Origin of the sequence: Flavobacterium sp. A45, from assembly GCF_002001005.1 — a bacterium.
GTDB lineage: Bacteria > Bacteroidota > Bacteroidia > Flavobacteriales > Flavobacteriaceae > Flavobacterium.
This window is the reverse complement of sequence record NZ_MUNX01000065.1, coordinates 115343-173013: the sequence shown is the minus strand read 5'-3', so window position 1 is coordinate 173013 and position 57671 is coordinate 115343. Positions and strand designations below refer to the sequence as shown.

Annotated in this window: 61 protein-coding genes (2 of these 61 running past the window's edge); 46 read left to right on the top strand and 15 right to left on the bottom strand. The window is 33.2% G+C overall.

The genetic code is table 11. The features are described 5' to 3' along the window. A protein-coding gene (locus B0E44_RS06820) for an LETM1-related biofilm-associated protein (RefSeq protein ID WP_077371986.1) crosses the window boundary here: on the top strand, positions 1 to 1126 show its 3' portion. The gene continues 77 nt to the left of window position 1, outside the view; only the last 1126 of its 1203 coding nucleotides appear in the window; its start codon lies off the left edge, out of view; the stop codon is at positions 1124 to 1126. A gap of 66 nt (positions 1127 to 1192) precedes the next feature. On the opposite strand, the gene can is transcribed toward B0E44_RS06820, so the two are convergent. The 3 genes from can to B0E44_RS06800 form a co-directional block, all read right to left on the bottom strand. Beyond that, positions 1193 to 1834, bottom strand: coding sequence for a carbonate dehydratase (gene can, locus B0E44_RS06815; protein WP_077371983.1), 642 nt, complete (start codon positions 1832 to 1834; stop codon positions 1193 to 1195). Between the two features lie 91 nt (positions 1835 to 1925). Further along, positions 1926 to 3581, bottom strand: coding sequence for a SulP family inorganic anion transporter (locus B0E44_RS06810; RefSeq protein ID WP_077371980.1), 1656 nt, complete (start codon positions 3579 to 3581; stop codon positions 1926 to 1928). A 766-nt stretch (positions 3582 to 4347) separates the two neighbouring features. Further along, entirely contained in the window at positions 4348 to 4827 is a 480-nt protein-coding gene (locus B0E44_RS06800) for a Dps family protein (protein ID WP_077371974.1), read from the bottom strand. A 184-nt stretch (positions 4828 to 5011) separates the two neighbouring features. Here B0E44_RS06800 and B0E44_RS06795 point away from each other — a divergent pair, with 184 nt between their 5' ends. Continuing rightward, positions 5012 to 5953 (top strand): LysR substrate-binding domain-containing protein, encoded by a 942-nt coding sequence (locus B0E44_RS06795; RefSeq protein WP_077371971.1) that lies wholly within the window; start codon positions 5012 to 5014, stop codon positions 5951 to 5953. A 49-nt stretch (positions 5954 to 6002) separates the two neighbouring features. Here the strand turns inward: B0E44_RS06795 and B0E44_RS06790 are convergent, their stop codons facing one another. From B0E44_RS06790 to mnmD, 3 genes are all read right to left on the bottom strand, one after another. Then, a complete protein-coding gene (locus B0E44_RS06790; RefSeq protein ID WP_077371968.1) occupies positions 6003 to 6194 on the bottom strand; it encodes a hypothetical protein in 192 nt (63 codons plus the stop codon). A gap of 216 nt (positions 6195 to 6410) precedes the next feature. Further along, on the bottom strand, positions 6411 to 6608 hold the full coding sequence (locus B0E44_RS19025; protein WP_077371965.1) for a hypothetical protein: 198 nt from the start codon (positions 6606 to 6608) through the stop codon (positions 6411 to 6413). Positions 6609 to 6759: 151 nt separating this feature from the next. Continuing rightward, positions 6760 to 7419 (bottom strand): tRNA (5-methylaminomethyl-2-thiouridine)(34)-methyltransferase MnmD, encoded by a 660-nt coding sequence (mnmD, locus tag B0E44_RS06780; protein WP_077372048.1) that lies wholly within the window; start codon positions 7417 to 7419, stop codon positions 6760 to 6762. A 307-nt stretch (positions 7420 to 7726) separates the two neighbouring features. Here mnmD and B0E44_RS06775 point away from each other — a divergent pair, with 307 nt between their 5' ends. Further along, positions 7727 to 8794, top strand: a complete 1068-nt coding sequence (locus B0E44_RS06775) for a branched-chain amino acid aminotransferase (RefSeq protein WP_077371962.1) — start codon at positions 7727 to 7729, stop codon at positions 8792 to 8794. Positions 8795 to 8893: 99 nt separating this feature from the next. On the opposite strand, the gene B0E44_RS06770 is transcribed toward B0E44_RS06775, so the two are convergent. Continuing rightward, entirely contained in the window at positions 8894 to 9274 is a 381-nt protein-coding gene (locus tag B0E44_RS06770; RefSeq protein WP_077371959.1) for a nucleoside triphosphate pyrophosphohydrolase family protein, read from the bottom strand. 81 nt (positions 9275 to 9355) lie between these two features. Here B0E44_RS06770 and B0E44_RS19020 point away from each other — a divergent pair, with 81 nt between their 5' ends. Beyond that, positions 9356 to 9544 (top strand): hypothetical protein, encoded by a 189-nt coding sequence (locus B0E44_RS19020; RefSeq protein ID WP_077371956.1) that lies wholly within the window; start codon positions 9356 to 9358, stop codon positions 9542 to 9544. A gap of 51 nt (positions 9545 to 9595) precedes the next feature. Here the strand turns inward: B0E44_RS19020 and B0E44_RS06760 are convergent, their stop codons facing one another. Beyond that, complete coding sequence (locus tag B0E44_RS06760; protein WP_077371953.1) at positions 9596 to 11632, bottom strand: dihydrofolate reductase; 2037 nt, start codon at positions 11630 to 11632, stop codon at positions 9596 to 9598. A 258-nt stretch (positions 11633 to 11890) separates the two neighbouring features. On the opposite strand from B0E44_RS06760, the gene B0E44_RS06755 reads away from it, so the two are divergent. The 4 genes from B0E44_RS06755 (at position 11891) to B0E44_RS06740 (ending at position 14647) form a co-directional block, all read left to right on the top strand. Further along, positions 11891 to 13003, top strand: a complete 1113-nt coding sequence (locus B0E44_RS06755; protein ID WP_077371950.1) for an SRPBCC family protein — start codon at positions 11891 to 11893, stop codon at positions 13001 to 13003. 58 nt (positions 13004 to 13061) lie between these two features. Beyond that, positions 13062 to 13604: an RNA polymerase sigma factor gene (locus tag B0E44_RS06750; protein ID WP_077371947.1), complete on the top strand. Its 543-nt coding sequence runs from the start codon at positions 13062 to 13064 to the stop codon at positions 13602 to 13604. A 113-nt stretch (positions 13605 to 13717) separates the two neighbouring features. Further along, on the top strand, positions 13718 to 14146 hold the full coding sequence (locus B0E44_RS06745) for a hypothetical protein (RefSeq protein ID WP_077371944.1): 429 nt from the start codon (positions 13718 to 13720) through the stop codon (positions 14144 to 14146). A 42-nt stretch (positions 14147 to 14188) separates the two neighbouring features. Further along, positions 14189 to 14647 (top strand): sensor of ECF-type sigma factor, encoded by a 459-nt coding sequence (locus tag B0E44_RS06740; protein WP_077371941.1) that lies wholly within the window; start codon positions 14189 to 14191, stop codon positions 14645 to 14647. Between the two features lie 59 nt (positions 14648 to 14706). On the opposite strand, the gene B0E44_RS06735 is transcribed toward B0E44_RS06740, so the two are convergent. After that, positions 14707 to 15768 carry an oxidoreductase gene (locus tag B0E44_RS06735; protein ID WP_124019299.1) on the bottom strand — a complete coding sequence of 354 codons (1062 nt, stop codon included), beginning with the start codon at positions 15766 to 15768 and terminating at the stop codon, positions 14707 to 14709. 118 nt (positions 15769 to 15886) lie between these two features. Here B0E44_RS06735 and B0E44_RS06730 point away from each other — a divergent pair, with 118 nt between their 5' ends. The 3 genes from B0E44_RS06730 (at position 15887) to B0E44_RS06720 (ending at position 20573) form a co-directional block, all read left to right on the top strand. Then, complete coding sequence (locus B0E44_RS06730) at positions 15887 to 17143, top strand: hypothetical protein (RefSeq protein WP_077371934.1); 1257 nt, start codon at positions 15887 to 15889, stop codon at positions 17141 to 17143. 127 nt (positions 17144 to 17270) lie between these two features. Next, on the top strand, positions 17271 to 19241 hold the full coding sequence (locus B0E44_RS06725; protein WP_077371931.1) for a KUP/HAK/KT family potassium transporter: 1971 nt from the start codon (positions 17271 to 17273) through the stop codon (positions 19239 to 19241). A gap of 108 nt (positions 19242 to 19349) precedes the next feature. Further along, positions 19350 to 20573, top strand: a complete 1224-nt coding sequence (locus tag B0E44_RS06720; protein WP_077371928.1) for an RsmB/NOP family class I SAM-dependent RNA methyltransferase — start codon at positions 19350 to 19352, stop codon at positions 20571 to 20573. Between the two features lie 106 nt (positions 20574 to 20679). On the opposite strand, the gene rho is transcribed toward B0E44_RS06720, so the two are convergent. Beyond that, positions 20680 to 22545, bottom strand: a complete 1866-nt coding sequence (gene rho, locus B0E44_RS06715) for a transcription termination factor Rho (RefSeq protein ID WP_077371925.1) — start codon at positions 22543 to 22545, stop codon at positions 20680 to 20682. A 182-nt stretch (positions 22546 to 22727) separates the two neighbouring features. Here rho and B0E44_RS06710 point away from each other — a divergent pair, with 182 nt between their 5' ends. The 3 genes from B0E44_RS06710 (at position 22728) to B0E44_RS06700 (ending at position 25704) form a co-directional block, all read left to right on the top strand. Beyond that, the gene (locus tag B0E44_RS06710; RefSeq protein WP_077371922.1) at positions 22728 to 23141 is read left to right on the top strand and encodes a DUF4293 domain-containing protein; all 414 of its coding nucleotides are present in this window, start codon (positions 22728 to 22730) and stop codon (positions 23139 to 23141) included. Positions 23142 to 23299: 158 nt separating this feature from the next. Then, positions 23300 to 23962, top strand: a complete 663-nt coding sequence (locus tag B0E44_RS06705) for a response regulator transcription factor (RefSeq protein ID WP_077371919.1) — start codon at positions 23300 to 23302, stop codon at positions 23960 to 23962. A gap of 47 nt (positions 23963 to 24009) precedes the next feature. Then, the gene (locus B0E44_RS06700; protein WP_077371916.1) at positions 24010 to 25704 is read left to right on the top strand and encodes an ATP-binding protein; all 1695 of its coding nucleotides are present in this window, start codon (positions 24010 to 24012) and stop codon (positions 25702 to 25704) included. 5 nt (positions 25705 to 25709) lie between these two features. Here B0E44_RS06700 and B0E44_RS06695 read toward each other — a convergent pair whose 3' ends face one another. Then, positions 25710 to 26207: a metallophosphoesterase gene (locus B0E44_RS06695; RefSeq protein ID WP_077371913.1), complete on the bottom strand. Its 498-nt coding sequence runs from the start codon at positions 26205 to 26207 to the stop codon at positions 25710 to 25712. 290 nt (positions 26208 to 26497) lie between these two features. Here B0E44_RS06695 and truA point away from each other — a divergent pair, with 290 nt between their 5' ends. From truA to B0E44_RS06670, 5 genes are all read left to right on the top strand, one after another. Beyond that, a complete protein-coding gene (gene truA, locus B0E44_RS06690; protein ID WP_077371910.1) occupies positions 26498 to 27238 on the top strand; it encodes a tRNA pseudouridine(38-40) synthase TruA in 741 nt (246 codons plus the stop codon). Positions 27239 to 27323: 85 nt separating this feature from the next. Then, complete coding sequence (locus tag B0E44_RS06685; RefSeq protein WP_077371907.1) at positions 27324 to 29093, top strand: ABC transporter ATP-binding protein; 1770 nt, start codon at positions 27324 to 27326, stop codon at positions 29091 to 29093. A 149-nt stretch (positions 29094 to 29242) separates the two neighbouring features. Further along, complete coding sequence (lpdA, locus tag B0E44_RS06680; RefSeq protein WP_077371904.1) at positions 29243 to 30631, top strand: dihydrolipoyl dehydrogenase; 1389 nt, start codon at positions 29243 to 29245, stop codon at positions 30629 to 30631. A gap of 144 nt (positions 30632 to 30775) precedes the next feature. Further along, a complete protein-coding gene (gene cysK, locus B0E44_RS06675; RefSeq protein ID WP_077371901.1) occupies positions 30776 to 31690 on the top strand; it encodes a cysteine synthase A in 915 nt (304 codons plus the stop codon). 425 nt (positions 31691 to 32115) lie between these two features. Continuing rightward, entirely contained in the window at positions 32116 to 32478 is a 363-nt protein-coding gene (locus tag B0E44_RS06670) for a cupin domain-containing protein (RefSeq protein WP_165688775.1), read from the top strand. A 283-nt stretch (positions 32479 to 32761) separates the two neighbouring features. Here B0E44_RS06670 and B0E44_RS06665 read toward each other — a convergent pair whose 3' ends face one another. Beyond that, a complete protein-coding gene (locus B0E44_RS06665; protein WP_077371895.1) occupies positions 32762 to 33214 on the bottom strand; it encodes an Lrp/AsnC family transcriptional regulator in 453 nt (150 codons plus the stop codon). A gap of 153 nt (positions 33215 to 33367) precedes the next feature. On the opposite strand from B0E44_RS06665, the gene B0E44_RS06660 reads away from it, so the two are divergent. The 7 genes from B0E44_RS06660 (at position 33368) to B0E44_RS06625 (ending at position 39830) form a co-directional block, all read left to right on the top strand. Continuing rightward, positions 33368 to 34528 (top strand): histidine decarboxylase, encoded by a 1161-nt coding sequence (locus tag B0E44_RS06660; RefSeq protein ID WP_077371892.1) that lies wholly within the window; start codon positions 33368 to 33370, stop codon positions 34526 to 34528. 177 nt (positions 34529 to 34705) lie between these two features. Further along, positions 34706 to 35164 carry a hypothetical protein gene (locus B0E44_RS06655; protein ID WP_077371889.1) on the top strand — a complete coding sequence of 153 codons (459 nt, stop codon included), beginning with the start codon at positions 34706 to 34708 and terminating at the stop codon, positions 35162 to 35164. A 57-nt stretch (positions 35165 to 35221) separates the two neighbouring features. Further along, positions 35222 to 35863, top strand: a complete 642-nt coding sequence (locus B0E44_RS06650) for an SGNH/GDSL hydrolase family protein (RefSeq protein WP_077371885.1) — start codon at positions 35222 to 35224, stop codon at positions 35861 to 35863. Positions 35864 to 36606: 743 nt separating this feature from the next. Next, positions 36607 to 37398, top strand: coding sequence for a serine O-acetyltransferase EpsC (gene epsC / locus B0E44_RS06640; protein WP_077371879.1), 792 nt, complete (start codon positions 36607 to 36609; stop codon positions 37396 to 37398). Between the two features lies 1 nt (position 37399). After that, entirely contained in the window at positions 37400 to 38290 is an 891-nt protein-coding gene (gene cysM, locus B0E44_RS06635) for a cysteine synthase CysM (protein WP_077371876.1), read from the top strand. A gap of 111 nt (positions 38291 to 38401) precedes the next feature. After that, positions 38402 to 39388, top strand: a complete 987-nt coding sequence (locus B0E44_RS06630) for an aldo/keto reductase (protein ID WP_077371873.1) — start codon at positions 38402 to 38404, stop codon at positions 39386 to 39388. 13 nt (positions 39389 to 39401) lie between these two features. After that, on the top strand, positions 39402 to 39830 hold the full coding sequence (locus B0E44_RS06625) for a hypothetical protein (RefSeq protein WP_077371870.1): 429 nt from the start codon (positions 39402 to 39404) through the stop codon (positions 39828 to 39830). A 263-nt stretch (positions 39831 to 40093) separates the two neighbouring features. Here the strand turns inward: B0E44_RS06625 and B0E44_RS06620 are convergent, their stop codons facing one another. After that, positions 40094 to 40504 carry an OsmC family peroxiredoxin gene (locus B0E44_RS06620; RefSeq protein ID WP_077371867.1) on the bottom strand — a complete coding sequence of 137 codons (411 nt, stop codon included), beginning with the start codon at positions 40502 to 40504 and terminating at the stop codon, positions 40094 to 40096. 207 nt (positions 40505 to 40711) lie between these two features. Between B0E44_RS06620 and B0E44_RS06615 the strand changes: the two genes are divergently transcribed. The 6 genes from B0E44_RS06615 (at position 40712) to B0E44_RS06590 (ending at position 45817) form a co-directional block, all read left to right on the top strand. Continuing rightward, on the top strand, positions 40712 to 41770 hold the full coding sequence (locus tag B0E44_RS06615; RefSeq protein WP_077371864.1) for an AI-2E family transporter: 1059 nt from the start codon (positions 40712 to 40714) through the stop codon (positions 41768 to 41770). Positions 41771 to 41840: 70 nt separating this feature from the next. Then, positions 41841 to 42251, top strand: a complete 411-nt coding sequence (locus B0E44_RS06610) for a hypothetical protein (protein WP_077371861.1) — start codon at positions 41841 to 41843, stop codon at positions 42249 to 42251. Positions 42252 to 42482: 231 nt separating this feature from the next. After that, positions 42483 to 42947, top strand: coding sequence for a hypothetical protein (locus tag B0E44_RS06605; RefSeq protein WP_077371858.1), 465 nt, complete (start codon positions 42483 to 42485; stop codon positions 42945 to 42947). A 79-nt stretch (positions 42948 to 43026) separates the two neighbouring features. After that, entirely contained in the window at positions 43027 to 44439 is a 1413-nt protein-coding gene (gene rlmD, locus B0E44_RS06600; RefSeq protein WP_077371855.1) for a 23S rRNA (uracil(1939)-C(5))-methyltransferase RlmD, read from the top strand. Between the two features lie 36 nt (positions 44440 to 44475). Next, positions 44476 to 45015: a DUF6452 family protein gene (locus tag B0E44_RS06595; protein ID WP_077371852.1), complete on the top strand. Its 540-nt coding sequence runs from the start codon at positions 44476 to 44478 to the stop codon at positions 45013 to 45015. Then, positions 44987 to 45817, top strand: coding sequence for a DUF6048 family protein (locus B0E44_RS06590; protein WP_077371849.1), 831 nt, complete (start codon positions 44987 to 44989; stop codon positions 45815 to 45817). The genes B0E44_RS06595 and B0E44_RS06590 overlap by 29 nt, the downstream gene beginning before the upstream one ends. An 87-nt stretch (positions 45818 to 45904) precedes the next feature. Here the strand turns inward: B0E44_RS06590 and B0E44_RS06585 are convergent, their stop codons facing one another. Next, on the bottom strand, positions 45905 to 46141 hold the full coding sequence (locus B0E44_RS06585) for a hypothetical protein (RefSeq protein ID WP_077371845.1): 237 nt from the start codon (positions 46139 to 46141) through the stop codon (positions 45905 to 45907). A 35-nt stretch (positions 46142 to 46176) separates the two neighbouring features. Next, positions 46177 to 47349 carry a class I SAM-dependent RNA methyltransferase gene (locus B0E44_RS06580; RefSeq protein ID WP_077371841.1) on the bottom strand — a complete coding sequence of 391 codons (1173 nt, stop codon included), beginning with the start codon at positions 47347 to 47349 and terminating at the stop codon, positions 46177 to 46179. Between the two features lie 122 nt (positions 47350 to 47471). Here B0E44_RS06580 and B0E44_RS06575 point away from each other — a divergent pair, with 122 nt between their 5' ends. The 14 genes from B0E44_RS06575 to B0E44_RS06510 all read left to right on the top strand — a co-directional run. Then, positions 47472 to 48236 carry a bifunctional 2-polyprenyl-6-hydroxyphenol methylase/3-demethylubiquinol 3-O-methyltransferase UbiG gene (locus tag B0E44_RS06575; protein WP_077371838.1) on the top strand — a complete coding sequence of 255 codons (765 nt, stop codon included), beginning with the start codon at positions 47472 to 47474 and terminating at the stop codon, positions 48234 to 48236. A 169-nt stretch (positions 48237 to 48405) separates the two neighbouring features. Beyond that, the gene (locus tag B0E44_RS06570; RefSeq protein WP_077371835.1) at positions 48406 to 49074 is read left to right on the top strand and encodes a ZIP family metal transporter; all 669 of its coding nucleotides are present in this window, start codon (positions 48406 to 48408) and stop codon (positions 49072 to 49074) included. A gap of 438 nt (positions 49075 to 49512) precedes the next feature. Beyond that, a complete protein-coding gene (locus B0E44_RS06565; protein WP_077371832.1) occupies positions 49513 to 49938 on the top strand; it encodes a hypothetical protein in 426 nt (141 codons plus the stop codon). A 354-nt stretch (positions 49939 to 50292) separates the two neighbouring features. After that, complete coding sequence (gene murQ / locus B0E44_RS06560) at positions 50293 to 51105, top strand: N-acetylmuramic acid 6-phosphate etherase (protein ID WP_077371829.1); 813 nt, start codon at positions 50293 to 50295, stop codon at positions 51103 to 51105. Between the two features lie 19 nt (positions 51106 to 51124). Next, positions 51125 to 51586 carry a hypothetical protein gene (locus B0E44_RS06555; RefSeq protein ID WP_077371827.1) on the top strand — a complete coding sequence of 154 codons (462 nt, stop codon included), beginning with the start codon at positions 51125 to 51127 and terminating at the stop codon, positions 51584 to 51586. A gap of 3 nt (positions 51587 to 51589) precedes the next feature. Next, complete coding sequence (locus tag B0E44_RS06550) at positions 51590 to 51808, top strand: DUF6095 family protein (RefSeq protein ID WP_077371824.1); 219 nt, start codon at positions 51590 to 51592, stop codon at positions 51806 to 51808. Continuing rightward, positions 51808 to 52380, top strand: coding sequence for a pentapeptide repeat-containing protein (locus B0E44_RS06545; protein ID WP_077371821.1), 573 nt, complete (start codon positions 51808 to 51810; stop codon positions 52378 to 52380). The genes B0E44_RS06550 and B0E44_RS06545 overlap by 1 nt, the downstream gene beginning before the upstream one ends. 47 nt (positions 52381 to 52427) lie before the next feature. Next, positions 52428 to 53420, top strand: coding sequence for a YhcG family protein (locus B0E44_RS06540; RefSeq protein ID WP_077371818.1), 993 nt, complete (start codon positions 52428 to 52430; stop codon positions 53418 to 53420). A gap of 26 nt (positions 53421 to 53446) precedes the next feature. Then, positions 53447 to 54022 (top strand): DUF1572 domain-containing protein, encoded by a 576-nt coding sequence (locus tag B0E44_RS06535; RefSeq protein WP_077371815.1) that lies wholly within the window; start codon positions 53447 to 53449, stop codon positions 54020 to 54022. Positions 54023 to 54253: 231 nt separating this feature from the next. Continuing rightward, the gene (locus B0E44_RS06530) at positions 54254 to 54628 is read left to right on the top strand and encodes a DNA topoisomerase IV (protein WP_077371812.1); all 375 of its coding nucleotides are present in this window, start codon (positions 54254 to 54256) and stop codon (positions 54626 to 54628) included. A gap of 42 nt (positions 54629 to 54670) precedes the next feature. After that, entirely contained in the window at positions 54671 to 55441 is a 771-nt protein-coding gene (locus B0E44_RS06525; protein WP_077371809.1) for a TerC family protein, read from the top strand. 1 nt (position 55442) lies between these two features. Next, a complete protein-coding gene (nrtS, locus tag B0E44_RS06520; protein WP_077371806.1) occupies positions 55443 to 55673 on the top strand; it encodes a nitrate/nitrite transporter NrtS in 231 nt (76 codons plus the stop codon). Positions 55674 to 55723: 50 nt separating this feature from the next. Next, positions 55724 to 57643 (top strand): DUF294 nucleotidyltransferase-like domain-containing protein, encoded by a 1920-nt coding sequence (locus tag B0E44_RS06515; protein WP_077371803.1) that lies wholly within the window; start codon positions 55724 to 55726, stop codon positions 57641 to 57643. Further along, positions 57643 to 57671, top strand: the beginning of a protein-coding gene (locus B0E44_RS06510; RefSeq protein WP_077371800.1) for a PolC-type DNA polymerase III. It continues 640 nt past the right edge of the window; 29 of the gene's 669 nt are visible here — the first part of the coding sequence; it begins with the start codon at positions 57643 to 57645; its stop codon lies off the right edge, out of view. Before B0E44_RS06515 ends, B0E44_RS06510 begins: the two co-directional genes overlap by 1 nt.

Here is a 57671-nt window from a genome sequence, read left to right as displayed (position 1 = left end):
AACAGAAGGTGCTTTTTATCAAAAATTAAGAAATACTGGTTTTATCTACGGTCATATCCTTTCATTTGACACTCCTTTCGAAATAAAAACTAAGGGCTGGTTCAAAGAAGAAATTTCAAAAATAGCTTTACTAAATGCTTTGTATGGTATTTTTTCATTAATGAATGAAGAAAAAGAGGCATCGCTGTTTATGGAAAAAGCCAATGCTTTTTATAGACAAATGCATCCCGAAGGATTTAGTTTATTCAAAAAAATACTTCCTAAAAGCAATAATGCTTTAACGCTGGAAAAAATTATTGACCAACGCGTACAAACAAATGAAAGCATAATCAATAAAAACTTTTCGCATTTGGTTACCAATGCTTTGCTTTTTATTGATGTTTTGGCTTTTCGGCAATATTTGATTCATGGTGAGATTCCAGAAAAATATCTTAAAAAAATTGAAGAGACAGTTGTCAATATAGTGACTTTGGCTTTAAAAATAAAAACGAACAAATCTCAATACGATGATTTATTAATCAAATTATTTGAAGCCTCCATACGATACAGTAAGTTTTCCAAGAACGAAAATATAACCTTGGAAAATTTAGAATTGAACTATTTCACCGCAGAATTAGAAAAAAAATATCTAATCGATATGGCTGGAATGGCTTTGTGGAGCGATGGAGTTATTGAAAACAACGAAGCCTACTTTTTGCATACACTAGCTAAAACGTTGCTCATTGAAGATGAGTTTGTCAAAGAAAGCATTGTCAGCACAGATGGTTTTATTGCTAAGCACAAAAAAGACATCCCCTATTTTAATTATTCGAATCCCGTAAAACATTTTTACGACCAGACCACACAAAGCGTAATTACTTTGATTTCTCGCAATAAATCGAGATTAGTCAAGGAAATAATTGAAAGTAAAGAATTAATGCTGCTTTTGGCGCATTCCACCCATAGGGATCTGGACGAAAAAGAAAAGAAAAAGGTAAAAAAACAATTATTGGACATTTGTAAAACAGTCCCATCATTAACCATATTTTTACTTCCTGGAGGTAGTTTATTGCTTCCTATTTTGATTAAATTCATACCTACATTATTACCTTCCTCATTCAATGAGAATTTGAATCATGAAGATTAAACATAAAAAAGGCTGTCTATTTTAGACAGCCTTCCTTTTATAATCTCTACTTGTGTAAGAACACGATTATTTTTTAAAATTCAATTGATATACTTCATCCAAATCTTTATCAGAACTAAAGTTAACCCCTAAATCGGTAACAAAACCTGAATTTAGTCCATAAACCCATCCATGAATTGTAACTTCATTACCATTATTCCAAGCAGATTGTATAATGGACGTTTTGGCCAAATCAAATACTTGTTCTTTTACATTGATTTCAACAAAAGCATTAAAACGTTCGTCCTCATCCAATATGGAATTCAAGTATTTGTCATGTAAACGATAGATATCTTTGATGTGACGAATCCAGTTATCAATGATACCTATTGAATCGTTACCCATAGCCGCTTTTACACCTCCACATCCATAATGACCACAAACAATTACGTGTTTCACTTTAAGCACATTTACGGCATAATCTAACACACTTAACATATTCATATCCGAATGAATAACCATGTTTGCTATATTTCTATGTACAAAAACCTCTCCAGGTTTGGCTCCAATAATTTCATTTGCAGGAACACGACTATCCGAACAGCCAATCCATAATAATGGTGGCTGCTGGCTTTTTGCCAAATCCTTAAAATATTCTGGGTCTAAATCCAATTGGTCTTCTACCCATTTTTTATTGTTTTCTAATATTTTTTTATAGAAATCACTCATTTTTAATTTTATATTTTGTTAGCTATTTTTAAAATAATTCTAATACAAAGATCAGTATAAAAGTTTCAATACTTATTTTTATAACTACAAATTATTTTGGAAACTCTTCTTTAACAACTTTCGTTTCCACCATTTCTCTTTTTACAAAATCGTAATGATGCTCTATTGTCACGTGATTTTGAATCTCTGCACTATTCTCTAAGGCATATTCTTTTTTGAATCCTTTTAGTTTGACCTTTATATTGTCATCAACAGCTCTTGTCGTTTTAAATTCATGTAGTAAATCCAAAATGTCATGAGCAATATAAACGGTATCCTCGGCATTGATAACAACATTACTGTTCCGAGGAATTTTTGCCAATGTCAATTTAATAGCCGCTTTATTCAAGAAAGACACTTCTTGAGCCAAATCAATATGAATCACATCCCCATCAACATACTCTTCTTTCTTAAAACTATAAGCTCTTTTAAGATTTCCTCTTAATATAAATGCGATACTAATTGCAATTCCTAAAGCAACTCCTTTTAACAAATCGGTAAATACAACACCTAAAAATGTAGCAATAAATGGCAAAAACTGATATTTTCCATACTGCCAAAAATGCTTAAAAGTAGCTGGTTTAGCCAATTTATAACCCACTAAAAGCAAAACTGCAGCCAGTGTTGCCAAAGGTATCTTGTTCAACAAAACAGGAATTGCAAGGACACATACCAACAATAAAACTCCATGGATTATTGCTGATAATTTTGATTTGGCACCCGCTGCATTATTAGCTGATGTACGAACAACCACAGATGTCATAGGTAATCCACCCAAAAGTGCACTTATCATATTTCCTACACCTTGCGCTTTTAATTCAACATTAGTATTAGTAAAACGCTTGTGAACATCCATTCTATCGGCAGCTTCAATACACAACAAAGTCTCTATAGAAGCAACAATAGCAATAGTTAAACCTACGACCCAAACTTTTGGATTTGTAATTCCGGCAAAATTTGGTGTAACGATAATGGCTTTAAATTCCTCAAAAGAACTTGGAATTGGCAAAGAAACCAAATGCTCTTTTCCAATAGCTAAAGAACTTCCTGATGTAATAAAAAATTCATTCAATAAAATTCCAACTATTACAGCAACTAATGCCCCTGGGACTAATTTTAATTTCTTTAAAGCGGGAACTTTATCCCACATTATCAAAATCGAAATTGAAACCAAAGTAATCAATATTGCCCCCAGCTGGATGTGGTTAAAAATACTAAATATTGCCGAAAAAGTATTTTCGTCGGTTGCCTGAACGAAAGATTCGTCACCTTCAAAATCGGCATCGTAACCAAATGCATGCGGCAATTGTTTCATAATTATAATGACACCAATACCGGCTAACATTCCTTCAATAACATTGGTTGGGAAATAATTAGATATACTTCCAGCTTTTAGGAAACCTAATCCCAATTGAATTAATCCTGCAATAAAAACGGCGGTCAGAAATATATCAAAAGCACCCAAATCAGTAATTGCAGTTAATACAATAGCAGTTAAACCAGCAGCTGGCCCCGAAACACTTAATTGAGACTGGCTCAAATATCCAACTACTATCCCTCCAATAATTCCTGAAATAATTCCTGAAAACAAAGGAGCTCCCGAAGCCATTGCGATTCCTAAACAAAGTGGTAACGCCACTAAAAAAACCACTAAACCTGAAGCAAAATCAGATTTAAAGTGAGTAAAAAGATTTGCTTTTTTTGACATAATATTTTTTTGATAAAAGTTTAATTTCGTTTTTTACTACAATTCCATAATTGTAGTGGTTAAGAGGACAATCAATGCTAAACATTGCTATCCGAAAAAAAGAATACCATCATCATTACTGCGCCATTTACTTTTGAAAAAATCCATTTAATTAATTACGAATAAAAATACCAAAAAACTGGCGAACCCAATAATATAAGGAAATAGAAAAGTAAAAATACTTACTCTCAATTTTAAATTAAAATATCAGTAATACCGCTTATATATTAGCTATTAGCCTACAAATCAAATTTGCTACTAATTACTAACAATCTATCGATAATGAAAATTGGTGATACTTAAACTCTGTTAGGAGGTGGGATAAATATAGAAGCACTTATTAGATCATGCCTTGATAAATTCTCAAAAACTATACGATCTGAATCTTTTTCAGTGTCAAAAAAAGACATTTCCAAAAAAGTGTTAAAAGTATAATATTTTAAGTCATGTTTTATCTCTTCAAATGAGGATGAAGAAGTAGTATTGCAATCTTCACATAGGCTAGCAGAGTCCTTATCTTTTTCCAAGCATGCCACAATTGTGGGCGCTACCAGAAATAACGCAAAAAATAATAATACTATACTTGTAAAGACTCTCATGGCGGCAAATGTAACAGATAGATATTAAATTAAAAAATTTGTTCAATAAAATTAATTTATTATTAACACAAAAAAAGCCTAAAAAACATAACAAATTTATTAGGCTTTCCTTAAAAATACTGTCTGATTTATAAACTATCTTCTAACCAAGCATTCATCATCCAAATTGTTTTTTCCTGTTCTACGATAAAATCACTCATCATCGAATTGGTACCTTCATCATTTATCTCAGATGCTTTGTTTAGAATTTCTCTTTCAATTGTTAATAATTGAGAAAGAGAACTTACAATTAATTCAATACCCTCAACGTCATTTGAAATATTTTTCCCAACTGGTAATTGCTTGAATTTAATGTAGTCCTCAAAAGTGTGCAAAGGTCTTCCGCCCAATGTTAAAACTCTTTCGGCTATTAAATCAATTTTTAGCTGCGAGTCATTGTACAACTCTTCAAATTTAAGATGTAAGTCAAAGAAACGTCTCCCTCTAATATTCCAATGCAAACCTCTTAAACTTTGATAATAGATTTGATAATTCGACAAAAGTACATTCAGTTCAACTATTATAACCTCCGATTCTTCTACTGGTAATCCAATTGTATTTAGTTTCATGCTTTCTATTTAATTTATTAGTATTCCAACTTTTGTTGGACTATTTATTTAATATGATACAGCCTTAAAATTAAGAAAACACATCGTAAGTGCTCTATCGTTTTCCAAAATTAACTATTAAGCCAAAAAAATAACTATAAATTAAATTGATTGTTTTTATATTTGCATAAAAACATACTATTCAATGACAATCACACAACTTAAATATGTATTGGCTGTAGCCGAACACAAAAACTTCACTCTGGCCGCAGAAAAATGTTTTGTCACTCAACCCACATTGAGTATGCAAATTCAAAAAATAGAAGACGAGCTTAGTATCCAGATTTTTGACCGCACCAAAAAACCAATCCAACTAACCGATATTGGTCAAAAAATTGTAAATCAAGCTAAAAACATTGTTAATGAAGCAGACCGCATACAAGATATTGTAGAACAACAAAAAGGGTTTATTGGTGGTGAATTCAGGCTCGGTATAATACCTACAATAATGCCCACTTTACTTCCTATGTTTTTAAACAATTTCATTAAGAAATACCCAAAAGTAAAGTTAATCATTGAGGAATTGAACACAGATGAAATAATTACAAAATTAAAAAACGGCAATTTGGATGCTGCTATTGCCGCAACACCATTGGAAGATGAAAAAATCAAAGAAATTGTTTTATACTTCGAACCTTTTGTCGCTTACATTCCAGAGAATAATGCCATTTTTCAAAAAGAAGAAATTGAAATAGACGATCTTAATATCAATGACATTCTGTTGCTTCAAGACGGACATTGTTTTAGAGATGGCATTTTGAATTTATGCAAAAACAGAAATGAAGCTGGACTAAAATCTTTTCAAATTGAAAGCGGTAGTTTTGAAACATTAATAAAACTGGCAGATGAAGGATTAGGAACGACTTTACTTCCTTATTTGCACACCTTAGATTTAAAAGATTCAGACAAATTAAAACTTAGGCATTTTAAGGAACCCAAACCAGCTCGTGAAGTAAGCTTAATTTATCCGAAAAGCGAATTGAAGATTCAAATCATCGATGCTTTAAGAAGTACCATTTCAGGAGTTGTAAAAGGTGCCATTGTCTTTCAAAACGTACAAATCATTAGCCCGCTGCTAAAAAAATAACTTATAAAAAAAGGAACCAAGTTGGTTCCTTTTTTATTTCTAAATTGCCCTATATGTGAATCAAACATCTCTTCAATTCTGGTTTTTCATCCGTAAAGAACAATAACCAATTTTTTAAATGTTCAATTTCATAAGGCAACAAACTCCTTAATGCTTTTTTCAACTCTTTTTCAAAAAGCTCTGGATCAAAACTCACTCTTTCGAGTACCATCTTTGTATAATCATAAATCATTCTAGACATAACAAAAAAGGTTTAAATATTTCGTTAGTAAACAGGTGCAAAAATATTGAAATAATTCAATTCTGCAAATAAAACACTCCATCAAACACAAATACCATCGACAAATTACACATTATATACATAATTAGAAGCTAAATTACTACAATGCAATATTTCAACCCTAATTCCATAACTTGTAAAAAATATAAAAGGAACCAATTACTTGGTCCCTTTTATTTATGAGTTTACAATTATTAAACACTGTTTCAATTCTGGTTTCTCGATTGTGAAGCTAAATAACCACTCCCTTAATTGATCCAATTCGAAAGGTAAAAGTGTTCGGATTGCTTTTTCTAATTCTTTACAAAAAAGTACAGGGTCAAAACTCACTCTTTCTAACACTGATTTTGTATAATCAAACATTACTTTAGACATAATAAATTAAGATTTTTTGGGGTTAGATCTTGATTTTAACGTGATGTAAATGTACATTATTTTTTATATACCTTTTACATTTTTAACAAAGAAATATCAAATTATATCGTTTTCGTATTATCACTTTATAAATCAATACTCAGCCTAAAATTTACTTTCTGGCTCTAAACATTTCCCTTTTTCCTGGAGGTCCTGCAAGTTTTTCAACGGTAAATCCAACTTCTATCATACTCCTCTTGACAACACCGCGAGCAGCATAAGTAACTAATAATGAGTTTGGTTTAAGTGCTTTGTACATTTTTTCAAATATTGAAGTGCTCCATAATTCCGGTTGAACTCGATAACCAAAAGCATCAAAATAAATTAAATCAAATTTTTCAATATCATCAATCTCCTCAAAAAATTGTTTTCTTTTTGTCAAAGAAAAAGTTTCTGACAAGTCATTTTTCTCTTCCCAATTTGTTGAATGTATTTTGTCAAAAATGTCTTTTAAATCCAAAGCATCTAATTCTTCTAAATAATTCATGGATTGCAATTCATGTTCTGAAATTGGATAGGCTTCAACCCCAACATAATCTATAGTTTGACCTAATTTTTGAGCCTCCAAATAGGTTATAAAAGTATTCAAACCTGTACCAAAACCAATTTCGAGAATGGAAATGCTTTGATTTGGGAACAATGCCAGTCCATTTTTTATAAAAACATGCTTAGCTTCCTGTATTGCACCATGTTTAGAATGGTAACATTCATTCCATTCTTTGATATGAATTGTCGTAGAACCATCCTGAGTATGTATAATTTCTCTTTCCAAAATGTGTTTTTTGAGGTTATATAGCATTTTAAAATACTATAATGCGTTCAAAATTAAATAAAAGAATTTCTTATCGCTATCCAATAACCATATTTTTTATATAATCCATATAATTTCACTTCAATTCTCAAATAAAATTATACAATAATTAAATCACAGTTAAACACCATAATTAATGATATTTTGACAAGTATTTATCCGATTTTTATTTAATTTTGCAATCAATATTACTGGTAATAGAAAACTTTTTATTGCAGTCATTTTATTAACTAAATAACTATTTTTTTAAAACATATTAAGAACAATTATGAGTACCACTCAAGCCAACAAAATAGAAATAATAAAAGCAGCTACTTCAAAAATAAATGAAGTTGATTTTGATAATTTAAGCTTTGGAGCAGTATTCACAGATCATTTATTTGAATGTGATTACATAAATGGAGAATGGCAACAACCAGTAATTAAACCGTATGCGCCTTTCTTACTTGATCCATCTGCCAAAGTCTTTCATTATGGACAAGCCATTTTTGAAGGTATGAAAGCTTACAAAGATGACAATAATGATGTATGGCTTTTTAGACCGGATGAAAACTATAAACGTTTCAATACATCTGCCGTAAGAATGGCTATGCCAGAAGTTCCAGAATTTGTTTTTATGGAAGGATTGAAACAATTATTGAAATTAGACCAAGCTTGGGTAAAAAAAGGAAATGGAAGTACAATGTACATCAGACCTTTTATGATAGCTACAGGAACTGGTGTAGTTGCAAATCCATCTGAAGATTATAAATTCATGATATTACTATCTCCTGCAAAAGCCTATTATTCTGGAGAAGTAAAAGTATTAATTGCAGAACATTACAGTAGAGCTGCCAACGGAGGTATCGGAGCCGCTAAAGCTGCCGGTAATTACGCTGCCCAATTCTACCCAACTACTTTGGCAAACAAACAAGGATTCCAACAAGTAATCTGGACTGACGATGCTACACACACCAAACTTGAAGAAGCTGGTACAATGAACGTGTTTTTTAGAATAAATGACACTTTATTGACTGCACCAGTAAGTGAGCGTATTCTAGATGGTATTACCAGAAAAAGTCTTATCGATATGGCCAAAAAAGAAGGAATCTCGGTAGAAGTTCGCCCTGTATTGGTTTCTGAATTGGTTGAAGCTTCCAAGAACGGAACTTTGAAAGAAATTTTTGGTGCTGGAACTGCTGCCGTTGTTAACCCAATTGCTGGTTACTCATATAAGGACGTTTATTATGAATTGCCAAAAATTGAAAATTCATTTGCTTCTTTATTGAAAGAAAAATTAACAAACCTTCAAAACAAACTATCGGAAGATACTTTTGGTTGGACGATTAAAGTATAGATTTTAGACTGCAGAATCAAGATTGCAGATTGAAGTTATAAAAAGAGCGATTTTCAAATTGAAAATCGCTCTTTTGCTTTATCAAGTATAATACACTAACTAAATCAGTTTCGAAAAATCTGGTTTAAAATAGTTAGGACCTTTCATTACTTTTCCGTCTTCACGGTAAATTGGATTTCCATCTTCACCTAACTTACTCATATTAGATCGCTGAATTTCGTCGAAAACAGCTTCAATTTTATGTTGAAGCCCATGCTCGATTATGGTACCGCAAAGAATATACATCATATCCCCTAGTGCATCGGCAATTTCTACTAAGTCATTATTCTGAACGGCTTCAAGATATTCTTCATTCTCTTCTTTCATCAAATTATAACGAAGTATATTTTTGGCTTCGCCTAAACTAGCTCTTGGCGTTTCACTATGTCCTATCCTAAATGCTGTGTGAAATTCCTTAACAGCGTTGATTTGTTTTTCCATCCTTTATTATTATTTATTTGAAATGGAAAATTAACAACTATTTCTAAACTATTAGCTAAATTTGCCAAAAATTATTCAAACATGTTCAGCCAAGGTCAATTAATATTTGCTCTCTGTTTTTTTATCGCATTTGTAATAGCAATGGTATTTGCTTATCGAAAAGATGCCAATCTACACAAAGTTTTCTATAAAGGAAATTATAAAATTTTAATTGGTTTTTTGGTATTTATTGGCCTTCTATTTGTAATTAAGATTTACTTTAAACATTAAAAAAAACGCCTACATTTCTGTAGACGCTTTTATATATTCGATTTTCCTTTTTTAATTTTCTAATGGTAGAAAACCATATATTTTAGAATATTTCAACATTTGTTCAGCAAATGTTTTAGGTTGTTCTATTGCTATCGATAGTATCTCTCCTTTGGCATTTAATTTAGGAACCAAAACTGGATTCACAAAACCGCTATAAGGAGCATCTGGAAATTGTTTATTACGTTCCAATACTTCGGCGTGTATTTTTTGATTAACTTTCACACCATAATTTTCTACTAAGGCTTTACCAGCTTCAAAATCACCTTCAGATTTAATTCGCTGTACTTCTTTCAATAATTGTCCGAACAAATCATGTAATTTATCATAATCGGTAATATTAAAATAGGTTTTTCCGTCACGTGTAATCATTTCGATAACATTGTCCTTTTTTCCTTTTTCAAATACCCAAGCACTTACCCATTGACGGTTTCTCATGTGAGCTTCCTCAATATTTGCACCCAATTCTAAACGAACCAATTGAGTCATCAAACCATTTCTGATGTAACTGTCATAACACTGCATTCCTAATTCTTTCCAATTATCAACCAATCCAATTTCTTGAATTTTTGGATTGTATAAATAATACAACCCTACCAAATCAGCTCTTCCCTCTTCTAATGTTGAAGCATAATTTTTTAATGTTTCTTTTGGAGTTCCAACTCCAGGATTTATTTGACCTGATGCATGTCCAACCACTTCGTGCAAAGAAGTATGTAATTTACCTCCAATTTCAGCGTATTTTTCGGCCAATCTTATTTCCTCCGCATCATTGGCAAATTCTTGCAATCTTCCCTTTCCTCCTGCTTTAGAATAGGCATCAATAATATTCCCTAGCGATACTGACTTGGAACCGTGATCTGCTCGAATCCAATCTGCATTTGGCAAATTCACCCCAATTGGCGTACTTGGTGATGAATCCCCAGATTCTCCAGCAACCACAACAGTTTTATAGGAAACACCAACCACATTTTTCTTTTTATGTTCGGGAGCCAATGGAGAATTATCCTCAAACCATTGAGCATTTTTGGATACAACCTCCATTTTTTTGGACATATCAAAATCCTTAATCTGAACAATTGATTCGTATGAACCTCTGTATCCCAATGGATCATTGTAAACTTCTATAAAACTATTAATGTAATCAATATTTCCCTCAGTGGCTTGTAGCCAAGCAATATTATAGTCGTCCCAAGTTTTAAGATCTCCAGTTTTATAATAACTAATCAAAAGACCAATGGCATCACCCTGCTTTTTGTTTTCGGCTACTTTTTGCGCTTTTTCCAACCAATAGATAATTTTATCTATAGCTGTACCATACATACCTCCACTCTTCCAGACTTTCTCTTCTAATTGACCATTCGCATTACGAACTAATTTTGAATTTAAACCAAAAGAATACGGCTTCTTAGGATCTGGACTTTTTTTCAAAGCATAAAAATTTTCCACTTCTTTTTGAGTGATTCCTTTGTCATAAAAATTAATTACAGATCCTTCCAACAATCCTTTTGAGGCATCAAGATTTACTTTTTTCGAATCAACATCATTGAACAAAACTTCAACAATTCTAGGAGACAAATTGGTTTTGGTAGCTTTCAGCAAAGTATTGAAATAGTCTGCTGAAAATTCCGGCTTAATTTTCTCATTAGAATAATGATGATGAATTCCATTTGAAAACCATACTCTTTTTATATAAATTTCAAATTTTTCCCAATCATCAGTTTTTTTATCACCCTTATAATTTTGATAAATATTTTCTAATGCTTTTCTGATTTTTAAATTGCTTTTATAATTCTGATCCCATATTATATCACGTCCAGAATATCCGGCCTGCGTAAGATAATAAACCAATTCCTGTTCCTTTAGAGAAAGATTTTCCCAGCCTGGAATTTCATAGCGCAAAATTTTTATATCCGAAAACTGTTCTACAAAGAAATCGAAAGATTTATTCTCATTCGATTTTGACGCTCCTTTTTTATCGGTTTGCGCATTACTACCAACAGAAATCGCAAAAACCATAAACAGACCTGCTATTTTAACTAATTTCATTTATAATTCTTTTAGATGTTAAACAAATAAATACTCAACAAATATACTGATTCTTTAAACAAATAATAAAAACAGGAACTCCAATAATTCTCAATTTAAATATTCATCAACTCCAAAAAAAGAAAGAAGAAAAATGCAAAGTTCTTTTTGAAGGAATTCTGTTTATCGCAAAAAACTCTTTGCATTTTATTTTTAGTTTTTACAGTATAATTAATTAAATTTCTAACTTTACATCAGAAAAAACAATCAGTCCCTATTATGAGAATTATCAAATATCTTTTTCTTTTATTCCTATTAACCCTTGTGGCACTTACCATATACATTGCAACACAAAAAGGAAATTTCACAGTAAAAAGCAGTAAACTGATTAATTCACCAAAAACTACCGTTTTTAGTTATGTAAATGATTACAAGAACTGGCAAAAATTCAGTTCTTGGATTGATTCTGATAAGGCTATGAAATTATCTTATTCACCTATAACCAGCGGAAGTCAAAGCTCATTGACATGGGAAGGCAGTAATGATAATGGCTACATAGAAACATTATACACGAAAGGAAATGACAGCATTGTCCAAAAAATGGAATTTAACGGCACTGCTTCAGAAGTTTTTTGGGCTTTCAAAGACACAGTAGGCGGTACAAAAGTAACTTGGAAATCTGTCGGGAAAATGAATTTCACGCAAAAAATAAATGCTTTTTTTAATGGAAAACCTCAGAATTCATTAGCAGAAGTCTATGATAAATGTCTCGCTAATCTTGACAAAAGCCTTAATTTTGAGAATACTATTTTTGATGTAAAGATAAATGGAATCGTAAAAAAACTGGAAACCTTTTATTTAAGACAATCCTTCACAAGTAAAATATCCGATATAACCCGAAATGCAAATGTTGTTTTTGGTAAAATCAAAACTTTTTGCAATCAAAACAATATAAGCCAGAATGGAAGACCTTTTATCATCTACCACACTTACGACACAATCAAGGATTTGACCAGAGTTTCATTTTGTATCCCTATAAAAGAGCAAATTTTCACTAGCCAAGGAAGTGATATTCTGTCAGGGAAATTAGTTGCTTTTGAAGCATTAAAAACAACTTTGACCGGAAATTACACCTACAAAAACAAAGCATTAGAAAAAACTTTAGAATACACTGCCAGCAAAAAAATACTTACAGGTACAACTTTTTCACATTTGGAAATATTTACCATTGGTAAAAATGAAAGTTTAAACCCTTCAAAATGGCAAACAGACATCTATTTCCCCATAGCACCGAAAGTTGTCCCAACACCCTATAGAAAAGTTGTGAAAGACAGTACTGTTATTGCTCCAGCACCAGCAGTTAATAAAAGTCAAGAAGAGTCCGAATTTTAATTTCCTATCGGATTAAACCTTTTTCATTCATTCACATCTAAGTTAAAAACAGATCAAATTGGAGGAAGAAAAGGAATTCATTACCAGTTTATTGAACCCTCAAACGCAAAATCAAGCGTTTCAAGAACTCCTGCTCCAATATCAAAAACCATTATACAATCATATTCGAAACATCGTTTTAAATCATGATGATACCGATGATGTTTTGCAAAACACTTTTATAAAAGTATTTCAAAATTTAAAAAATTTTAAAGGCGAAAGCAAACTGTTTTCTTGGATGTATAGGATTGCCACCAATGAAGCATTGACTTTTTTAAATCAAAAAGCAAAAAAAAGCGGTATTTCGTCTGTTGAACTACAAAACAAAGCGATTGACAATTTGAAAGCCGATATATATTTTGATGGTAACGAAATTCAAATCAAGTTACAAAAGGCCATAACACAATTACCAGAAAAACAACAACTGGTTTTTAAAATGAAATATTTTGAAGATCTAAAATACGAAGAAATATCCGAAATCCTAGGGACATCGGTAGGCGCATTAAAAGCATCTTATCATCATGCTGTAAAAAAAATAGAGGCTTTTGTAACAACTGATTAAACCTTTTTTAAAGTAACGAGTCTAATTCACAATTATGAAATGATAACAACAAATATGTGATAGCATCCAAAAAAACTGATATCAATTATTATTTCATAAAAAAATATTGCCACATGAAACCATTTAAATTAGATAACACACCAAAAATAGAATCAGGTTTTAAAACTCCTGACAACTACTTTGAAAATTTTCAAGCATCGCTAATTGAAAAATTAGCCAACGAACCTATTATTGAGGAAACTAAAGTTATATCTATTTTTAGAAAAAGAAAAACAGTTCTTTTGGCTATCGCTGCAGTTTTTACAATTGCCTTAATGATTCCTATAGCATACCAATCATACTCAAAAAGCAAAGATCTCGACTCTGCAACTATTGAAAACTATTTAACGGAAGAAGATCATATAAATCAAGATGAAATAATAAACGAAATTGAACCTGAAAGCAATATCATTATTGTGGATACAAAAGAAATTGAAACTCAAACATTAGAAGATATGCTGGCTTCAAACCCTAACATAGAAAACCTTGTTATTGAAAATTAAACTTACAAATTTCCAAAATAAACACACTCAAACAAAAAAACCATGGACTTAAAAAAATTACTCCCAATACTTTTTCTGTTTTTATCTTTTAATTTTTATGCTCAAAACGAAAATTTTAAAGATAAAAAAGAGCAAATCAGAACAATGAAAGTTGCATTCTTCACAACCGAACTTGATCTCACTTCAAGCGAAGCTGAAAAATTCTGGCCTCTTTATAATACTTTTGATGATAAACAATTTGAATTAAGACATCAAAAAATGAAAAGTTATTTCAAAAGAATGCAAGGTGACAATCTTGATAAATTATCAGAGAAAGATGCCACTGCTCTTTTAGATCAAATTCAGGACAATGAAGATGATTTATACAATTTACGAAAAAAATTCATACTGAATTTAAAAGAGATACTTCCCCCAATTAAAATATTAAAATTAAAAAAAGCAGAAGAAAATTTCAACAGAAAACTTTTACAGCAATACAGAGACAAAGGTTCCAAAAAATGATTTTGGTATTAATTCTATAAAAATCTCGTTTTATAATTGATTTATAAAACGGGATTTTTTTATTTAAAACGAATGCGGATCATCTTGTTGCGTCCAGCAGCAATTGCTGTAGTTTCATTTACAAACCTGATTGTATATAAACTTGAATCTTTGCTGAATTGTATCCAATTCAAACCGCCATCCGACGAATAATGTAACCCGGATGCCCCAACAACAACTATTCCTTTTCCTTTACTATTAGGAACATATTGAACACAGGATGCATATCCGAATCCTTCATTCTCTGCTATAAGCTTCCAAGTTTTGCCTCCGTCATTTGTTACTGCTTTATTGCTAAAATTCTGATTCAAGATTTCATAATTTCCTCCTGCAACAAAACCATTTTTGGAATCATAAAAATCGGCAGTAAAAATCCCAGTCATTTGCTTCCCTTGAACCATAGGCGTTTCATAAACACTCCAAGAATCTCCTTTATCGGGAGAATAAAAAACTCTTGATTTCTTTCCCCCCGAAACAATCCATGTATCATTTCCTTTTGCAATTACATTGGTATTACTGGCTGCAAAATGGGCTTCACCTTCAAAAACTTTTGGAAGTTTACTATCGGATAGCTTATTCCAAGTATTTCCACCATCATGCGTTCTTATAACAGAAAGACAATCCGTAATGGGATCACCAATCGCAATCCCTTCTTTATCGTTCCAAAACTGCATGCTGTCATAAAAAACCTTTTCATTTCTTTCTTGATAAACTAATTTGGATTTTTTTTCATCTTTACTAATTTGATATAATAATCCAGGATTGGCTACGCTAAGCACATATATATAATTAGCGGTTTTGGCCATACTCCTAAATTCGATCTTCAAAGTATCTTCAATTATCGTGTTTTCAAATTTTTTATTTGATTTTAAATCATAGAAACCAAAACGGTTTTTGTCTCCAGCATACCAAATCTTATCGCTATCCAACACAATTGCTCTGATACTAATTTTATCTTGAAAAAGTGTATCGATAAGAATCGAACTAAAAATAGTTTGTTTTATTTTATTCTTTTTTAAATCCTGAGCTTCCATAAAACACAAACCGCTAAAAAACAGCACTATTACAATAATTATTCTCATCATATCTTATTTATTTTTTTCAAATATATAATTTTATCTAAAATACTTCATCAATAATATTTATTTGTGGCACAATTGTTGTGTATATATTAAAACAAAACAATTAACCTATCAAGCCATGAAAACTAAATTACAATTTGCCGCAATTATCGCCTCTTTTTTTGCTTTTCAAATGAGCGCACAAAATAGAACCACCATAAACGCAATGAACTCTGAAATTAGTGATAATTTAGATTTAACAGCTGTTTCTTCTATCTTTGGAGAATCAGAAAACTTAAACGATTTTGAAAGAAGATTAAACGACCCAAAACTTCAAATTTCAAATTTAGACTTAAACAACGATAATCGTGTTGACTATTTAAGAGTTATTGAAACAGTAGAAAGCAGAACACACGTAGTAATTATTCAATCAGTTATTGGACGTGATTTGTATCAAGATGTAGCTACTATTGAAATTGAAAAAGATAGAAGCAATAAAATTTCAATTCAAATAGTTGGAAATGCATTTATTTATGGGCAAAATTATATTTACGAACCCGTATATTACAGTACACCTCAAATTTACGCATCCTTTTGGGTTAATTATTACCGACCATACTATTCCACTTGGACTTGGAATTACTACCCAACATACTATTACGCATGGAATCCCTATCCAGTTTATAGATACAGACAGAATGTATATGGTTGTGTAAATTACTACAACACTTATAATTACGTAAATTATAGAAGAAGCTACAGAGCACCAGTGATCTACAAAACTTATAGCTGTAATAGTTATGAAAGACAATATCCTCAATATGCATTTTCTAAAAGAAACAGTACAATTTCAAACCGATATGAATTAGACAAAAGAAGATACAATACTAACAATGGAAATGGAATCAAAAATGAAGTAGCTTATACAAGAAATAATTCCAGAAACAATACTAATTACAATAACAAAACTCAAAGAGAATATACACAAAACAGCACTAGAACCTCAAGAGATGTTTATACTCCAAAGACAGAATCTCCAAGAGAATACAAACAAAACAGTACCAGCTCACAAAGAACTGAACAGCAAAAAGAATACACACAAAACAGAAATAGTTCTCCTAGAGAAATAAACACTCAAAGAACAGAAAATCAAAGGAATTATACACAAAACAGAACCAGTTCACCTAGAGAAAACAACACCCAAAGAGCAGAAACTCAAAGGGATTATTCACAAAACAGAAACAGTTCACCGAAGGAAAACAACACTCAAAGAGCAGAATCTCAAAAAAATTATTCTCAAAACAGAGCTAGTTCACAAAGAGAAAACAACACCCAAAGAACTGAACCCCAAAGAGGTAATGATTATGCGGCAAAAGGCAACAACAGAAGAATCTAAACAAATTTAAAGAAACCTCAAAGAGGCTTAATAATAACTTATTAGGCCTCTTTTATTATTTTAATAAATAAGACCTTATTTATTATTGAAAAATAGTAAATTTGACAAGTTTTTATAAAAATAATAGATGAGCGCAACGCACAAAGACCTCCATAGTAAATTAACTTTAGGCGGATTATTAATTTCTTTAGGAATAATTTATGGAGACATTGGAACTTCTCCATTATACGTAATGAAAGCCATACTTGGCGACTATACTATAAATGCGGATGTAGTTTTAGGAGGTGTATCCTGTGTTTTTTGGACACTTACACTGCAAACCACACTGAAATATGTACTTATCACATTAAGTGCAGACAATCATGGAGAAGGTGGAATTTTTGCTTTATATGCTTTGGTTAAAAAAACCAAAATAAAATGGTTGATTGTTCCAGCAATTATTGGAGGTAGTGCCTTGCTTGCTGACGGAATAATTACTCCTCCCATCTCAGTATCTTCTGCCGTTGAAGGAATGAGAAGTTATTTTCCCCACATCAATACTGTCCCTATAGTTATTGGGATTTTGGTCATGCTATTTACCATTCAACAATTTGGAACCAAATTGGTTGGAAAGTTTTTCGCACCAATGATGCTGATTTGGTTTGGTATGCTTGCTGTATTAGGAATTAATCAAATTTCTTTGCATCCAGAAGTTTTTAAAGCTATTAATCCATATTATGCCTATCATTTATTAAGCATACACCCAGAAGGTTTTTTCGTATTAGGATTTGTATTCCTATGTACTACAGGAGCTGAGGCATTATACTCAGACATGGGACATTGCGGAAGGAAAAACATTAGAATAAGCTGGATTTTTGTAAAATTAGCATTAGTATTAAATTATTTTGGGCAAGCAGCTTTTTTAATACACCACGAAGGAACAACTTTACAAGCACTTGGAGGTGATTTCGCCAATCCTTTCTATATGATAATGCCATTATGGTTCAAACCTTTCGGAATTGTTATAGCCACTGTTGCCACTGTAATTGCATCCCAAGCCCTTATCTCAGGATCATTTACATTAATTAATGAAGCCATGCGATTAAGTTTTTGGCCAAAAGTTAAAATCAAATACCCAACAGAACTAAAAGGTCAATTATACATCCCTTCAATAAACTGGTTATTACTTCTAGGCTGTATAGGAATCGTATTGCATTTTGAAGAATCAAGTAATATGGAACATGCTTATGGTTTGGCAATCATCCTATGCATGATAATGACAACTGTATTATTAAACTTTTATTTAATAATGAAACGCGTAAAATGGTTCTTTTTTGTACCTATAATTACTATTTATATGTGTATTGAGTTGAGCTTTCTAGCCGCAAATATTACAAAATTTGCAGAAGGAGGTTATGTAACACTTTTAATTGCGTTAATCCTAATTGGTATAATGACAGTTTGGTATAGAGCCAAACAAATTAATAAAAGTTACACTAAAGTTGTAAAAATTGATGATTACAAGAAAGTTTTAAGCGAATTAAGTGCTGATTTATCAATTCCAAAATACGCAACCCACTTGGTTTATATGACCAATGCAAACCGCAGTGACGAAATAGAAGAAAAAGTAATGTTTTCAATATTACAAAAAAGACCAAAAAGAGCTGATATTTACTGGTTTGTACACGTAAATATTTTATCTGAACCATACAAAACTGAATACAAAGTAAGAGAAATTTTTAAGGACGATTTATACCGAGTTGATTTCAATCTTGGATTTAGAGAGCCAACCAAAATAAACCTAATGTTTAGAGAGGTTATCAAAGACATGGTGAAAAATGGTGAAGTAGACATTACCAGTAGATATGAATCACTCAATAAAAACAACATTATTGGAGATTTCAAATTCGTTTTATCTGAGAAATTCTTATCCAATGACAGTGATTTATTATGGCATGAAAAAATAATAATGAACTCCTATTTCTTCATCAAAAAACTAAGTTTATCCGAAGAAAGTGCTTTTGGACTAGACAGCAGTTCTGTAAAAATAGAAAAATTCCCAATGGTACTGCATCCGCCAGAAAACATTGGACTAACAAGAGTTTACATTAAAAACTAAAAACATACAATCAAAAACACTGTTTCAATAACAGTGTTTTTTTTTTGATTAAAATATAAAACTTAGTTTTAACCAATAAATAGTACCTTTGCATTTCAATTATTTAAAATGAGATTACACAGAAATTTAGTTTATACCACTATCGACGCCCTTAATGCTATTTTTAACGAAGGAGAATATGCCGATAAAGTAGTAGCAAGATCCCTAAAAAAAGACAAACGCTGGGGAAGTTCCGATAGAAAATTTGTCGCAGAAACCATATACGAAGTCGTACGTTGGAAGAGATTATACGCAGAGATTGCCGAAGTAAAAGAACCATATGACAGAGACAATCTTTGGAGAATGTTTTCCGTTTGGGCAGTATTAAGAGGTTATCCAATTCCAGATTGGAGACAACTGGAAGGAACACCTGAAAGAAAAATAAAAGGACGTTTTGACGAACTATCCAAAGTAAGAGCCTTAAAAGAATCTATTCCAGACTGGATGGATGAATTAGGAGTAAAAGAGTTAGGTGAAAAAGTTTGGGCAACAGAAATCGCAGCCCAAAACCAGCCGGCTAAAGTAATTTTGAGAGTAAACACCCTTAAAACTACCAAAGAAAATCTAAGAGCAATTTTGATGGATTTAAACATTGAAACTGAATTTTTGAAAGATCAGCCAGATGCTTTGGTTTTAAAAGAAAGAGCTAATGTTTTCTTAACTGATGCTTTCAAACAAGGTTTCTTTGAAGTTCAGGATGCCAATTCACAATTAGTAGCTCATTTTCTAGATGTAAAACCAGGAATGCGTGTAGTTGATACTTGTGCAGGTGCTGGAGGAAAAACACTGCATATCGCTTCTTTGATGGAAAACAAAGGACAATTAATTGCAATGGATTTATACGAAAGCAAATTAAAACAACTAAAACTTAGAGCAAAACGTGACGGTGCTTTCAACATTGAATACCGAATCATTGATTCTACTAAAGTTATCAAGAAGCTTCACGAAAGAGCCGATAGAGTATTAATTGATGCTCCTTGTAGTGGATTGGGCGTTCTTAAAAGAAACCCGGACTCAAAATGGAAATTAAAACCCGAATTCATTGACAATATCCGTAAAGTACAATCGGAAGTTTTGGAAAGTTATTCTAAAATTGTAAAACCGGGCGGAAAATTAGTGTATGCAACTTGTTCGATTTTCCCTTCTGAAAATCAGGAACAAATCCAAAAATTTCTTGCAACTGATATTGGAAAACAGTTTAATTTCATAACCGACAGAAAAATATTAGCCTCCGAATCAGGTTTTGATGGTTTTTATATGGCTTTGTTGGAGCGTAAAGAGAATAAAGAATAAAGATTCAAGACTAAAAATGGATCTACAAAAAAACCTCGAAATTTCGAGGTTTTTTTGTGCAAAATATTTATATATCTATTTTCTTTATTCTCTTCTCTTTACTCTTCTAATCATTCATAGAAATTAAAAACTCATCGTTAGTTCTAGTTTGTTTGAAACGGTCATTTATCAAAGTCATCGCTTCTACAGGATTCATATCCGAAAGCATTTTTCGCATAATCCACATTCTCTGCAATGTTTTTGGATCCAATAATAAATCATCACGTCTGGTACTTGAAGATGTTAAATCAATAGCAGGAAATATACGTTTGTTGGCAATTTTTCTGTCCAACTGAAGTTCCATATTACCGGTTCCTTTGAATTCTTCAAAGATAACCTCATCCATTTTAGAACCTGTTTCAGTCAAAGCAGTTGCAATAATACTCAACGAACCACCATTTTCAACATTACGTGCAGCACCAAAGAAACGTTTTGGTTTTTGCAGTGCATTAGCATCAACACCACCACTCAAAACTTTACCTGAAGCTGGCTGTACTGTATTATAAGCTCTAGCCAATCTTGTAATTGAATCTAACAAAATCACAACATCATGTCCGCATTCTACCAAACGTTTTGCTTTTTCAAGAACAATATTAGCAATTTTAACATGCTCTTGTGGTTCTCTGTCAAACGTTGATGCAATTACTTCTCCACGAACACTTCTTTGCATATCAGTAACCTCTTCTGGGCGTTCGTCAATTAATAAAACTATTAAATAAATCTCAGGATGATTCGCTGCAATTGCGTTGGCAATTTCTTTCAACAACATTGTTTTACCCGTTTTAGGCTGAGCAACAATCATACCACGCTGTCCTTTTCCAATTGGAGAGAACAAATCAATAATTCGAGTAGATATAGTGCTTTGTTTTTCGGCCAATCTAAATTTTTCTGAAGGAAAAACTGGAGTTAAATGTTCAAAAGAAACTCTGTCACGAACAACTTGCGGATCGTGCCCATTAATTTTTAAAACTCGCACTAGAGGGAAAAACTTCTCTCCTTCTTTTGGTGGGCGAACCACACCTTTTACAGTGTCACCGGTTTTTAAACCAAACAAACGCACCTGAGAAGTCGATAAATAAATATCATCTGGTGATGCTAAATAATTATAATCGGAAGAACGTAAAAAACCATAACCGTCAGGCATCATTTCAAGAACACCTTCACTTTCTATGATTCCATCAAATTCAAAATCAGCATCTTTGAAATTGCTTTTTTTGTTTTTAAAATTTGGATTTTGGTTGGGATTCTGGTTTGCGTTTTGATTTGAATTTCCGTTTTGATTGGAATTCCCGTTTTGATTGGAATTCCCATTCTGATTTGGATTAACCTTATTATTTGGGTTTTGTCCTTTCTTAGTTAATTGATTTACTTCGTCAGTTCGCTTACGGTCTTGTGGAATTATTTTTTTCTCTGGAATAGTGGCTTCTACTTTTTCATCCGTTACATCTATATTGGAATCTAATGGAGTTCCTTCTGTAACTACAACTTCTTTCGAGGCTTCTTTTTCTCGCAGCAAAGCCATCTTTTTCTCATAGGCAGATTTACTGAACTTAACAACTTTTACCTCTTTTTTAGAAACGACTTCATCCTCTTCAGGATTATTCTTATTGGATAAAATAACTTTTTCTTTTTTTTCTGGTACAGCAACTGTTTCTTGCATTTCTATTTCTTCAGCTTTAGTTTCCAACAAAACTGGAGCTTCATTTTTTTGAATTGCCACTTTTTTAACCGCTGCAATCCTAACCCTTTTCGGTTTTTCTTCTTCTGTTGCTTTCTCTATGACAGGTACAGGCACAGTAGCTTCTTGATGATCTAAAATAAGACTAATCAAAGTATCTTTTTTTACACCGTTGAATTTTATAGTTTTAGCCGTTTTAGCTATTTCTTGAAGCTCAGCAAGCTTCATTTCTTTTAATACAGAAATATCAAACATGAATGTTCTATTTGTTTAATTAATTTGGAAATAATGCAAAAGATTTTTTTGGGTAGTATCTTATTTTAATGAACCGCAGTATGAAGTGCTTACGGTAATGTTATGCAATAATACAAATAAAATTTATCATACAATAGTATTTATTAAAAAGAAAATATATTTTTGTACTACAATAGAAAGACATGATACAAAGAATTCAGACCGTATATTTAATACTTACCTTTTTGATGATAGGCCTTTTGCCGTTTATTTTCCCACTATGGACATTAAGTGATGGTAAAGAGTATTTTTTTATGCAAAACCAATTTTATGTAATATTTTTTGGCTTAAGCACCGCAATAACTATATACAGCATTATATCATTTAAAAAAAGACATACTCAATTTGTTGCCAACAGATTGAATATCGTATTAAATTTGATTTTATTAGGATTGTTTGTTTATCATTCACTAAATTTATCTGGAGAAGCACCTGTTGTTTCTGAGAAAGGTATTGGGATGTTTCTGCCTATCTTGGCAATCGTTTTTTTAGTTCTTGCTAATAAAGCCATCAAGAAGGACGAAGATCTTGTAAAATCTGTGGATCGATTGAGATAAACCTATAAAATTTAATTTATTAATGTGCGAAGAAATCCCGAATGTAACAGTTCGGGTTTTTTTATACATAAGAGCTGTTATATTTTATTTGATAAATAAAAAAATTAGTACAGATAAGAATCTTTTTTTTTATAAATTTGAGTACTGTAATTGATAATATGACAAAGAATATTCGAATTCATCTTGCCGATGACCACCAGATAATTTTGCACGGTATTCAAACTTTACTACAAACAATACCAAATTTTGAAGTTGTTGGTTCATCTCTCAACGGAACAACTATTTACGACGATGTAACCAAGAATCAAGCTGACGTACTTGTTTTAGACATTAGTATGCCCGAAAAAGACGGAATTGAAGTCGTTAAAGAATTTGCTCAAAAAGGTTTTCCCTGCAAAGTAATAATCCTTTCGAGTTATGATGATTTAAAATTAATTAAAGAAATCATGGACTTGGGTGTAAGTGGCTATTTGACCAAACAATGTGCTGGAGACAATATCATTGAAGCGGTACAAGCTGTTGCCAACAATGAAGAATATTTTTGCGAGTCCATTCGAGAAAAAATATTCTCAAATGCCACCAAAAACAATCCAAAGTTAAAAACTTACAAACCCAATGTAAATCCGTTGTTGACCGAACGTGAAATTGAAATCATCATTTTGATTGCTCTGGAATATAGTGGCAAAGAAATAAGTGAGCAACTTTTCATCAGTATTAATACTGTTGAAACACATCGAAAAAATATTATGAAAAAATTAAAAGCAAAAAACACAATTGGCATTGTTAAATATGCCATGAATAATCATTTGATTATATCTTAAGTTTTAAAAACTGAAAACATTATATTATCGCTTCTACAATAAACGGTATGAATCAAATTAGATTTCGAATACTAATTCTTTTTATATTTCTAATCTATTTTAGTCAAACCTCACTCGCCCAAAACAAAACACTATCGCAGAAAGAAACTGCCAAACTAATAAAAGATGCGAGAGCAAACAGAATTAATGGCGATTATGATAAATCATTATTAAAATCAAGGGTTGCATTAGAACAGGCTATTAAAAATAAAGACAATACTTTAATTGCTAATTCCTACTTAATCATAGCTTCCAACTTTGATGAACTAACAGAACCTTTAAAAGCATTACACTATTACAATCTAGGGCTTTACTACGTTAACAAAACAAGTGACAACACTTTAAAAAACCAGTTTTACAATAACTTAGGTAACATCTATTGTTTTGACAAAAAGCAATACGACAAAGGAATTTTTTATTATCAAAAATCACTACAGCTAAGTCAAACAGTTCTTGACAGAAAACAAATATTCCTCACAAAACTCAATATTACTTGGGCTTATTTTGACATTGGAAAATTTATAGAAGGATTTTCATATTTGAGATACATCAACAAATACCAACCTATTGATGGAGACGATTCAACCATTGTAGCTTTGAATATGCTGAACGGCATGTATTACAGTTTTATCAACAACATTGATAAAGCAACTTTTTATTTTGAAAAAGCCATTAAACTTGGTACTAATGGAAACGAGAAGTCCGACCTATCGTACTCCTATTTAGAATATTCAAAATTTTTAAATAAAATTAATCAGCCCAAAAAAGCCTATGACAACCTCATGTTATATTACAAAATAACCAATGAGCTCAACATAGAGGAAAAACTAACCAAAGCCAATGTTATAGGAGTTAATCTCGAAATAGATCACTATAAGAGAGAAATCGACAAGATTGAAACAACTTATAAAATAAAGCAGAACAAACTTATTGAAGAACAATCCAAAAATAAAAAAATTGCCATCATCGTGCTTTTTCTTTTGTTATGTGTGATTATTTTCTTCTATTTTTTTGTTCAAAACATTCGTTTGAAACAAAAAAACAGACTCAAAGATATTCGGAGCAAAATACAAGAAAACATCATCAATGCCTCTATTGACGGACAAGAATTGGAGCGAAAAAAAATCGCCTCTTTTCTACACGACAATATTAGTTCCTTACTTTCATCGGCTGGATTACATCTAAATGTTTTTACTTCAATCAATAAAGCCCAACCTGAAGAAATAAACAAAACAAAAGAAATTCTAGAAGAAGCACACAATCAAATTCGAAACCTATCTCACGAACTGATGCCTAGCCTATTGGTTCGATTTGGATTACTATATGCTTTGGAAGATTTGTGTGAAAAAACATCTAATTCAAGAATTAAGATCACATTTAATTCAAGTATTGAAATTAAAAAAAGATACAATGAAGATTTTGAGATGAAACTCTATTTTATAATTGCTGAGTTACTCAACAATATCATAAAACACAGTGAAGCAACTACCGCAGATGTTACGATTAAAGAAGTTGAAAATAAACTTTCCATAGTAGTTTCCGATGATGGGAACGGATTTATCGACAGCAAACTGGAAGTTACCGAAGGGTTTGGAATCAACCAAATTCGGGCGAGAATAAACAATATGAAAGGAGAATTCATTATTAACTCAACACTAAACAAGGGAACAATTGTTAGCTTAAAAATTCCAATAGTCCATTAAGAACACTATGCTTTTTTATCTATTTCAATAATCTCCAAATCTTTAATAGCCTCTCCATCAATCACAAAACGAAGCATCGTTCTCACCTGATGGAAACCACTTTTACCGACCGCACCCGGATTCATGTGCAATAGATTACTCTTTTTGTCAAAAATTACTTTTAGAATATGTGAATGTCCACAAATAAACAATTTTGGTGGATTTGATGCCATTTCAGCTTTCAAAGATGGATTGTATTTCCCTGGATAACCGCCAATATGTGTTATCCAAACATCCACACCTTCACAAAAAAACCGATTGTGCAAAGGGAATTCCAAACGTGCCTGGGCATCATCAATATTACCATACACACAACGCAAAGGTTTTAACTTTTTTATGGTATCCGTAACTACCAAATCCCCAATATCACCCGCATGCCAAACCTCATCGGCCTGATTTACATATTTTAAAATCGTATCGTCAATGTGACTGTGCGTATCCGAAAGAAGGAGAATTTTTTTCATATTTTTAAGAAGCTAATCCTGCTATCCGTTGCAATCTTTTTGTTTTTAAAGAAAAAACAAAAAGGATTTCCACTGCTATCAGGGCTATGGGCATTTCTGCAAAAATAGACATTCTAGTTTTAAATAAAATAAATTTTCAATCCAAAAAACTTTGCTTCAAAGCGTATTCATGACAAAAAAATTAATAAGTATCTTTGCTCTTCAAAATGTACAAATAAGATTTCTTTCAGAATAGCCAAATTCCAAACTGTCAAAACTGAAAACTGAAAACTGAAAACTGAAAACTGACTTTGAGGTATTTTATAAAATTAGCTTACAACGGAACCAATTATCATGGTTGGCAATACCAACCCAATGCTGCCTCTGTTCAAGAAACAATGAACAAAGCTTTTTCGATTATTCTCAACTCGGAGATAAATCTCATGGGAGCAGGAAGAACCGATACAGGTGTTCACGCCAAAGAAATGTATGCTCATTTTGATTTAGAAACTCCATTTGACATTCCGAATGTAATACACAAACTGAATTCATTTTTACCAAAAGACATTGTTATATATGACGTTTTTCCCGTTGATGATGAAGCTCACACTCGTTTTGACGCCACAAAAAGAACTTACGAATATCACATAAATACTTTTAAAGACGCATTCCTTCAAGAACAAAGCTGGTACTTTCATCAAAAACTGGATTTGGATTTAATGAATCAAGCTGCAAAATCTTTATTTAATCATACCGATTTTCAATGTTTTTCTAAGGTAAATACCGATGTAAATACCTTTGACTGCACTATATTTGAAGCGTATTGGAAACAGGAAAGCGGAAAACTAATTTTCACCATTTCCGCCAATCGTTTTTTACGAAATATGGTTCGCTCGATTGTTGGAACTTTAATTAATATTGGATTACACAAAATCACTTTGGATGATTTTGAATCGATTATAGAAAGTAAAAACAGAGACAAAGCTGGGTTTTCGGTTCCGGCACATGGGTTATATTTAACCAAAATTGAATACGATTACATTACGAAATAGCCCTGATAGAAGCGATATCCTTTTTGTTTTTTCTTTAAAAATAAAAAGATACAAGCGGATAGCAGGAATAGCTCCAAAAAAATAAATGAAAGCAAAAGCATTTGATACCCGATTATTCAAGAGAATATTAAAATACACAAAACCCTATCAATGGCGTTTTAACGGTGTGATTATTTTCGCCATTTCACTATCGGTTTTTGCAGCACTTCGTCCCTATTTACTGAAACAAACTGTCGATAGTTACATCCAACCCAAAGACCAAACCGGTTTATTGATTTACATCTCCTTAATGGGTGTAGTACTTATCCTAGAGGTTTTGGCACAATTTTTCTTTGTGTATTGGGCCAATTGGCTCGGACAGGATATTGTGAAGGATATTAGGGTAAAACTGTTCAAACATATTTTGAGTTTTAGAATGAAATATTTTGACTTGGTTCCTGTGGGCCAACTCGTAACCCGTTCCGTATCTGACATTGAAGCGATTGCCCGTATTTTCAGCCAGGGATTATTCATGATTATAAGTGACTTGATGAAAATGCTGGTAGTACTTATTTTTATGTTTTATATGAACTGGAAACTGACGTGGATTGTGATTGTCGCCATGCCTATCTTAGTTTATATTACACGGATTTTCCAAAAAAAGATGCAAGTTGCCTTTGAGGAAGTACGTACTCAAATTGCTAATATGAATTCTTTTGTTCAAGAAAGAGTTACGGGGATGAAAATTGTTCAGCTTTTTCATCGTGAAGACATTGAAGCAGAAAAATTCAGGGTAATCAACGACAAACACAACAGAGCTTGGATAAAAACCATTTTGTACAACTCGATTTTCTTTCCTATTGCCGATATTATTTCCTCATTAACTCTTGGTTTCATTGTTTTATACGGAGGATTCCATATTTTAGAAGGTGATACTTCGACTACTTTTGGGGATTTGTTTTCATACACCATGTTCATCGGAATGCTGTTTAATCCTTTACGTCAAATTGCGGATAAATTCAATGAGATGCAATTGGGAATGATTGCTGCCAATCGTGTTTTTGACATATTAGATACGCAAGATCAAATACAAGACACAGGAACTATCGAAGCGCCATTATTTGACGGAGATATTCGTTTTGAAGAAGTGAGATTTGGTTATATTCCAAACGAAGAAGTGATAAAAGGAATCAATCTTGAAGTAAAAGCGAGTCAGACCATTGCCATAGTGGGATCTACTGGAGCTGGAAAATCGACAATTATCAATTTACTGAATCGTTTCTACGAAATCAATAGCGGTTCCATTTTTATAGATGGTCATAATATTGAGAACTATAGTTTGGGTTCTTTGCGCAAGCAAATTGCAGTGGTTTTGCAGGATGTATTTCTTTTTGCCGATACCATTTACAACAACATAACGCTAAACGATCCCGAAGTCACTAGAGATCAAGTGTTGAATGCAGCAAAAAAAATAGGTGTTCATGATTTCATTATGAGCTTACCTGACAATTATGATTTTGATGTAAAAGAACGCGGTGTAATGTTATCATCTGGTCAACGTCAACTTATTGCGTTTTTACGGGCGTACGTAAGCAATCCGAGTATCCTTATTTTGGACGAAGCGACTTCATCAATAGACACTTATTCTGAGGAATTAATTCAACGAGCTACCGAAACTATCACCAAAGGAAGAACATCCATCGTAATTGCACATCGATTGGCAACCATTGTCAATGCAGATAAAATTGTGGTGATGGACAAAGGTTTAATTGTAGAACAAGGAACGCATCAAGAATTAATAAACCAAGAAAAAGGATTTTATAAAAACTTGTATGATTCGCAGTTTAGCACTTCCAGTTCGGATACTTTTTTATAACAAAATGTCAAAAAACTTTGTTCCTGCTAAATTTTCCCATAATCAAATAAATCCTTAAATTCGCAATCTCAATTTATTACGATAATCATAAAAATAACGATGAGTTTTCACAAATTCATTTTTACAATAATTTAAATAAAAAGAAAAAAATGAAATACGATATTATAGTTTTAGGAAGTGGACCTGGAGGATATGTTACAGCAATTAGAGCCTCTCAATTAGGATTTAAAGTAGCTGTAGTAGAAAAAGAAAACCTTGGTGGTATATGTTTAAACTGGGGATGTATTCCAACTAAAGCATTATTAAAATCGGCTCAAGTTTTTGATTATTTAAAACATGCTTCAGATTACGGATTAACTGTAAAAGAATTTGACAAAGACTTCCCTGCTGTTGTACAACGCAGTCGTAGTGTTGCTGAAGGAATGAGCAAAGGAGTTCAATTCCTGATGAAAAAAAATAAAATTGATGTAATTGACGGTTTTGGAAAGCTAAAAGCTGGTAAAAAATTAGACGTTACTGATAAAGACGGAAAAGTTACTGAATATAGTGCTGATCACATTATCATTGCTACTGGAGCTCGTTCTCGTGAGTTACCAAACTTGCCTCAAGATGGAGTAAAAGTAATTGGATACCGTCAAGCAATGACATTGCCAACACAACCAAAATCTATGATTGTTGTAGGTTCTGGAGCTATTGGAGTGGAATTTGCACATTTCTACAACTCAATGGGAACTGATGTTACCATCGTAGAATTTATGCCAAACGTAGTTCCTGTGGAAGATGAAGATATCTCAAAACAATTTGAGCGTTCTTTGAAAAAAGCTGGAATCAAAATTATGACCAACTCTTCTGTTGAGCGTATTGATACTACTGGAAACGGAGTAAAAGCATTTGTAAAAACAGCAAAAGGTGAAGAAGTTCTTGAAGCTGACATTTTATTGTCTGCTGTTGGAATCAAAACTAACATTGAAAACATCGGATTAGAAGAAGTTGGAATCGCTACAGACAGAGATAAAATCTTAGTTGATGCTTACAACCAAACTAATATTCCAGGATATTACGCAATTGGAGACGTTACTCCAGGTCAAGCGTTGGCTCACGTAGCTTCTGCTGAAGGAATTAACTGTGTAGAGAAAATCGCTGGATTGCATGTTGATCCTATCGATTACGGAAACGTTCCTGGATGTACTTATGCAACCCCAGAAATCGCTTCTGTAGGATTGACGGAAAAACAAGCTAAAGAAAAAGGATACGAATTAAAAATTGGTAAATTCCCATTCTCTGCTTCAGGAAAAGCTAAAGCTGCTGGAACTCCAGACGGTTTTGTAAAAGTAATTTTTGATGCTAAATATGGCGAATGGTTAGGATGTCACATGATTGGTGCTGGAGTTACCGATATGATTGCTGAAGCAGTTGTAGCACGTAAACTAGAAACTACAGGACATGAAATCCTAAAATCTATCCACCCTCACCCAACAATGAGTGAAGCGGTTATGGAAGCCGTTGCTGATGCATACGGAGAAGTAATCCACTTGTAATAAAACATTTTTTATAAATTTAGAACCCGATTTGAAATATTCAAATCGGGTTTTTTGTTTTGATCAAAAAGCAATAGATATAATCTTCATTCTATTTTGTAAATACCTAAATGTCAACTATATTTACTATCAAATAAAAAGGCTATGACACACAACAACATACTAGAAACCATTGGTAATACGCCACACGTAAAAATCAATAAATTATTTGGCCCAGATGCAAATGTTTGGGTGAAACTTGAAAAAACAAATCCAGGCGCCAGCATCAAGGACAGAATTGCTTTGTCTATGGTAGAAGATGCTGAGCAAAAAGGATTACTACAAAAGGGAAGCACCATAATCGAGGCTACATCAGGAAACACAGGTATTGGATTAGCAATGGTTGCGGCCGTAAAAGGGTATAAATTAATTTTGGTAATGCCCGACTCTATGTCAGTAGAAAGACGCCGATTGATGAGTATATACGGAGCCGAATTTGTGCTTACTCCCCGAGAATTTGGTATGAAAGGTGCTCTCGCGAAAGCTGAAGAAATAGCAAATGGAATTCCAAATTCGTGGATACCACTTCAATTTGATAATCCCGCAAATATAGAAATCCACAAAACCACGACCGCACAGGAAATCATAAAAGCTTTTCCTGATGGATTGGATTATCTGATTACAGGAGTTGGAACAGGCGGACACATCACAGGTTGCGCCGAAGTGCTAAAACAACATTTTCCAAACCTGAAAGTCTTTGCTGTAGAACCAGAATTATCTCCAGTTATAAGTGGAGGAACGCATTCACCCCATCCTATTCAAGGAATTGGAGCTGGATTTATACCAACCAATTTACATACTGACATTCTGGATGGAGCAATTCAGGTAAGTAAAGATGAAGCTTTTGAATATGCGCAAAGAGCAGCCAAAGAAGAAGGTATTCTCCTAGGAATTTCTTCTGGTGCTTCATTGGCTGCTGTAGCCAAAAAATTAAAAGAAATCCCTTCAGGTTCCAAAGTACTAACTTTTTGTTACGATACTGGAGAACGTTATTTAAGCATCGAAGGTTTATTTGAATAAAAAATAATTTCCTCTTATATCAAACCGATTTGCGAAAGCAGTTCGGTTTTTTTTTATTATAGCATTCCAGATCCAATAAAAAATCATTCTAAAAAAGAATACAGTTTTTAAAATCCAACTCTATATTTTTTGTAATTTAGTATGCCTCAAAAAAAAGAGGAAATTGCTTCTCAAAAAAACAATCAAATGAATTGCTCGGCAAAAAATGCTTTTTTAAATAGAACAAACTATTTAAAAGGCTGGTGACAAACACGAACTGCTGGAACACATTCTAACCTTACTAGACTGTCCTTGTCAATTCGACTAACAAAATATTCAAAATAAATACCATCCGACTACTCAAAAAACATAAAAGAGTAGGTCAATTAAATTCAAAAAAGTTTGACTTAAATTTAAATGAGATGAAAACAATTAAAATATTTTTAATGAATACCCTCCTTTTCGGACTATTCCTGATTCAAAGCACAAGTCTGTATGCACAAGACCCAATGAAAGCAGCTTCTAATGTGTATAAAAAAATACTACTTGATAATGACAAGGTAAGAGTCATGGAAGTTGTATTCGCACCGGGTGTAACAACAGCTTGGCACAGTCACCCGAATCATTCAGTTTACGCTTTGACTAGTGGCAAAATTCAGATTACTGACAAAGGCAAACCAGCTGCTACTATAGATGTCAAAATGGGTACTGCTTTATATTTACCTGCCGTAACACATATGGCAAAAAACATTGGAACTACCACTTTAAAATTAATAGTAACAGAAATAAAGCCCGCAAAAAAAATGTAATAACTATTTTCAAACAAGGCAATTCATTTTCCTTTTGGGCAGCAATTTAAGAATGCATAAAATCTGATTCCTTTTTCAAGAGTCAGGTTTTTTTTTTATGGTGTGCCCTTGTTGCAGACTATTTTCTGCAAATAGAATAATTTGTTAAGCAACAAGGTCAGGCTATCCACTGTATTCCCGATTAACAAAAACTACGGCAAAAAAGCCTTGTTTTTCTAAATCGGGAGATGCCGTTCCTATCCTTCACACAAAAGCATCAGACGTAACCATAAAATATTCAATTTCATAAATTATAGGCAAAGTCATTTTTGATTTCTTCCATCACAAAAGAACTTTGCACATTTGAAATCCCTTTGATAACAGACAATTTATCGATGACAAACTTTTGATATTCATTCATATCATTGACAGCCACTTTCAATAAAAAATCATAATTCCCGGATACGTGGAAACAACCTGTAATTTCGGGTAACACAAGAATGTGCTGTTTAAAATCATCTATCAATTCTCTGGAGTGCACCGCCAAAGTCACTTGACAATACACACTGATTGATTTTCCAATTTTTTCAGCATCCAGTAAAGCCACATAATTCTTTATGTATTTTTTTTGTTCCAGTTTTTTAATCCGCTCAAAAGTCGGAGAAACAGACAACCCCACTTTTTCGGCAATTTCTTTAGTATTTTGTTTCGCATCCTGCTGCAAAAGCATCAATATTTTTTTGTCTATCGAATCCATTTCAGAATAATTATATGGTTTTGAAAAAATCTAATATTAAAATCAATACTTAAAAACCGTATTTAATTTCAAAATTAGAATTATATTCTAAATATTACTACATATAAAGAATTTTAAATCTTTAAAACTACATTTACAGTAAAATAAAGCATCATGGAACCCATTTCAAAATCATTATCCGAACAAGACAATCAGCGTTTATTCGAATTGGAACAATACATAGAAAACGCCAGAGATAATTTCTTGGGGTATCCTGTATCCAAAGATTTTGATTATTCAGAAATCAATCATTTTTTTAAATATCCAATCAATAATCTAGGTGATCCTTTTGATGATTGTACCTACAAAGTACAAACCCATGAACTCGAAAGAGAAGTAGTTGGTTTTTTTGCCAAATTATTCCGAGCCAATCCAAAAGATTATTGGGGTTATGTAACCAATGGCGGATCTGAAAGTAACTTATACGGATTGTATCTTGCTCGCGAATTATATCCAAAAGCGATGGTTTATTACTCAGAATCGACCCATTACAGTGTGCGCAAAAACATTCACTTGCTCAATATTCCGAGCATCGTTATTCGTTCACAAGAGAATGGCGAAATTGATTATGTTGATTTTGAAAATACCTTAAAAATGAATCGTCATAAGCCAGCAATTGTGCTTACCACTTTTGGAACAACCATGAAAGAAGCCAAAGACGACGTTTCAAAAATCAGGGATATTCTAAAAGGATTGGCCATACAAGACAGTTACATCCATTGTGATGCAGCCTTATCCGGAAGTTACGGAGCTTTTATGGAACCTAGATTTCCTTTTGATTTTAAAGATGGTGCTGACAGTATTTCAATCAGTGGTCACAAATTTATAGGTTCACCAATTCCAACTGGAGTTATTATCACGAAGCGTTCCAATAGAGATCGAATCTCAAAAGGGATATCCTATATCGGTTCTTTAGACACAACGATTACAGGATCTAGAAACGGTCATTGCCCATTGTTTTTATGGTATGCCATAAAAAAACTCGGAGTGGAAGGTTTAAAAAATCGTTATTTACACAGCTTGGAAGTAGCGGAATACTGTGAACAAAGACTAAAAAACATAGGCATAGCAGCCTGGAGAAACCCAAATTCTATCACCGTGGTTTTCCCAAAAACAGCTGAAGAAGTCAAATCAAAATGGCAATTGGCCACTGAAGGTGATATCTCTCATATTATTTGCATGCCCAATGTGACCAAAAAACAAATTGACCTTTTCATCAACGACGTAGAAAATTGCATTGAAAATCCCGAAGAAATAGCAGAATTCAGTTTCTAGTTTATCTTTAAAAACCTAACAGCAAAACCATCTTATCTTTTATTTTTAATTCAAAACTCAGCCATAGATTGACTTTCTAATCATTCTATGGCTTTTTTTATTACTCTTTTACCTGTAAATTCAAATTGCAAAATAAATTGTATTTTAGATTTTCATTTCAATCATTAAAACAAAAAAATGAAAATCAAATTACCCCTATTATTAATTGCAATAATCAGTTGCTCCTGCAGTGTTAACCAAAATAAAACCAATCAAAATGATTTGCCAATTATTGGAACTTGGGAACTCATTTCGGCAACGACCACCGAAAAAGATTCCACTTTTTCAACTTTTGACCCCAAATTAAAAATGATAAAAATTATTAATCCTGATCATTTTTCTTTTTTTCAGCATGACTTAACAATGGGAAAAGAACCCAATCCGAAATTCTCTGCAGGAGCAGGAAGATATACTTTGGTCAACGACAATTACACGGAGTATTTAGAATATTTCTCCAACAGAGCCTGGGAGAACAACAAATTTGAATTCAAAGTTTCCATAAAAAACGACACTCTAATCCAACAAGGTTTAGAAAAAGTAGAGAAACTGGGTGTTGATCGAATAATAACTGAAAAATACAAACGCATAAAAAAATAATCAATATTGTATTTTTAAAACAAATCATAAGGTCATTTCAATTGGAACCCATTATTTATGGAAAGAAAAGAAAAAATCCTCGACTGGGGGTATTTGAACAAATACAAAACCGAGAATGAACAGATTTCAGCTCCATTGCCTGGAGAAAAAAGGATTGTATTTTTTGGAGATTCCATAACTGAAGGTTGGAAAACTATTCATCAAGATTTTTTTATAGGTAAATCATATATCAATAGAGGCATTAACGGCCAAACGACCTCACAAATGCTCTTGCGTTTTAGACCGGACGTAATTGAACTGAAACCCAAAATTGTCGTTATTTTGGCTGGAGGCAATGATATTGCAGGAAATACTGGTCCAGCAACACTCGAAACAATTCTAGGAAACCTTATTTCTATGTGCGAATTGGCTAAAGCAAATAACATCGAAGTGGTTTTATGTTCGATACTCCCTGCCAATGATTTTCCTTGGAAACGAGGAATGGAACCCGCCGATAAAATCGAAACATTAAATGCGATGATTTTGAAATATGCCAAAGCAAATGACATTGTATTTGCAGACTATTATTCGGCTATGGTGGATGACCAAAAAGGTTTAAAAGCAATTTATTCCAAAGATGGTGTTCATCCCAATAAAGAAGGATATCTCGTGATGGAATCAATCGTTGAAACAATCATTAGTAATTTGCAATTAATGTGATATAATTTCAAAAAACATAATTAACAATAAAATTTAAACCTTAATGGGAGATATAATAACTGGACTTTTTTTATGCATTTTCATCTTTATTTTTGTGCTCCTAAACAAAAGAATCAAACAATCTGATTCTGAAAATATCATTAGAAATTTAATCGGATTTGGTTCCATTTTAGGGTTATTTATCTCAATATTACAGGATGAAACCGAAAGAAATTTGGGGATAATTATTTTTGGTCTACAATTGTTAAGTATCGTACTTTTGTCTAAAAAAGAAAAAAAAGCTGGATATATTTTGCTATGCATAACCCTGTTTTTACAAATTCCTATTCTAAATTTTACAGTCCTAAAATATCATAGTCAAAATCTATTTAGCATAAATATCCAAGAGTTTCCGGGTAAATATATTGACCTAGAACCTGGGAGCTATGTAAACTACTTTTACCACGATTCATATACTATTTCAAATCCACTATTTCCTATTGGGATAAATATATTGAGTTTATTTCTCTTGATTTATTTTATAATAAGATGGAAAATATCAAATTCCAAAAATTATTGCTAAAGTTGCTTACAATAGAATTAATTAATGTGATATAATTTCAAAAAAATAGCAATTCTGTTATATCTTTTTGAACCTATATTTTTCAACGGCAATTAACCTAATTCTTTGGCGAAACCTTGTTATTTTTTCTGAAAAACGCCTTACTTTTATCCTTTCAAAATTAACATTCAATTTCATAATCATGACCAAAGATCTGATTGTTCAAAATATTAGTGCTTCCAAAAGTCATTTATCTATAAATTATAGTATTAAAACTAAAACGGAAGCCTTTACCGAAAAACTGTTTTACACTTTATTTGATTCTAATGCACCACTTAATGAAAGCATCGATGAGTTAGAAAAACAATTTAAAGAAATAGCTTCTTTGGCCTGCAAAAAAGCACATGACTCATGCGAAAGTGCTTGGGATAATTTTTTACACAAATTGCCATCTGTACTTGAAAACCTGAACAAAGACGCTTCTTATATCTTAGAAAATGACCCTGCATCCAATAGTCTTGAAGAAATTTATCTTGCTTATCCAGGATTTTATGCCATCGCGATTTATAGATTGAGTCATGAACTGTATTTGTTGGACTTGATGCTTTTTTCAAGATTAATGAGCGAATATGCACATCGCATTACAGGAACAGACATCCATGCAGGAGCTACAATCGCATCGCCTTTCTTTATCGACCATGCCACTGGAATCGTAATTGGCGAAACCACCGTTATCGAAAAAAATGTAAAAATATATCAAGGGGTGACTTTGGGAGCGTTGAGCGTGAGCAAAGACATGAAGAATTCCAAAAGACATCCAACTGTTGAGAAAAATGTTTGCCTATATGCCAATGCAACCATTTTGGGAGGAACAACAACTATTGGCAAAAACAGTGTCGTGGGTGGAAATTCATGGGTTACCAAATCGATTCCCCCAGATTCAATCGTATTGAACACCACTACAACTGAAGTTAAAGTAAAAGAGAAAAAGTAAAATGAAAACCTATAAATTAGTAGAATTAATCGGGAACACGCCACTTGTAGAAACCACCCGATTGGTTGCAAACAAAAACGTAAAACTTTTATTGAAACTTGAAGGAGACAATCCAGGAGGAAGTGTAAAAGACCGCGCCGCCTACAATATGATTGCATCTGCCATCGAAAGAGGTGACATCAAAAAAGGAGACAAATTAATTGAGGCAACAAGTGGTAACACCGGAATTGCCTTGGCTATGATAGCTCAATTATTCAATATAGAAATCGAATTGGTATTGCCCGAAGATTCAACTATCGAGCGCACGCAAACTATGCAGGCTTATGGTGCAACTGTTATCCAGACGCCAGCAAGTTTAGGGATAATCGGTTCTAGAGATTATGCTGATCAAAAAGTAGCCGAAGGTGGTTATGTAATGCTGAATCAATTTGCAAACAATGACAACTGGAAAGCCCATTACAAAACCACAGGACCAGAAATATGGAATGATACCGACGGAACAGTTACTCATTTTGTATCGGCTATGGGGACTACAGGAACTATTATAGGAACCTCAACGTATTTGAAAGAGAAAAACCCAAATATTCAAATCATTGGGGCACAACCTAGTGAAGGCTCACAAATTCCGGGCATTAGAAAATGGCCTCAGGAATATTTACCTAAGATTTTTGATGCCTCAAAAGTGGATCTAACTGTTGATATCAGCGAAAAAGAAGCCCGTGAAATGACCAAAAGACTTGCCAAGGAAGAAGGTATTTTTGCAGGTATGAGCAGCGGAGGATCTGTTGCAGTGGCCGTAAAAATCGCTAACCAACTTGAATCTGGTGTGGTGGTTGCAGTTATCTGCGATCGTGGAGACCGTTATTTGTCTTCGGATTTATTTGATGAATAAAGATCTAAGATTCTGAGATGCTGAGTTTCTAAGTTTAAACCTAAGCAACGCAGTATCTCAAAATCTTAGCATCTCAGAAACTTAGCCTCTTAGAAACTTAAAACAAAAACAATGAACTATCGCAAACTAGGAAAAACCAATTTCAATATTTCAGAAATAGCACTTGGCACTTGGCAAGTAGGCGGAAAATGGGGTTCTCCCTTTAATGATAAAACCGCTGATGAGTTAATTAATACCGCCATTGATAACGGTGTGAATTTTATTGATACTGCCGATGTTTACGAAAATGGATTGAGCGAAATCGCTGTGGGAAGAGTGGTACGCTCCCGTTCCGAACGAATTTATATTGCAACAAAATGCGGTAGACACATTAACCCGCACGTAAATGAAGGTTACCAACCCAAAGTATTGCAAAAATTTGTAGAAGACAGTTTGAAAAGAATGGGATTGGAAACCCTAGATCTTATTCAGCTACACTGTCCGCCAAACCAAGTCTTTTACCGTCCGGAAATTTTTGAAATGTTTGACCGTTTAAAAGATCAAGGAAAGATTTTGAATTTGGGTGTCAGTGTAGAAAAAGTTGAAGAAGCCTTAAAAGCTATTGAATACTCTAATGTAACAACGATTCAGATTATATTCAATCTTTTTCGTCAGCGCCCTTCTGAATTATTTCTCAAAGAAGCCCAGAAAAAAGACATCGGAATTATCGCAAGAGTACCGCTTGCCAGCGGATTATTGACTGGTTTATTTGATTCTAAAACGACTTTTGGAGAACAGGACCATAGAAATTTCAATCGCGATGGAGCAGCTTTCGACAAAGGTGAAACGTTCTCTGGAATCAATTATGAGTTGGGTTTAAAAGCCGTCGAAGCCCTAAAAGCACTTTTCCCTGAAACTACAAACTTGGCTCCAATTGCCCTGCAATGGATTCTTAGTTTTAACGAGATTAGCTGTATTATTCCTGGAGCCTCAAAAGAAAGCCATGTTTTGTCTAATCTTTCTGTTTATGATTTACCAAAACTGACTCCCGAAAAAATCCAAGCGATGAATGCTATTTATGAGGAATATATCAAACCGCAAGTGCATCAGCTTTGGTAAAATAGAAATTTAAATGTTCAATAAAGCGAATTTCAAAGAGTGGTTTGACCGTTATAAGTATTCAGAATTAGCTGCTACAAGCGCCGCTTTACTAGCTTCGCAATTCAGCAGAATTTTTAGCGGATTGATTACGGCTTATATAATTACGTTTGCCGAATATTTTGCTTTTTATGGTGTTATGATTTACAGGTCATATAAAAGGCATCAACTTCAGCATCAAAAAACGACTCTAAAGGGAATCCTGTACTTAATTCGAAATTTATTACTCGAATTTGGTTATCCCGCGGTTTTGGATTTCTTTTTTATCCGTCCGTTTTGTATGTATTGGATGCCAATATTGTCGGGAAATTATTTTCTTGGAATCATTTTAGGAAAAATTACTGCCGACAGTTTATTTTACTTTTTATCCATTGTCAATTACGAGTATATTAAAAAAAAATAGTACTTTAGCTTCAAAAAAAAAATTATGCTTCAACATATCAACGAAATAGAATGGTCATTGCTTTTATGGCAGATTTTAATATTAGTCTTTTTTATATTTATTGGACGTTTATTCTATTTACTTTATAAGTTTTTAAGAAATAACAAACAAAAAACTTAGAATTTTAACTTTAAACTATACAGACTAAATAAACAAAAACTCCAAGAAAGCTTGAAGCTTTTGTTTATTAACAATGTTACACCTATTGTATACTTATCATCGTACTAATTCAAAGTCGCTGTAGTTGTAATTTCTGTATTGAATAGTTTTGAAATCGGGCAATTCTTTTCAGCTTTCGTCACTAATTCTTGAAATATATCATTTGTGACACCACTTATTTTAGCATTCACAGTTAAATGAGAGCCTATAATAGTGCCATCTACCAAATTAATAACGCATTTTGTTTCTATGCTATCAATTTCTGCAGTGGTTTCACCAATAAAAGCAGTGAGTTGCATAGTAAAACATCCTGCATGTGCTGCCGCAACAAGTTCTTCTGGATTGGTACCTATGCCTTCAGCAAATCGGGATTTGAATGAATATTGGGTATTTTCCAAAGTTGTACTTTGTGTGGTTAATTTACCAGCTCCCTCCATTAGGGAACCATTCCAAACTGCGGTTGCATTTCTTTTCATGTTTTTTTCGTATTTATTGGTTTACTCAAATTTAGTTTTTTAATAAAAAACAGATTTCAAAAACAGATTTATTTAACTAAAATTTAATAATGGCTAACACAAAAAAATATTGTCTCCAAAATATTTTGTAACTTGTAAGTCAACTAATTACATTCTTTACCATAAAAATCAATCGAAAGAATAAACAACAGTTAAAATACAATTTATATGAAACCAATCTCTTCCGATACCTCAAAAAAAAATACTGCTGTTGAACTTTTTCAGTACCTGTTTATTGCAATGGTAATTTTGTATTTTGGAAGATCACTATTCATACCACTGAGTTTTTCCATGCTTATTAGTTTTATACTTTATCCTGTTTGTAAATGGATGGAACAAAAAGGGTTAAACTTTAATGTGGCGATTGGAATTTCCTTAATTACAGTAGCATTACTATTTGCTGTTATACTGTTTCTTCTTTTCTCTCAAATTTTAGAATTTTCAAATGAATGGCAAACTTTAGAGACAAAATTAGAAGAAACCATAAACCAGTTGAGTGTATTTTTGACCAACCAATTTGGAGTAAACGAAGAAAAACAAATGACCTACATAAAAAATGCGTTAAACAATTCCAGCTCACAAATATTTACTTTTTTAAAAACCACATTATATTCATTCTCTGAATCGCTATTTTATCTTATCATAGTTCCTGTTTTTTCGGCACTAATATTGTTTTATCGAAAATTATTGGTTCAAGCTTTGTACCATATTTTTTCGGAAAACAAAAAAGCAATGATTCGTGAAATTATCGTTGAAACCATTCACGAATATTACAAATTCATAAAAGGGATGCTGGTGGTTTATGTAATAGTAGGGCTTTTGAATAGTATTGGACTTCTTATTATTGGCATTCCCTATCCGTTTCTTTTCGGCTTTACTGCATCAATACTTACCTTTATACCCTACATCGGTATTATGGTTTCGTCGTTGTTACCAATCACTGTAGCTTGGGTTACGTTTAATTCCATTTGGTATCCAGTTGGAGTAATTGCAGTTTTCCTATTAGTGCAAGTACTGGAAGCTTATATCATATTTCCTTATGCGGTAGGAAGCCGTTTGAAGATAAACACACTTGCAATCTTGGTTATGGTAATTGCTGGTGGAATACTATGGGGAGCAGCGGGAATGATTCTATTCATTCCGTTTATCAGTATTTTAAAATTAATAGCGGATCGATCTGAAAGCCTTAAGTCTCTATCATTATTATTAAGTGATGGAAAACAATAGTGGATTCTTTATTTTACTAAATAGACGCAACCATTCTTTCACATAAGCATCTAGTTATCAAACAACCCTTATGAAAAATATAAAATTTTTATTTATTGCAATTAGTCTCTTCTTTTTCAGTTGCAATACCGATGATTCTTCTTCAAAAGAATCAGAAAATCAAAACCTCTCAAAAATGTATGACGAAATTATTTCAACCTCTATGGTCAATACTACACCATGCACTAACCCAGAGGAATGGTCATTTACCGCAATTGGCTCAAAAGCATGTGGAGGTTCTACTGGTTTTATTGTGTACTCTTTAAAAATAAATGTTCCAGAGTTTCTAAAAAAAGTTGAGAATTTCACCAAAGCACAAGATACGTACAATAAAAAATGGGGAATTGTTTCTACCTGTGACATAATACTACCTCCAGCTGGGGTTGATTGCGTGAATGGAAAACCAACATTGTTATACACGATCTCCTTAATTAAGAATTAACAAAACTCCACCACATAGCTCCTGCCCCCGAGTGTAGCGAAAAACCCGGAGTCCTGGAAGCATTATAACACTTGCTTGGAAAGAGCGACCAACGAAAGCTCCTTTCCTGGCTTAGTGTTATTGCTTCCAGAACGAGGATTTGTAGCGAAAAGCGGGATTAGGCACAAATTAAAAGAACATTTTCTTTGCTTTATTTCACTACCTTTGAGACACATAGAAACTCATGACATTATGAAAAAAGTAATTCTAGTATGCTGCCTGTTATCGATTATTGGTTGTAAAACTAAAACTGTCAACGGAAAAGTAATTGGGAAAAGTGTTGAAGCATCAGAAATCAGTGCTGTTGATGAAGTTCAAAAAAACAAAGCCTATGAATTGGGGAAAAGGATTTTGTTGACTTGCAATACGTCAAAATTTACTCCTTTTACAAAAAGTGAAGCTACTGACAAGGTTATTGCTAATTCTACCGTAAAAAAAGTCAAAGAAATTGGCGCAAAATACAGTCTGAAATATGGTGCTTTCAAAGATCTTGAATTTGTAGAAATGATTCCAAATAAGACTGATAATACCAATATTTATAGATTTAAAGCGCTCTTTGATTATGCTAAAGCCAATAAGGAACTTCGGGTGACGATGAACTCTGAAAACAAAGCCTCGGCGATTACGACCAAAGACTGGAAAGATGAATTTGAGTAAACGGTTAGCTGCTTTTATTTTTAGTAAAAAAAATTAGAATTAAAATCCATAAATAAATCCAAAGCCTTATTTTTGCGCTATGGCAAAGAAAAATACAGACAAAGTTGTCTTTCATCAAATAAAAGTCCTTGATGCTGGCGCAAAAGGCGTTTCGGTGGCAAAAGCTCCCGATGGAAAAGTAGTTTTTATCCCCAACGTTGTTCCCGGAGATGTAGTAGATGTGCAAACTTTCAAGAAGCGTAAGGCTTATTATGAAGGTAAAGCGATTCATTTTCATGAATTATCGGAGCATCGTGTAGATCCAATTTGCGAGCATTTTGGTGTTTGCGGTGGATGCAAATGGCAAAATATGAATTACGGCCAACAGTTATTCTTCAAACAAAATGAGGTAAAAAATCATTTGCAGCGCATTGGCAAAATTGAACTTCCTGAATTTGAACCTATTTTAGGGTCTGAAAAACAGTTTTTTTATAGAAATAAAATGGAGTTTTCATTTTCGAACAGCCGTTGGTTAACCGAAGATGAAATTGGAAGCGAAGAAGATCTGGGTAACCGAAATGCACTTGGTTTTCATATTCCAAAAATGTGGGACAAAATCTTGGACATTAATAAATGTCATTTGCAGGAAGATCCATCGAATGCGATTCGCAATGAAGTTCGCGCTTTTGCCAATGAGCATGGTTTGACTTTCTTTAATCCTAGAGCCCATGAAGGTTTACTAAGAACTTTGATGCTGAGAACGGCTTCTACTGGAGAAATTATGGTTTTGATTCAGTTTTTTGAAAATGACAAAGCCAACAGAGAATTGATTTTGGATCACTTATACGCGAAATTTCCTCAGATTACTTCGTTACAATATGTGGTTAACAATAAAGCAAACGACACTTTATACGATACCGACATCAAATTGTATAAAGGAAGAGATTATATCCTTGAAGAAATGGAAGGCTTGAAATTTAGTATTAACGCTAAATCTTTTTACCAAACTAACTCGGATCAAGCTTATGAATTATACAAAATAACGAGAGACTTTGCTGGACTTACCGGTAATGAAACCGTTTATGATTTATATACGGGAACTGGGACTATTGCACAATTTGTATCTAAAAAAGCTAAAAAAGTTATTGGCGTAGAAAGTGTTCCGGATGCTATTAAAGATGCAAAAGCAAATGCTGTCCGCAATGAAATTACTAATTGTGAGTTCTTTGTTGGAGATATGAAAGTTGTTTTTAATGATAGTTTCATCGCTCAACACGGACACCCAGACGTTATTATCACTGACCCTCCAAGAGATGGGATGCACAAAGATGTAATTGAACAAATTATGAAAATTGCTCCTGAAAAAGTAGTTTATGTAAGCTGTAACTCGGCTACTCAAGCTAGAGATTTGGCACTAATGGATGAAAAATACAAGGTTACACGAGTGCGCCCAGTGGATATGTTCCCGCAAACACACCATGTTGAAAATGTTGTACTTTTGGAAAGACGATAAACCTACCCCTAACCCCTGAAGGGGAAGAAAATAAATATGAAAAAAATACTTGCTTTTATAATGATTCTTGGTTTCGCCTCTTCCAGTTGCGAACCCGATGATATTTGCGACCCAAATACCCCCACGACCCCAAGAATGCTTATTCAGTTTTTTGATATTTCGAATCCTTCCTTAAAGAAAAATGTAACTAATTTAAAAATTATTGGAGAAGGAATGAGCGAAGGAGTCGTTTTGAATCCATCAGGAGTAAATGAAGGTAAGTATATAACTAGCGGAAACAGTATATTACTGCCATTGAATACAACTGCAGATATTGTAAAATATCAATTTATTCTAAATTACGACAACAAAAATCCTCTTTTGGAAAATACCGACAATTTGGAATTTAAATATACAAGGGAAAACAAGTATGTTTCTAGAGCCTGTGGCTTTAAAACCATTTTTAATTTAGACCCAATTAACCCTTTCTCACTGACAGATACGACACCTGCCGATGAAATGTGGATTCAATATGTAATAGTCGCACAAAATAACATAACATACGAAAATGAAACAATTATTAAAATATTCTTTTAGTATTTGCTTTTTATTGTCACTGTTATTTGTACAGGCACAAGAAAAAACGACTACTACAACTATCCAAGAAGATGTAAAAATTACGGAAACTAAAAGTGTTACAGCAACAAAAAAGAATCCTGAAAAAAAAATCGATACTCTACAAACTGACCCCATAAAACCCAAAACAGACCGATACGGTTTAATTGTAGGTGTTGACATAAATAAAATTGCACGTTCCCTTTATGATTCCAATTACACTGGAATAGCATTTACAGGGGATTACCGATTAACTAAAAAATACTATTTATATGGAGAAATAGGCAGTGAAGAGGTTACTATTGAAGACCCATTATTGAGTACAACAACCAAAGGTTCCTATCTTAAAGCGGGTTTTAACTATAATGCCTACACCAATTGGCTGGATATGGAAAACCTTATTACACTGGGCGTGCGTTATGGTTTTAGCACTTTTAGTGAACAATTAAACAACTATCTAATATATAATCCAAATCCTTATTTCGGACAATCTTCACTTATAGATTCCGGAATAAAATACGATGGACTAACCGCCAGTTGGGCAGAAGTCTCTGCTGGAGTAAATGTAAAAGTATTCAACAATATCTATGTTGGTTTTAGTTTACAATTGAAAATGTTGGTAACCAATTCTGAGCCAGGTAATTTTGAAAACCTATATATTCCAGGATTCAACCGAACATATGATGGTAATTTTGGTGCGGGATTTAACTATACCGTTGCCTATTTTATACCTATTTACAAAAAGAAAGTTGTACCCGAAAAAACAGTACCTAAGAAGAAATAAAACTGAAATTTAATTTCATAAAAAAGGAGTAAAACTGAATCCATAAATTCATTTTTACTCCTTTTGTTTTTTTTCTATCTAAGTCAATTATCCTATTTCCTTAATTCCTTTTACAAACAACCAAGACATGAATAGTTTTTCACCGTCTTTGGTTTTGGCCGCTTGAAATTTTGGGGACAAAAGCGTTCCTGCAACAAAAGCAGTCATCGGAATCCAAAAACCAGAAAGATTGGTGTAATGTTCTACCAAATAACGAAATGCGATAAATAATATAGCAAAACATCCTAGGTTGTATAAAAATGCTCTTACTTGTAATTTTGTCATTTTATTTATAATATTTAAGTTGATAGTCACTATTATTAAATTCCCTCTTCGGGTACATTTTGAAACTTCGTCCTCTTACTTCCTTCATACATTTCATATTTCACTAATCTAGCTTCAAGACTTGCGTTAAAAAGTTTGATTTTTCGAGAAGGTTTCAGTCCAACATATTTCAATGCCTCTAGGTTTGCAGTAATAAACCAAGCATTCGTTCCAGGATAATTTTTCTTCAAAGTATCACCAATACTTTTATAAAATTCTTCCATGTGAATATCCAAACGCTCATCATATGGTGGATTAAAAACAATATGCAATTTCCCTTCAGAGGTTTTCTCTGTATCAAAGAAATTTTGTTCTTCTATCTTAATATATTCATCCAGATTGGCATTCTTCACATTGTCTTTGGCTTTCTGAACTGCAGACGGTGCTTTATCGTATCCTTTTATCGTATAATGAAATTCACGGACACGCTTCAATAAACTATCCTGAATACTATCAAACAAATCATTATCCCAATCGTTCCATTTTTCAAAAGCAAACTCTTTACGGTTGATATTCGCAGGAATATTGCAAGCTATCATCGCTGCTTCGGCCAAAAATGTTCCAGAACCGCACATCGGATCCAAGAAATCAGTTTGTCCATCCCAACCCGAAAGCAACAAAATACCAGCTGCCAAAACCTCATTTATTGGAGCAATGTTTGTAGCCGTTCTATATCCACGTTGGTGCAATGAATTCCCGGAAGTATCTAATGCTACCGATACTTGGTCTTTGTCAATGTGGATATTGATTCTCAAATCAGGAAAAGCCTTATCAATACTCGGACGCTGTCCTGTTCTTTCACGAAACTGATCCACAATCGCATCTTTACATTTTTGTGACACAAACTCCGAGTGGTTAAAATATTCTGAATGCACCGTTGCGTCAATCACAAAAGTCTGATTGGCGTTGATGTATTTAGACCAATTCGTCCCACGTATTCCTTTATATAATGCCTGTTCATCTCTCGCTTTAAAAAAATAAATCGGCTTCAAGATCTTCAAAGCCGTGCGCAAAGACAAATTCGCTTTGTACATAAAACCTTTATCTCCCTTAAAACTCACCATTCTCACCCCCTGCTCCACATCCTGTGCACCCAGCTGTGTTAACTCTTTCGCCAGTATTTCTTCAAAACCAAAAAAGGTTTTGGCAATCATTTTAAAATTCTCCATCTGTCTTTATAAATTCCAATATTAAAATTGCGTATTCCAAACATCCTAAACGGTTTGAAATAGTATATTTTCTGCAAAAATACACTAAATTTGCGGGACTTAAATTAATTGAAAAAGAATAAATGTCCGATTCCACAAATAACAAAACACAAATTACCCATTCAAATCCTGAAAATTGGTTTGCCTCTTGGTTCGACAGCCCATATTACCATATCCTTTACAAAGAAAGAAACTATAGAGAAGCCCAATTGTTTATGGACAATCTGACGCATTATCTCAATCTTCCCGAAAAAGCAAAAGTGCTTGATTTGGCTTGTGGAAAAGGCCGTCATTCCATTTATTTAAACCAATTGGGATTTAACGTTATTGGCGCCGATTTATCAGAAAACAGTATTCTCGAAGCGCAAAAAAACAGCAACGAAACTTTGCATTTTCAGGTACATGATATGCGAGAAACATTTGAAGATAAATTTGATGCAATTTTCAATCTGTTTACCAGTTTTGGTTATTTCGAAAACGACGAAGACAACCTCACCACACTAAAAGCTATCAAAGAAAGCTTAACTGAATATGGTTTTGCCGTAATCGATTTTATGAATGTAACCAATGTACTCAATACTTTGGTTCCCGAAGAAATAAAACACGTGGACGGAATCGATTTTCATATTAAACGTTATTTAAAAGACGGACACATATACAAAGAAATTGATTTTGCAGACCAAGGTCACAACTTTCATTTCACTGAAAAAGTAAAAGCTCTTACCCTCAAAGATTTTGAAGAAATGATGGAAGAAGCCGGTATTTTCTTGTTGGATATTTTTGGCGATTACAAACTAAAAAAATTCCACAAAACCGAAAGCGAAAGATTAATTATGATTTTTAAATAAGTTTTAGGGAAGTTTAAAATTGTTTAAAAGTTTAAATATGTTTAATTGTATAACAAGCTGTTTTTGATTTAAAAATTGCTTTTCTTAAAATAACACTGAATTAAACTCTCAAACTTTTCTTAAACAATTTCAAACTTTTTTTAAACATTTAAACCATTAAACAAGAAACATGAATTACCTATTACCATTACTGTCTGTACTTCTTGGTTATTTCATCGCTTTATTTTTAAAGCCTAAAAGCAAAACCAACCTCAAACTATTACTTGCGTTTAGTGGTTCATTCTTGCTGTCACTTACGGTGATGCATTTACTTCCAGAAGTATACGAAAGCCACAATCATAACATTGGACTTTTTATAATGATGGGAATTTTGTTTCAAATCATATTGGAGTTTTTCTCCAAGGGAGCCGAGCACGGTCACGTTCATGGTCATGCAAAAATGTACCAAATTCCATGGTTGCTGTTCATCAGCCTTTGCATTCATGCCTTTCTTGAAGGATTTCCAGTAAGTCATCATCACGATCTAGCACTAGGAATAGCCATCCATCATTTACCTATTGCCATTATTTTGACAACCTTTTTTATCAATGCCAGTCTCGATAAAACAGCCATTTTTTTCTTTATGGTCACTTTTGCGATCATGACGCCACTGGGAACTATTGTCTCCGACTTTATACCGCAATTGAATGACTATTACACAGAGATTACCGCCGTAGTTATTGGTATTCTGTTCCACATTTCATCAACTATAATTTTTGAAAGCAGTGAAGGCCACAAATTCAATATTGCCAAAGTATCGATGATTGTAATCGGGATTGTTTTAGCTTATTTGCTATAAAAAATTCACTTATCAATAAACAAAAAAATCATTTGGGCGTGCCACCATAAAGCAAATGGACCAACTCATCATACTGTTGAGTTGGTCCATTTGCTTTATGGTGTCGGGCAATCCGCGCTACTTCGGTAGCTAGCTCCTGTCCCTCACGCAATTCACTCTAAAGAGCAACATTCCTTTTCAATAAAGATAAAACCAATCTATATATTTACTTTTATCTAATTGTTATTAAAAAATATCTTTTTTCTTATAAATATTTTGATTATATATAATTAATTTAAATAATTTGCATTATTAAAAACATTACTGTTAATTTGTCAGAATTTATAAACTGAGAAGTTTCTGTCTATAGCAGAATTGATTCAAGAACATTACTAAATTTATCTTAGAGAAAAAAGATGCGGAAAAATTATTCAAAACCCTTAATATACAGCTATTTGTATGTTTAATTTTTTCAAAAGAAAGCCCAAAGTATATTCGAAAATTGAAAATCATATTTTCGGAATAATTACGGAGTTGCTAAAAATCAGCTCAACAGACATCAATTGTGATGAATTGGGCGGTAAATACTATTTGAGTAACGAAGAACAACACTTTAAAGTTACCATATTGAGTAATGATTCTGTAATTCGATTGACCAATACACGTGATTCTGTTGCCGAGAAATATGATAAATTTTTCGTTGAAGATGTTTTACGAGCGGTAAAAGAAGAGAAACACCGCAGAATGGAATTGGTTTACGAATCAATTACCAATAGCATCGAAAAGATGGCCGAACGCCTCCACAATGTACTTATTGAATCAAATGAGGAGGAACAACAAAAAGAAGACGAAAGTGAAGAAGACACTTTTCTAAAGAGTGTATAAGCCAAAAAACTTTCCCTTTTTTATTGTGCTTTTCATATAAATTCCAGTTACCATTGATCAATAGGAAACTTTTTTATTAACGTTAAAAATTTTCGTTCTAAAATATCCCCGCCTTGTCTTTCCTTTTCCTAAAGACATGAGCTTATCTCATTTATTCATGTCGATTAAAAAATATATCTAACCAAATCATAATTCAACTACCTGGATTAATTATACAGCTATTGGCAAAATGTAGCCTTATGTGAAAATAATTTGGCCTTTATACCTTTTTTTTTCGTTTAACACAGAATAGATAAGTTTTAAAATTCCCTAACTTTACCAACCCACAAAAGTTGTCAATTTTAAAACAGAATAATGAACTTCACAAAGACCACTGAGCAATCTTCCAAATACGAACATTTAGAAAAAATGTCGGTTCAAGAATTACTTACCAATATCAATAATGAAGACCAAACTGTCCCTCTCGCAGTAGAAAAAGCCTTGCCACAAATAGAAACTTTGGTAAGTGAAATTGTTGCCAAAATGAAATTAGGTGGACGACTATTCTACATTGGAGCAGGAACTTCAGGCCGTTTGGGAATATTAGACGCTTCCGAATGTCCTCCTACTTTTGGAGTGCCATTTGATTTGGTTGTTGGTATCATCGCTGGTGGTGACACCGCTATTCGCAAAGCCGTAGAAAACGCCGAAGATAACGCGACACAAGCTTGGCTGGACTTACAGGCATTTAATGTGAACGAAAATGATGTTGTTGTAGGAATCGCAGCCTCTGGAACAACGCCTTATGTTATTGGAGGGTTACAGGCCTGCAACAAAAATAACATTAGTACCGGAAGTATTTCCTGCAATGCCGGAAGTCCGCTTTCGCAAACGGCAAAATTCCCAATCGAAGTTATTGTAGGACCTGAATTTGTAACTGGAAGTTCCAGAATGAAAGCCGGAACTGCCCAGAAATTAGTTCTGAATATGATTACCACTGCCACTATGATTCAGCTTGGAAAAGTGAAAGGTAACAAAATGGTCGATATGCAATTAAGCAATAGCAAACTGGTTGATCGTGGTGTAAAAATGATTATGGGAGAAATTCCCGTAACCTATGAACAAGGTGCTGAATTGCTGGCAAAATATGGAAGTGTCCGAAAAGCAGTTGACAATTGGAAACAATAATTTATCAATATAAAAAATAATGAAAAAAATAATTACTCTATTTACTATTCTTCTTTCCACAACAGTCTTTTCACAAGAAATAACAACCAAAAAAGGTCGCTTTTTTGCAGAAGGAAAACAACTTTCAAATAAAGAAGTCAAAACATTATTAGCATCTAATACTGAAGCTTTAGCCCTTTTCAAAGCTTCAAGAACCAAAGGATCAGTAGGAGGCTTTTTACTTGGATTTGGTGGTGGTTTAGTCGTGGCTGACCTAATCACAGGAGCAACAGCAGATGTGAAATACCCAACACCACTTACTTATGTTGGGCTAGCCTCATTAGTCACTTCCATTCCTGTTCTATCAGGAAGAACTAAAAAACTAAATGATGCTCTTGCTCTTTATAATGACGGCTTAAAAAAGTCAGCCTCAGACGATTCAAATTTTGAACTAAATATAATTGCCAATCAAAGTGGTTACGGCTTACAATTTCAATTTTAAAAAATGGCAAACAAAGAATTATTAGCCAAGGGAATCAAATACTTAACTGGAGCTTTACCGCTTATGTTTATTGGACCAACCGTAATTTATAATGCATTTATGAACCAGCATACTAATTGGCATTACTTGGTTTTAGGCATAGGAATCATTGCTTGCTTAGCTTCTATGTTTTTAATGTTTTTAGGTTTGAAAATAATAATGAAAGGCATATTTAACGACTAATGGAAGACCTGATACACATTCAAAAAACATTTGAAAAAGTAACCTATATTGGCAAGAAGATTAACAATCGTGAATTTGAAGATTGCGTTTTTAAGAACTGCGATTTCTCAAATAGTGATTTTTCTAATAATAGTTTTATGGATTGTGAATTCATAGAATGTAATTTATCGATGACACAATTGGGGGGGTCCAGCCTGAAGACTGTAAGCTTTAAGAACTGTAAATTAATGGGGATTCAATTTCAGTCTTGTCAGGATTTTCTGTTCAATGTGCAATTTCAGGATTGCATGCTGGACTACAGCTCTTTTGCGAATAAAAAAATGCCAAAGACCAAATTCAATTCCTGTTCCTTGAAAGAAGTTACTTTTATAGGAACCAATTTAACTCAGTCGTTTTTTGGAAACTGTAATTTAGACAATGCCATTTTTAACGATACTCTTTTGGCCGGTGCTGATTTTACTACAGCTTACAATTATAAAATCGACCCCGAATTCAACCCGATGAAAAAAGCTAAATTTTCCAGTCAGGGAATTGCTGGGCTTTTGGATAAATATGATATAAAAATTGAGTGATTGTTTGTTTAATCTTATGTATATTGTAGCTATTTAAAATTCAATTCATGGAACTCCAAGAACAATTTTCACATATTACAACGCTTATATCCAAAGCAAAAGAAAATGCTTTCCAAGCTGTAAATAAAGAATTAGTAACTCTTTATTGGCATATTGGTGAATATATAAGCCAACAAGTGGAAAAGAAAGCTTGGGGAAAATCAGTTGTGAAAGAATTATCCCTTTTTATTCAAGAATCAGAGCCAAATATTACTGGTTTTTCTTCTCAAAACATATGGAGAATGAAACAGTTTTTTGAGACTTACAAAGATTTTACAAAACTCGCACCACTGGTGCGAGAAATAACTTGGACTAATAATATCATCATTTTGCCATGCAAGTCTATTGAAGAAAGGGAGTTTTACATAAAAATGACGATTCGAGAAAAATGGTCTAAAGCAGAATTACAGAGACAAATAAATTCCTCTTGTTTTGAAAGAGTAATGTTAGCCAATACAAAACTCGCACCAATGGAGCGAGTTTTTCCAAAAGAAGTAACAAACACTTTCAAAGACACATATGTCTTAGAATTACTTCAATTACCCGAAAGTCATTTAGAAAAAGATTTAAGAAAAGCAATTGCACAAAACATAACAAAATTTCTATTGGAATTTGGACGAGATTTTGCTTTTATGGGTGAAGAATATCCTCTGCAAGTAGGTAACCAAGATTTTGCAATTGATCTTTTGTTTTATAACAGAAACCTAAATTGTATGGTAGCAATTGAATTGAAAATAGAAAAATTCAAACCCGAACATTTAGGACAGCTTAATTTTTATCTCGAAGCACTAGACAGAGATATCCGTAAACCGCATGAACAGCCCAGCATTGGCATATTATTATGTAACGGCAAAGATGATATTGTTGTAGAATATGCTTTAAGCAGAACAGTCTCGCCAACATTAGTCTCTGATTATCAAACAAAACTTCCAAGTAAAGAACTATTGCAACGCAAATGGAAAGAAATTCTAGAGTCACTAGATCCCGAGAAATACAACTAAAAAAATGTTTTCAAACTTAAATAACCATGAATGCAACAACATCCTATCTTGAAAGTGTAAAAAAGCAATTTCTCTACTATAAAATGTTGGGAGAAAAAGCAATGGAACAATTGGAACCAGAACAGCTTTTTGCATCAGCAAATGATGATACCAACAGCATTGCAGTGATTGTAAAACACCTCTCTGGAAATATGCTGTCGCGCTGGACGGATTTCCTGACTACCGATGGAGAGAAAGAAACTAGAAATCGGGATAGTGAATTTGAAAATGATTTACAGACAAAAGAAGAAGTTTTAGCTTCTTGGAATACTGGCTGGGATTGCTTTTTGGGAGCTTTAGACAGCTTACAGCCTGACCAGCTTTCGGAAATTATTTATATCAGGAATGAAGGGCACACGGTTATTGAAGCCATCAACAGACAACTGGCGCATTATCCTTACCATGTTGGGCAAATTGTGTTTTATGCCAAACAACTTAAAAATAATGAATGGAATAGTTTATCAATTCCTAAAAACAAATCGAATAATTATAACGCAGATAAATTTGCACAAGAGAAAACGATTAAAAATTTTACGGAAGAAGAATTTAGAAGATTGAAATAAAGACAAAATTCAATAGCAATTGCAATGACAAAAAGCAATATCAATGTTAATGACTAATACTTGCCCCAGATGGAAGTGAAAACCCTGCAGGGCTAAACTCTATTTTTTCTTGTCACAAAAGAGCGACCAACGGAAGCTCCTTTTGTGGCATTAGAAAAAAAGAGGATAGACCGAGGAGTTGTAACGGACAGCTGGATTAGGCTCTAATAAAAATAAAAAACACGAAAGACAATGAAAAAAACAATATTACTCGCCCCCCTATTGCTGTTAATGTCCTGTTATAATGTAGAACGCAACTGTACCGATTTTAAAACCGGTAAATTTAAATTTGAATACGAAATTGACGGCGTTAAAAAAACAACGGTTTTTGAGCGTAATGACAGTATTGAAATTGAAACTTTTGAAGGAAAAACAGATACTTCAAAAGTTCGCTGGGTAAATGACTGCGAATATGTTTTACAAAAGAAACACCCGAAAAATAAGGCGGAAGAGAAAGCAATTTCTATGAAAATCTTGACAACTTCAAAGAATTCCTATACCTTTGAATTTGGAATGGTTGGTGACGATGCTAAACAAAAAGGAACGGTTGTTAAGATTGCAGATTAAAGAATTTAGATTTAAAAAAAAACATAACCCTAAAAATATAAAATGGAAGTATTCTTGAACCCAGACGCATGGATTGCCTTATTAACACTGACTTTTCTTGAAATTGTTTTGGGGATTGACAACATCATTTTCATCTCTATTGCAACTGGAAAACTAGCAATAAATGACCGAAAAAAAGCAACCAAAATTGGAATGTTCTTAGCCATGTTTATGCGGATTGCCCTTTTGTTCGGGATAAATTTTTTAACTCAAATGAAGAAACCATGGTTTACCATTGATTGGAGCTGGTTGCATGCCGGAATTACTGGTCAGAGTCTTATTTTATTATTTGGCGGTTTGTTCCTGATTTACAAAAGCACTAATGAAATTCGGGAAAAAGTCGATGAAAAGGGTCATGAAGAAAAAGAATTGGGCAAAGCTGCAACGAAGTCTTTTCGAAGTGTTATTCTGCAGATTATAATGATTGACTTGGTTTTCTCTTTTGACAGTATTCTGACTGCAGTCGGGATGACTAACGGTGTTGAGGGCGCTTTGATCATCATGATTACTGCTGTTGTTATTTCAGTTATGGTAATGATGCAGTTTGCTGTTCCAGTCGGAAATTTTGTAAATAAGCATCCATCGATACAAATTTTGGGATTGTCCTTTTTGATTTTGATAGGGTTCATGTTGTTGACAGAAAGTGCACATTTGTCAAATGCTCTTATTTTTGGAAGCCACGTGACTCCTGTTCCAAAAGGTTATTTATACTTTGCTATCTCGTTCTCTTTATTTGTAGAAATATTAAATATGAAAATGGCCAAAAAGAAATAATATGCTTTCTAAAAACATAAAAAATGCCTTGATTATAAGTGTTGTAGTTGGGACTATTTTAAACACGATTAACAGTTATGATGTGATTTTGGAAAGTAATTTTACGTCTAAAAATATTTTAAGAATTGTATTGACATACATAACACCGTTTTGTGTTTCTTTATATTCATCAACATTAGCATCAAAATCATTCGAAAAAACAAAAGCTAAAAACACAGTTACAGAAAAGTAACTGTGTTTTTTTTTACAATATATTTTAGTTAAAAACATTATTCTCATCCGATGAAAAATACTATTTCGCATAGAGTTGCCGATTTCCTAAAGAACTTCCCTCCTTTCACTTTTTTAAATCAGAATGATATTGAAGTGCTTTCGGAACAGATTTCGATTATTTATAAAGAAAAAGACAGCGTAATTTTTGCCGAAAACGACGAAACCCACGACTCCTTTTATGTCGTTCATAAAGGCGCTGTTGCACTTAGAAAAGGAATAAAAAACGACACTATCGATATGTGCGACGAAGGAGATATTTTTGGACTAAGGCCTCTTATTGCAAACGAAAATTACCAAATGGAAGCCAGAGCTTATGAAGAAACGATCCTCTATGCAATTCCTATAGACATTTTCAGACCCTATGCTTTAGTCAATAAAAATGTTGGGGATTTTTTAATTCAAAGTTTCGCTTCTAACACACATAATCCTTATTCCGAAAGCTATAGAGGAAAACTCTATGGAGAAACCTTAGCAGGAGATCTATTGGATACTAATCCCAAAATACTGGATATCCAGCCTGTAAAATATTCAAAAAAAATAATAACCTGTTCGTCAATAACCACAGCCAAAGAGATTGCCCAAATAATGACCAAAAAAAATGTGGGCGCGGTACTTGTAGTTGAAGATAAGCTTCCTATTGGTATTATTACAGATAAGGATTTACGAAATAAAATTGTTACCGGTGAGTATCCCATTACATCTGCTGCATCCACAATCATGACCAGCCCGGTTATTACCTATCCTAAAAAGTTGACCACAACACAAGCGCAAATGGCGATGATGAAAAGTAACATCAGCCATATATGTTTAACTAAAGACGGTACGCCAAATACCAAAGCTGTTGGAATTCTCTCTAAACATGACGTGATGGTATCGTTAGGAAATAATCCAGCAGTATTGATAAAAGCAGTAAAAAGAGCCAAAAAATACAAGGAAATAAAACCGATACGAGCCAGTATCATGCAGTTACTGCAAGGCTATCTGGATCAAAACATTCCTATAACACTGACATCAAAAATCATTACCGAATTAAATGATGTCTGTATTCAGCAGGTTATAGCCATTGCACTAAAAAAAATGAGTACACCGCCACCGGCAAAATTTGGTTGGTTGGCCATGGGAAGTCAAGGGCGAAGCGAACAGTTACTGCAAACCGATCAAGACAATGCATTGGTTTATGAAGATGTAGCCGACGAATTAAAAGAAAAGACTAAAAAATACTTCTTGGAATTGGCATCACATGTCAACAAAGGATTATTTGAAATTGGCTATGAATATTGTCCTGCCGAAATGATGGCATCCAATCCAAAATGGTGTCTAAGTTTGGAAGAATGGAAAAAACTAGTACACCATTGGATCACAAATACTGGAAAAGATGAAGTTCTCCTGTCTTTTATATTTTTTGATTACAGCCTCTCTTACGGTGACAGCGAACTTGTAAACAAGCTCTCCGATTTTATTTTAGAAGACATCAAGGCAAATCCTGTATTTTACCTTCACTTAGTAAGCGGAGCTTTGCAAAGCCCTTCCCCAACTGGTTTTTTTAGAGATTTTTTATTGGAACAAGATGGAGCAAATAAAGATACATTTGATATCAAAAGAAGGGCACTAATGCCTTTGAGTGATGCCGCACGAGTATTAATTCTATCACATGCTGTAAAATCAATCAGTAATACTCCTGAACGTTTTGAAAAATTAGCCGAATTAGAACCACACAATAAAGAATTGTACTTGGCTTGTTCCTATTCCTACAGAGTACTTTTGAAATTCAGAACGAAACAAGGACTTTTACATAATGATTCCGGTCAATATATTGCTCTTGGTGACCTCACAAAACTTGAGAAAATAAAACTTAAGAGTACCTTCAAAACTATTAAAGAAATACAAGAAATTATTTCCATACGATTTAATCCCTCAAATATATTGTAATGATGAACTTTTTTGAAAAATGGAAAGC

Coding starts and splice junctions, on each gene's coding strand:
- can (WP_077371983.1), bottom strand. CDS start 1,834: ATGAGTGATTTCTATAAAAAAATATTAGAAAACAATAAAAAATGGGTA.
- B0E44_RS06810 (WP_077371980.1), bottom strand. CDS start 3,581: ATGTCAAAAAAAGCAAATCTTTTTACTCACTTTAAATCTGATTTTGCT.
- B0E44_RS06800 (WP_077371974.1), bottom strand. CDS start 4,827: ATGAAACTAAATACAATTGGATTACCAGTAGAAGAATCGGAGGTTATA.
- B0E44_RS06795 (WP_077371971.1), top strand. CDS start 5,012: ATGACAATCACACAACTTAAATATGTATTGGCTGTAGCCGAACACAAA.
- B0E44_RS06790 (WP_077371968.1), bottom strand. CDS start 6,194: ATGTCTAGAATGATTTATGATTATACAAAGATGGTACTCGAAAGAGTG.
- B0E44_RS19025 (WP_077371965.1), bottom strand. CDS start 6,608: ATGTCTAAAGTAATGTTTGATTATACAAAATCAGTGTTAGAAAGAGTG.
- B0E44_RS06775 (WP_077371962.1), top strand. CDS start 7,727: ATGAGTACCACTCAAGCCAACAAAATAGAAATAATAAAAGCAGCTACT.
- B0E44_RS06770 (WP_077371959.1), bottom strand. CDS start 9,274: ATGGAAAAACAAATCAACGCTGTTAAGGAATTTCACACAGCATTTAGG.
- B0E44_RS19020 (WP_077371956.1), top strand. CDS start 9,356: ATGTTCAGCCAAGGTCAATTAATATTTGCTCTCTGTTTTTTTATCGCA.
- B0E44_RS06760 (WP_077371953.1), bottom strand. CDS start 11,632: ATGAAATTAGTTAAAATAGCAGGTCTGTTTATGGTTTTTGCGATTTCT.
- B0E44_RS06755 (WP_077371950.1), top strand. CDS start 11,891: ATGAGAATTATCAAATATCTTTTTCTTTTATTCCTATTAACCCTTGTG.
- B0E44_RS06745 (WP_077371944.1), top strand. CDS start 13,718: ATGAAACCATTTAAATTAGATAACACACCAAAAATAGAATCAGGTTTT.
- B0E44_RS06740 (WP_077371941.1), top strand. CDS start 14,189: ATGGACTTAAAAAAATTACTCCCAATACTTTTTCTGTTTTTATCTTTT.
- B0E44_RS06735 (WP_124019299.1), bottom strand. CDS start 15,768: ATGAGAATAATTATTGTAATAGTGCTGTTTTTTAGCGGTTTGTGTTTT.
- B0E44_RS06730 (WP_077371934.1), top strand. CDS start 15,887: ATGAAAACTAAATTACAATTTGCCGCAATTATCGCCTCTTTTTTTGCT.
- B0E44_RS06725 (WP_077371931.1), top strand. CDS start 17,271: ATGAGCGCAACGCACAAAGACCTCCATAGTAAATTAACTTTAGGCGGA.
- B0E44_RS06720 (WP_077371928.1), top strand. CDS start 19,350: ATGAGATTACACAGAAATTTAGTTTATACCACTATCGACGCCCTTAAT.
- rho (WP_077371925.1), bottom strand. CDS start 22,545: ATGTTTGATATTTCTGTATTAAAAGAAATGAAGCTTGCTGAGCTTCAA.
- B0E44_RS06710 (WP_077371922.1), top strand. CDS start 22,728: ATGATACAAAGAATTCAGACCGTATATTTAATACTTACCTTTTTGATG.
- B0E44_RS06705 (WP_077371919.1), top strand. CDS start 23,300: ATGACAAAGAATATTCGAATTCATCTTGCCGATGACCACCAGATAATT.
- B0E44_RS06700 (WP_077371916.1), top strand. CDS start 24,010: ATGAATCAAATTAGATTTCGAATACTAATTCTTTTTATATTTCTAATC.
- B0E44_RS06695 (WP_077371913.1), bottom strand. CDS start 26,207: ATGAAAAAAATTCTCCTTCTTTCGGATACGCACAGTCACATTGACGAT.
- B0E44_RS06685 (WP_077371907.1), top strand. CDS start 27,324: ATGAAAGCAAAAGCATTTGATACCCGATTATTCAAGAGAATATTAAAA.
- lpdA (WP_077371904.1), top strand. CDS start 29,243: ATGAAATACGATATTATAGTTTTAGGAAGTGGACCTGGAGGATATGTT.
- cysK (WP_077371901.1), top strand. CDS start 30,776: ATGACACACAACAACATACTAGAAACCATTGGTAATACGCCACACGTA.
- B0E44_RS06670 (WP_165688775.1), top strand. CDS start 32,116: ATGAATACCCTCCTTTTCGGACTATTCCTGATTCAAAGCACAAGTCTG.
- B0E44_RS06665 (WP_077371895.1), bottom strand. CDS start 33,214: ATGGATTCGATAGACAAAAAAATATTGATGCTTTTGCAGCAGGATGCG.
- B0E44_RS06660 (WP_077371892.1), top strand. CDS start 33,368: ATGGAACCCATTTCAAAATCATTATCCGAACAAGACAATCAGCGTTTA.
- B0E44_RS06655 (WP_077371889.1), top strand. CDS start 34,706: ATGAAAATCAAATTACCCCTATTATTAATTGCAATAATCAGTTGCTCC.
- B0E44_RS06650 (WP_077371885.1), top strand. CDS start 35,222: ATGGAAAGAAAAGAAAAAATCCTCGACTGGGGGTATTTGAACAAATAC.
- epsC (WP_077371879.1), top strand. CDS start 36,607: ATGACCAAAGATCTGATTGTTCAAAATATTAGTGCTTCCAAAAGTCAT.
- cysM (WP_077371876.1), top strand. CDS start 37,400: ATGAAAACCTATAAATTAGTAGAATTAATCGGGAACACGCCACTTGTA.
- B0E44_RS06630 (WP_077371873.1), top strand. CDS start 38,402: ATGAACTATCGCAAACTAGGAAAAACCAATTTCAATATTTCAGAAATA.
- B0E44_RS06625 (WP_077371870.1), top strand. CDS start 39,402: ATGTTCAATAAAGCGAATTTCAAAGAGTGGTTTGACCGTTATAAGTAT.
- B0E44_RS06620 (WP_077371867.1), bottom strand. CDS start 40,504: ATGAAAAGAAATGCAACCGCAGTTTGGAATGGTTCCCTAATGGAGGGA.
- B0E44_RS06615 (WP_077371864.1), top strand. CDS start 40,712: ATGAAACCAATCTCTTCCGATACCTCAAAAAAAAATACTGCTGTTGAA.
- B0E44_RS06610 (WP_077371861.1), top strand. CDS start 41,841: ATGAAAAATATAAAATTTTTATTTATTGCAATTAGTCTCTTCTTTTTC.
- B0E44_RS06605 (WP_077371858.1), top strand. CDS start 42,483: ATGAAAAAAGTAATTCTAGTATGCTGCCTGTTATCGATTATTGGTTGT.
- rlmD (WP_077371855.1), top strand. CDS start 43,027: ATGGCAAAGAAAAATACAGACAAAGTTGTCTTTCATCAAATAAAAGTC.
- B0E44_RS06595 (WP_077371852.1), top strand. CDS start 44,476: ATGAAAAAAATACTTGCTTTTATAATGATTCTTGGTTTCGCCTCTTCC.
- B0E44_RS06590 (WP_077371849.1), top strand. CDS start 44,987: ATGAAACAATTATTAAAATATTCTTTTAGTATTTGCTTTTTATTGTCA.
- B0E44_RS06585 (WP_077371845.1), bottom strand. CDS start 46,141: ATGACAAAATTACAAGTAAGAGCATTTTTATACAACCTAGGATGTTTT.
- B0E44_RS06580 (WP_077371841.1), bottom strand. CDS start 47,349: ATGGAGAATTTTAAAATGATTGCCAAAACCTTTTTTGGTTTTGAAGAA.
- B0E44_RS06575 (WP_077371838.1), top strand. CDS start 47,472: ATGTCCGATTCCACAAATAACAAAACACAAATTACCCATTCAAATCCT.
- B0E44_RS06570 (WP_077371835.1), top strand. CDS start 48,406: ATGAATTACCTATTACCATTACTGTCTGTACTTCTTGGTTATTTCATC.
- B0E44_RS06565 (WP_077371832.1), top strand. CDS start 49,513: ATGTTTAATTTTTTCAAAAGAAAGCCCAAAGTATATTCGAAAATTGAA.
- murQ (WP_077371829.1), top strand. CDS start 50,293: ATGAACTTCACAAAGACCACTGAGCAATCTTCCAAATACGAACATTTA.
- B0E44_RS06555 (WP_077371827.1), top strand. CDS start 51,125: ATGAAAAAAATAATTACTCTATTTACTATTCTTCTTTCCACAACAGTC.
- B0E44_RS06550 (WP_077371824.1), top strand. CDS start 51,590: ATGGCAAACAAAGAATTATTAGCCAAGGGAATCAAATACTTAACTGGA.
- B0E44_RS06545 (WP_077371821.1), top strand. CDS start 51,808: ATGGAAGACCTGATACACATTCAAAAAACATTTGAAAAAGTAACCTAT.
- B0E44_RS06540 (WP_077371818.1), top strand. CDS start 52,428: ATGGAACTCCAAGAACAATTTTCACATATTACAACGCTTATATCCAAA.
- B0E44_RS06535 (WP_077371815.1), top strand. CDS start 53,447: ATGAATGCAACAACATCCTATCTTGAAAGTGTAAAAAAGCAATTTCTC.
- B0E44_RS06530 (WP_077371812.1), top strand. CDS start 54,254: ATGAAAAAAACAATATTACTCGCCCCCCTATTGCTGTTAATGTCCTGT.
- B0E44_RS06525 (WP_077371809.1), top strand. CDS start 54,671: ATGGAAGTATTCTTGAACCCAGACGCATGGATTGCCTTATTAACACTG.
- nrtS (WP_077371806.1), top strand. CDS start 55,443: ATGCTTTCTAAAAACATAAAAAATGCCTTGATTATAAGTGTTGTAGTT.
- B0E44_RS06515 (WP_077371803.1), top strand. CDS start 55,724: ATGAAAAATACTATTTCGCATAGAGTTGCCGATTTCCTAAAGAACTTC.